Annotated in this window: 29 protein-coding genes and 2 pseudogenes (1 of these 31 only partly in view); 20 read left to right on the forward strand and 11 right to left on the reverse strand. The window is 71.8% G+C overall.

The features are described 5' to 3' along the window. Window positions 1–878, forward strand: the 3' end of a protein-coding gene (locus tag AB0C46_RS14530) for an AAA family ATPase (RefSeq protein ID WP_362828150.1). Its footprint begins 2,002 nt before the window's first position; 878 of the gene's 2,880 nt are visible here — the last part of the coding sequence; its start codon lies beyond the left edge, outside the window; it ends in the stop codon at window positions 876–878. A gap of 272 nt (window positions 879–1,150) precedes the next feature. On the opposite strand, the pseudogene AB0C46_RS14535 reads toward AB0C46_RS14530, so the two are convergent. Next, window positions 1,151–1,438, reverse strand: a pseudogene (locus AB0C46_RS14535) (4'-phosphopantetheinyl transferase); the annotation flags it as partial. Between the two features lie 296 nt (window positions 1,439–1,734). Between AB0C46_RS14535 and AB0C46_RS14540 the strand changes: the two are divergent. Next, a pseudogene (locus tag AB0C46_RS14540) lies at window positions 1,735–1,857 on the forward strand (alpha/beta hydrolase); the annotation flags it as partial. Here AB0C46_RS14540 and AB0C46_RS14545 read toward each other — a convergent pair. Next, window positions 1,803–2,429 (reverse strand): DUF6193 family natural product biosynthesis protein, encoded by a 627-nt coding sequence (locus AB0C46_RS14545; RefSeq protein ID WP_362828151.1) that lies wholly within the window; start codon window positions 2,427–2,429, stop codon window positions 1,803–1,805. The pseudogene AB0C46_RS14540 and the gene AB0C46_RS14545 overlap by 55 nt on opposite strands. 246 nt (window positions 2,430–2,675) lie before the next feature. Here AB0C46_RS14545 and AB0C46_RS14550 point away from each other — a divergent pair, with 246 nt between their 5' ends. Further along, on the forward strand, window positions 2,676–3,221 hold the full coding sequence (locus tag AB0C46_RS14550) for a YcaO-like family protein (RefSeq protein ID WP_362828152.1): 546 nt from the start codon (window positions 2,676–2,678) through the stop codon (window positions 3,219–3,221). Next, window positions 3,214–4,335, forward strand: a complete 1,122-nt coding sequence (locus tag AB0C46_RS14555; protein ID WP_362828153.1) for a GNAT family N-acetyltransferase — start codon at window positions 3,214–3,216, stop codon at window positions 4,333–4,335. The genes AB0C46_RS14550 and AB0C46_RS14555 overlap by 8 nt, the downstream gene beginning before the upstream one ends. Window positions 4,336–4,714: 379 nt before the next feature. Here the strand turns inward: AB0C46_RS14555 and AB0C46_RS14560 are convergent, their stop codons facing one another. Next, complete coding sequence (locus AB0C46_RS14560; protein ID WP_362828154.1) at window positions 4,715–5,137, reverse strand: hypothetical protein; 423 nt, start codon at window positions 5,135–5,137, stop codon at window positions 4,715–4,717. Window positions 5,138–5,787: 650 nt separating this feature from the next. On the opposite strand from AB0C46_RS14560, the gene AB0C46_RS14565 reads away from it, so the two are divergent. After that, window positions 5,788–9,723, forward strand: a complete 3,936-nt coding sequence (locus tag AB0C46_RS14565; protein WP_362828155.1) for a Pls/PosA family non-ribosomal peptide synthetase — start codon at window positions 5,788–5,790, stop codon at window positions 9,721–9,723. A 53-nt stretch (window positions 9,724–9,776) separates the two neighbouring features. Beyond that, window positions 9,777–11,135: a M1 family metallopeptidase gene (locus AB0C46_RS14570; RefSeq protein ID WP_362828156.1), complete on the forward strand. Its 1,359-nt coding sequence runs from the start codon at window positions 9,777–9,779 to the stop codon at window positions 11,133–11,135. A gap of 101 nt (window positions 11,136–11,236) precedes the next feature. On the opposite strand, the gene AB0C46_RS14575 is transcribed toward AB0C46_RS14570, so the two are convergent. The 7 genes from AB0C46_RS14575 to AB0C46_RS14605 are packed head-to-tail and all read right to left on the reverse strand — an operon-like array spanning window position 11,237 to window position 17,711. After that, window positions 11,237–12,106, reverse strand: coding sequence for an acyl-ACP desaturase (locus AB0C46_RS14575; RefSeq protein WP_362828157.1), 870 nt, complete (start codon window positions 12,104–12,106; stop codon window positions 11,237–11,239). A 37-nt stretch (window positions 12,107–12,143) separates the two neighbouring features. Further along, window positions 12,144–13,013, reverse strand: a complete 870-nt coding sequence (locus AB0C46_RS14580; protein ID WP_362828158.1) for a class I SAM-dependent methyltransferase — start codon at window positions 13,011–13,013, stop codon at window positions 12,144–12,146. After that, on the reverse strand, window positions 13,010–13,291 hold the full coding sequence (locus AB0C46_RS14585; protein WP_362828159.1) for an acyl carrier protein: 282 nt from the start codon (window positions 13,289–13,291) through the stop codon (window positions 13,010–13,012). The genes AB0C46_RS14580 and AB0C46_RS14585 overlap by 4 nt, the downstream gene beginning before the upstream one ends. Window position 13,292: 1 nt before the next feature. After that, window positions 13,293–13,793 carry a PaaI family thioesterase gene (locus AB0C46_RS14590; RefSeq protein WP_362828160.1) on the reverse strand — a complete coding sequence of 167 codons (501 nt, stop codon included), beginning with the start codon at window positions 13,791–13,793 and terminating at the stop codon, window positions 13,293–13,295. Further along, window positions 13,790–14,620, reverse strand: a complete 831-nt coding sequence (locus tag AB0C46_RS14595) for a ferritin-like domain-containing protein (protein WP_362828161.1) — start codon at window positions 14,618–14,620, stop codon at window positions 13,790–13,792. Before AB0C46_RS14595 ends, AB0C46_RS14590 begins: the two co-directional genes overlap by 4 nt. Continuing rightward, the gene (locus tag AB0C46_RS14600) at window positions 14,617–16,317 is read right to left on the reverse strand and encodes an AMP-binding protein (RefSeq protein ID WP_362828162.1); all 1,701 of its coding nucleotides are present in this window, start codon (window positions 16,315–16,317) and stop codon (window positions 14,617–14,619) included. Before AB0C46_RS14600 ends, AB0C46_RS14595 begins: the two co-directional genes overlap by 4 nt. A gap of 5 nt (window positions 16,318–16,322) precedes the next feature. After that, a complete protein-coding gene (locus AB0C46_RS14605) occupies window positions 16,323–17,711 on the reverse strand; it encodes an FAD-binding monooxygenase (protein WP_362828163.1) in 1,389 nt (462 codons plus the stop codon). 246 nt (window positions 17,712–17,957) lie between these two features. Here AB0C46_RS14605 and AB0C46_RS14610 point away from each other — a divergent pair, with 246 nt between their 5' ends. From AB0C46_RS14610 to AB0C46_RS14675, 14 genes are all read left to right on the forward strand, one after another. Further along, window positions 17,958–19,229: a cytochrome P450 gene (locus AB0C46_RS14610; protein WP_362828164.1), complete on the forward strand. Its 1,272-nt coding sequence runs from the start codon at window positions 17,958–17,960 to the stop codon at window positions 19,227–19,229. Further along, on the forward strand, window positions 19,226–20,443 hold the full coding sequence (locus AB0C46_RS14615; RefSeq protein ID WP_362828165.1) for a cytochrome P450: 1,218 nt from the start codon (window positions 19,226–19,228) through the stop codon (window positions 20,441–20,443). Before AB0C46_RS14610 ends, AB0C46_RS14615 begins: the two co-directional genes overlap by 4 nt. 111 nt (window positions 20,444–20,554) lie before the next feature. Next, window positions 20,555–21,019, forward strand: a complete 465-nt coding sequence (locus AB0C46_RS14620; RefSeq protein ID WP_362828166.1) for a PaaI family thioesterase — start codon at window positions 20,555–20,557, stop codon at window positions 21,017–21,019. 10 nt (window positions 21,020–21,029) lie between these two features. Then, window positions 21,030–21,665: an HAD family phosphatase gene (locus AB0C46_RS14625; RefSeq protein ID WP_362828167.1), complete on the forward strand. Its 636-nt coding sequence runs from the start codon at window positions 21,030–21,032 to the stop codon at window positions 21,663–21,665. 151 nt (window positions 21,666–21,816) lie between these two features. After that, on the forward strand, window positions 21,817–22,758 hold the full coding sequence (locus tag AB0C46_RS14630; protein ID WP_362828168.1) for a LysR family transcriptional regulator: 942 nt from the start codon (window positions 21,817–21,819) through the stop codon (window positions 22,756–22,758). Window positions 22,759–22,827: 69 nt separating this feature from the next. Then, window positions 22,828–24,675, forward strand: a complete 1,848-nt coding sequence (locus AB0C46_RS14635; protein WP_362828169.1) for an AMP-dependent synthetase/ligase — start codon at window positions 22,828–22,830, stop codon at window positions 24,673–24,675. A gap of 208 nt (window positions 24,676–24,883) precedes the next feature. Continuing rightward, the gene (locus tag AB0C46_RS14640; RefSeq protein ID WP_362828170.1) at window positions 24,884–26,119 is read left to right on the forward strand and encodes an NAD(P)/FAD-dependent oxidoreductase; all 1,236 of its coding nucleotides are present in this window, start codon (window positions 24,884–24,886) and stop codon (window positions 26,117–26,119) included. A gap of 56 nt (window positions 26,120–26,175) precedes the next feature. Beyond that, complete coding sequence (locus AB0C46_RS14645) at window positions 26,176–26,787, forward strand: SGNH/GDSL hydrolase family protein (protein ID WP_362828171.1); 612 nt, start codon at window positions 26,176–26,178, stop codon at window positions 26,785–26,787. A gap of 35 nt (window positions 26,788–26,822) precedes the next feature. After that, window positions 26,823–32,933: an SDR family NAD(P)-dependent oxidoreductase gene (locus AB0C46_RS14650; RefSeq protein ID WP_362828172.1), complete on the forward strand. Its 6,111-nt coding sequence runs from the start codon at window positions 26,823–26,825 to the stop codon at window positions 32,931–32,933. After that, window positions 32,930–34,966 carry a beta-hydroxydecanoyl-ACP dehydratase gene (locus AB0C46_RS14655; protein ID WP_362828173.1) on the forward strand — a complete coding sequence of 679 codons (2,037 nt, stop codon included), beginning with the start codon at window positions 32,930–32,932 and terminating at the stop codon, window positions 34,964–34,966. The genes AB0C46_RS14650 and AB0C46_RS14655 overlap by 4 nt, the downstream gene beginning before the upstream one ends. Beyond that, window positions 34,960–36,552: a PfaD family polyunsaturated fatty acid/polyketide biosynthesis protein gene (locus AB0C46_RS14660; RefSeq protein WP_362828174.1), complete on the forward strand. Its 1,593-nt coding sequence runs from the start codon at window positions 34,960–34,962 to the stop codon at window positions 36,550–36,552. The genes AB0C46_RS14655 and AB0C46_RS14660 overlap by 7 nt, the downstream gene beginning before the upstream one ends. After that, window positions 36,549–38,261 (forward strand): acetyl-CoA carboxylase, carboxyltransferase subunit beta, encoded by a 1,713-nt coding sequence (accD, locus tag AB0C46_RS14665; protein WP_362828175.1) that lies wholly within the window; start codon window positions 36,549–36,551, stop codon window positions 38,259–38,261. Before AB0C46_RS14660 ends, accD begins: the two co-directional genes overlap by 4 nt. Then, the gene (locus AB0C46_RS14670; protein ID WP_362828176.1) at window positions 38,258–38,791 is read left to right on the forward strand and encodes a biotin/lipoyl-containing protein; all 534 of its coding nucleotides are present in this window, start codon (window positions 38,258–38,260) and stop codon (window positions 38,789–38,791) included. The genes accD and AB0C46_RS14670 overlap by 4 nt, the downstream gene beginning before the upstream one ends. Continuing rightward, window positions 38,788–40,131: an acetyl-CoA carboxylase biotin carboxylase subunit gene (locus tag AB0C46_RS14675; RefSeq protein ID WP_362828177.1), complete on the forward strand. Its 1,344-nt coding sequence runs from the start codon at window positions 38,788–38,790 to the stop codon at window positions 40,129–40,131. Before AB0C46_RS14670 ends, AB0C46_RS14675 begins: the two co-directional genes overlap by 4 nt. A 66-nt stretch (window positions 40,132–40,197) precedes the next feature. On the opposite strand, the gene AB0C46_RS14680 is transcribed toward AB0C46_RS14675, so the two are convergent. Continuing rightward, window positions 40,198–41,028 carry a carbohydrate ABC transporter permease gene (locus AB0C46_RS14680; protein ID WP_362828178.1) on the reverse strand — a complete coding sequence of 277 codons (831 nt, stop codon included), beginning with the start codon at window positions 41,026–41,028 and terminating at the stop codon, window positions 40,198–40,200. Window positions 41,029–41,078: the final 50 nt, after the last annotated feature.

A 41,078-nucleotide genomic window follows, 5' to 3' on the forward strand; every position in this document is an offset into this window, starting at 1 on the left:
TGGTGCCGCCCAGCCTGTGGGGCCGCAGCCTGGCGCTGCCCCTCGCGACGCAGATCCACGCGTTGATCGATTCCGGTGACCTCGACGCCGCCGATGCCGCGGCTGCGCAGGCCTTCCCGTCGACGAGCCCGGACACCTGGCAGTGGAACGAGTTCCTGTGCGCGAGGGGGCGGCTGCGGCTCGCCCGTCAGGACCCGGAGGCGGCACTGACGGACCTCCTGGAGTCCGGCAAACGGCAGCATCAGTGGACCCGGACGAGCCCTGCTGTGTCGTCCTGGTGGGTCTGGGCCGGCCGTGCCCACCTCGCCCTGGGAGCCGTCGCGCCGGCCCGGGAGCTCGCGGAGGAGGCGGTGGAACGGGCCCGCGAGGGAAATCTGACCGATGCGCTGGGCACCGGCCTGCGGCTCCTCGCGGCGACGGAGGGCACCTCCGGGAAGCTGGGCGTCCTGGAGGAAGCGCTGTCCGTCCTGCAGAACTCGCCGGCGCGGCTCGAACGGGCCCGAGTGCTGGTCGACCACGGCTCTGCGCTCCATGCGCGCGGACACACGGAGGCGGCACGGGAGGTGCTCCGCCAGGGGCTCGATCTGGCGTACTCGCTCGGTGCCGTCCCGCTGCGTACCCAGGCCAATGAGGCACTGCTGGCCACCGGTGCCCGTCCCCGCCGGGTCACCTCGAGCGGCGTGGAGTCGCTCACCCCGAGCGAGCGCCAGGTGGCACGCATGGCCGCGGCCGGCGACACCAACCGGGAGATCGCCGAGGAACTGTTCGTGACCCAGCGCACCGTCGAGCAGCATCTGACGTCCGTGTACCGCAAGCTCCGGGCGTCCGGGCGCCGGGACCTCGGCTCGTTCTTCGACACCGGCCGGGCGGCGAGGTGACGTCCTGGCCGTAGGGCGGGTACGCGCGGTCCCGTCCTGGCATCAGCAGTCTCGCGACGCCCGGTCCTCGGGAACCACACCTTGTGTACGGACTCCTCGGCGCAGAACAGAATCCGGTCCCAGGACAACGGCGTGGTACCGCAAGGGTTTCGGGACAGTCCGGCGCGCTCCCCGGGCAGCGTCACGGCCTCCAGGATCCCGTCCGGCAGCGGCATCGCGGGCTCGGCATCGGCGCCCCCGGCAAGCGCCTCCGCGGACGGTGCGACGACGGCGGCGGCGTACCCCTCGCAGTGGGTGAGGGCGCCGACCAGCCCGGCCGGCCACTGCGGTTCCCCGTGTGGCCCCGGCAGGATCGGAACGGGCGGCGAGCCGAGTGCGGCCATCGCCCGGCGGGCACACCAGCGGCCTGCCGCGAACTCCCGTTTGCGCTCGCCGACCGCGCGCGGGACAACGGGCTCCTCCTGGCGCAGGAACGCCCCGTCCGGCAGTTCGCCGGACAGCTCCGCCACGGAGACCGTCTCCGGCTGTAAGTCGTCGATCATCACGGTGTCTCCTGTCATGGCACCTGTGGGGCGCACCTCGCCGGGCGCCGGCGCGGAGCAGTGCCGAATGGTGCAGCGGGAGTTGAGACTAGGCCGTCATCGCGGGCAGCACCACCGAGGCGGGCGGCCGCGCCTCAAGTACCGGGAAACGACCAGACTTTGCGGGTGGTTGCCCGGTCGTGCACTCCCGTGGGCGGGCGGATGCACCGGCCTCGGCTGCCGTCGGATCATGCACGGGACGGCACTCCCCGGAGGCGGGGCCCGGGTGACATCCGTGGTTTTGGTCCGCTGACCGATGCGGGTAGCGGACCACTCCCCTCCGAGGTACGCGGCCTCCGCCGGCAGCCATGGACAAGAGGTTCGGCGGCCGCTTCTACTGGAACTACTTCAACCGCCCCGGTGTCGCCGACGCCGGGTTCACGAGGGACGTCCGCACCACGGCAGCCGCGGGCCCGGGCCCGTCCGTGAGTTGAGCGGCGGCCAGGGCGACAGCTTCTTCGGCGGTATCGGCGTAGTCGGGCTCGGTGGAAGTGCCCGGATGGTGGACCCGGAACCGTCCATCGTGCAACGGGGTGACGGCTGCCCGCACAACGTACGGATACTCGGGGCAGCTGCTGAGGCACACGGTGAAGTGGCTGGTGAAAGGGTGGAGCTGTCTCAGGCACGGATCTGCGCGGGCCGCCTCCAGGAGGGGGACGATGCCCGGGTACGGCTTTCCCGGCGTGCGGGCCTCATGACGTTCACGCTGCCGCTGCCAGGACCGCACCAACAGTTGCCACCTCGCCTCGACCGCTTCGGTAGGCCCCTCGCTGTGAGCAGTTGCCAGATCGGCATTGTCGGACGGTGGCGGCAAGAACTTCTGCCCCGGCTGGGGGGAATCGTCGATGTTCACCATGACAGTCTGGCCTGGCGCTGTCGTCAGGGGAGAGGTTCGGCCGGCGCGGCACGATCCTGATCCCGCCGAGGTGTCAGTACACCGTCGACCGCGACACCCCGAAGAGGTCGGCATCAGATCAATGCCGAAGGCCCGCCCCCCCAGCTGGGCCTCGCAGCCACCCCGACACTTACTTGGACGGCTCGGGCCGCTGCCATCGTCCGACGCCGCACGAACGACGGCAAGGAGGCGCTATGGGACCGGAGTTCACCAGAGCGGGGCTTTCACGCGGCAGGTGCCGGGGCAGCAGCGCCGCAGCCGACTGAGCACCCGTCGGGGCGGCCCGGCGGGCGGAGCTCCTCGCGATCGCCCAGGTCGCGGGTGACCGCGAGGCCCGGTCACGCGACCAGGCGCAGCCAGGCCGCCGCGAGTGTGGCGTGCCCGGCCGGCGTCGGGTGCACGCCGTCCGCGGCCCAGTACTCCGGCCCGGTCGTCGCGGTGTGGGGAGCCTCACTGTCGCGCCGGTACGCCCTCACCCGCGCCGTGAGCGAACTCGTACAGCTCCACAGCACGATGGACCTGCGCGAGCAGTACGCACACCTGCTGCCCGAGCAGCGCGACGACACCGGTCCGTACCCCAAGCTGCACGCCTGCTACCTGTCGGACTTCACCGCCGCCCTGCCTTCGGCCGAACTCAGGGCGTACGAGGACACGGTGGCTCCGGACACGCCCCGGGGCCACCTCGACCGGCTCCTCGCCGTCCTGCGGAGCCATGGCTTGGCCGTCTACCGGCGTGACCACTACGTCACCGCGGACCTCGCCGTCGTCAACGTGCTTGTGCCGGGACTGGAGCGGTTCATGCTCGTCACCGACGGGCAGGTCGTCGTACCCGGCGGCCGCGGGATGGCGGCCCTCGGCCATGGCTGAAGCGCTGTGGCGCCCGCTCGCCCTCACCGACGCACCCCTGGTGGCGGCGCTGCTCGCCGGATGCGAAGCGGCCGACGGGATCGGAGTAGCCGTCCGGGGCGCGGAAGGCGTCCGCGAGGACCTGAGTGCCCCGGGCATCGACCTGAACGGCGGCACCACATCTGTCTGGTCCGGCGGCGAGCCGGCGGCCTACGCGACCACGCGAATCCGGGAACACGCCGAACCTGCCCACCAGCTGACCCTCGACATCGCGGTACACCCCGCGCACCGCACTCCGTCCATGATCCGCCAGCTCCTCGACTGGTGCCAGAACACCGGTGCCCGACGCCACCGCGAGCTGTACGACGGCACCCCGTTGGAGCTTCACGTCCGTACCCACCACGGCCAGGCCTGGCTCGCCGAGGCATTGGACACCGCGGGGTACCGGCGCGAGCGCAGTTACTGGGGCATGCGGCTGGATCTGGACAGCCACCGGCTCATCGGTGCACCGGCGATGCCGACCGGCACCGAGATCGTGCCGTTCGACGACGCATTCGACGCGAAGTTGCTGGCGGCCCGCAACGCGATCTTCGCCGACAACTGGGGCAGCGCTCCGATGACGGCGCGGACGTGGCGCCACTCGATCACCGCAAGCCCTTACTTCAGGCCTGAGTCCTCGTTCCTCCTCCTCTCGGAGCGCAACCAGGAGATCCTCTGCTATTTGCTGTGCACCGAGCTGGTGGACACCTGCACCGATCGCGAGCTCTACCTCGCCAACGCCGGTACGCAGCCCGCCCTGCACGGCAAGGGCCTCTACCGCGCCGTCTTCACCCACACCCTCGCCCGGGCGAAGGCTCAGGGCTACCGATGGGCCGTCCTGGACGTCGACGCAACGAACCCCATGGCGGCCGGAGGCTTCTACGAGCGCAGGGGGCTGCGGAGGTTCCGGACCTGGACCACGCACGTCCTGACCTGCACGCCGCCATCGCGGCTGCCCTCCCCGGAAGGTGGCCGGGGAGCGCCCGGCGCGGAGAGACACGGGGCGGGAGACCCGGCCTCGGCGCGACGTGGGCGGCGCCCGGTGACGCCGACTTCATCAGGCAAGTCCGTTGTCGGATATTGCGGCGTCGGCTGATTCGAAGCGAGGTGTCAGTACTTGAGGGGCGCGCGCTTCTGCGTCGGTTACGCCTTTCCACGGTGTGCCCGGCGGCGTGTCAGGCCCGGCGAGGTGATCGGCGCATCCGGTCAGCACCGTGCTTGCTCCCCGTCCGACAGCCCCGTGCCTCGACCAGGCCCTCGCCAAGGCGGCAGCAACCCGCTGACGCGCCGTATGCCGGTGCCCCGACCACGGGGTCGGGGCACCGGCATAACCAGGCACCAGGACATCAAGGCATCAGGGCACCAGAACGGACATGCCTGCTCGGCACCCTGAAGCCCACCCGGCGCTGTATCTCATTGCCAGCAGGGCCTGAAACGCGTAGCTGCGGGCAGTGGTTGTGGCCGCGCTGCTGGAATCAGCGAACGTGCACCGTCGCCACGTCAGAGGCGTGCAGACGCACGGGCTTCTGGTCGTGCGTGCTGGTCAGGCCGTACAGCACCGCGCGGAATTCCAGGTTGCCGCGGCGCGCGGAGGTGCCGTGTGTAGTGACCTGCGCGTCGCCCTTGACCACGGCGCTGCAGTTCTCCTGGTGCCACCCTTGGCCGAAGCCCTTCTCCTCCACGCACAGCTGATGCAGGTAGCCGGCGCTGTCGTCGCCGCCGTGCGCCTTGATCGTGATGGTCTTGCCGACCTGTGCCGTGTGCGGCGCCGTGATATCCACACTGCCCTTGGCGAACGCCGGCCCGGCGGCCAGAGCCACTGAGGCCAGACCCAGCGCACCGATCACGGCCACACGGCCGCCCCGCGCCTTCATCCCGGTCTTCTTCGTCCTGGTCATGGACTTCCCTCCCGTGAATCCCCACACATGGCGAGACCCACCCCCTTCGCGAAGGCGCCCGGTGCGCCTCGCTGACCTCCCAGATGAGCTGGCCGTCCCACCCGTTGCATCCCGCCCGGCACCGTTACGAATCCACCACAAACCCGCTGGCCATGCTCATCCCCTACCAAACCGAAGTAGCCGTTCAGGGGCGGTGGGCGAGTAACGGGCTCGTGCCACGCCTGCCACCCGAATGACCCCGCCTCGTCGGCCACCCGGCTGGCCCCGCCTCGCCGGCCTCGGCCGTCAGGGCACGAGGGTCGATGTCCTGGATCGGCAGCTCCCCCAGGGAACGGCTCGTTCAAGCGCTTCGGCGACGGTGTCGTGGAGATGGGCGCTGTCTTCGACACCCTCAGCCCTGGACGGGGCAGGCCTCAGCCGACCCGCCGACCACAGTCGCCACAGTCGCCACAGTCGCCACAGCAAATATTCCACCCATTTGTCATCAATACTGGCCAGAGATGGCGAAGTGCCACATATTCACAGTGACGGGCGAGTGGGCCCGGCTGAGCCAGGCACGAGGCCTATGCCTCCGGAAGAGCGGCGCGGGTACGGCCACCGGGCCACCGGCTCTGCCCGCGGTGGTGGAAGGGGCCAGGGACGAGGAACGCATGGTCGAGCTGGCGTCGGCGCGCATGGTGCAGGAGCAGGACCTTCTCGGTGCACGCAGCGAGGGGGTTCCCGCCGTATTCGGCGGACGTACGGCTCTGGCAGCCCGCACCCTCATCGACATCGTGGACGCCACCGTCCTGATCCACCCGCACGAGCCGGCCTTGGACGACGGGCGGGTCTCGCTGAGCTACCGGGAACTCAGCGCCGAGGTCGACGGACTGCGGCACCGGCTGGCGGCGGCCGGCGTCGGCGTGGGTGACCGCGTCGGGGTGCGGGTGCCCTCCGGCACCAACGATCTCTACCTCTGCATCCTGGCCGTGCTCGCCGCGGGTGCAGCGTATGTGCCGGTGGACGCCGATGACCCGGACGAGCGTGCGGAGCTGGTGTTCGGCGAGGCAGGGGTGTGCGCCGTTCTGGGTGCCGGGCGGAGCCTCACCTTGTCGGGCCGCCGTCCACCCACCGGGGGTCGGAGCCGCCCAGGCCCGGGAGACGATGCCTGGATCATCTTCACCTCCGGTTCCACCGGCCGGCCCAAGGGCGTTGCCGTCACCCACCGCAATGCGGCGGCCTTTGTCGACGCAGAAGCGGCGCTCTTCCTCCAGGAGGACCCGATCGGTCCCGGCGATCGGGTGATGGCAGGGCTCTCGGTCGCCTTCGACGCCTCCTGTGAGGAGATGTGGCTCGCGTGGCGGCACGGCGCATGTCTGGTTCCCGCGTCGCGTTCCCGGGTACGTGACGGAGCCGGTCTCGGCTCCTGGCTGGCCGGGCAGGAGATCACGGTCGTGTCCACGGTGCCCACACTCGCCGCGCTGTGGCCGACCGAGGCGCTCAACGAAGTGCGGCTGCTGGTCTTCGGCGGCGAGCCCTGTCCACCCGATCTGGTGGAGCGCCTGGTCACCGAGGGGCGCGAGGTCTGGAACACCTACGGTCCGACCGAAGCGACCGTGGTCACCTGTGCCTCGCTGCTGACCGGCGAAGGGCCCGTCCGGATCGGCCTGCCGCTGGACGGCTGGGATCTGGCCGTGGTGGACGACGCCGGTGCTCCGGTGACCATGGGCGGCAGCGGCCGGCTTGTCATCGGCGGGGCCGGGCTGGCGCGCTACCTGGACCGCGACATGGACGTCGAGAAGTACGGCCCGCTTCAGTCGCTGGGCTGGGATCGGGCCTACCGCAGCGGTGACCTCGTACGGGCCGAGCCCGACGGACTGATTTTCCTGGGACGCGACGACGAACAGGTCAAGCTCGGTGGTCGGCGGATCGAGCTCGGTGAGGTGGACGCGGCGCTGCAGACGCTGCCCGGCGTCACCGGTGCCGCTGCCGCCGTCCGGACAGCGTGCGGCGGCAACCCACTGCTGGTCGGCTATGTGGTGACCCAGGACGGCTGGGACCGGACGAGGGCCGTCGAGCGGCTGCGCGCCCAGCTGCCCGCCGCCCTGGTGCCGCTGCTCGCCCCCGTCGACGCCCTGCCCACCCGCACCTCCGGCAAGGTGGACCGGGCCGCGCTGCCCTGGCCGTTGCCCCGGACGGCAGGTCCTGCTCCCGCAGCGCCGGGGTCGGCCGGGCAGCTCGACGACACCGAGGCGTGGCTGGCCGAGCGGTGGCACGAGATCCTCGGTGTGCCGGTCACCGACGCCCGGGACGACTTCTTCGCAATCGGCGGGGGCAGCCTGGCCGCCGCCCAGCTCGCCACCCTGCTCCGCGAACGCTACCCGGCCACCGCCGTCCGCGACATCTACCAGCAGCCCACCCTGCGCAAGCTGGCCCGGCTGCTGGACCGCGCCACGCCGGAGGAGAGCAGCACGCCGGAGGAGAGCGGCACGCGCCTGGTGGCGCCCGTCCCGGGACGGGCCCAGGCCGTCCAACTGCTCCTACTCCTCCCGCTCTTCGCTCTGGCCGGGCTGCGCTGGACCCTCGTCCTGCTGGCCCTGGGCAACGTCCTGACGTGGTTCGGCAGCTATCCCTGGGCGCCGACGGCGTCGTGGTGGTGGGTGGCGGCCGGCGGCCTGCTGCTCTTCAGCCCACCGGGCAGGCTGGCGGTCGCAGCCGGTGGGGCGCGGCTGCTGCTGCGAGGGCTACGACCGGGAAGCTACCCCCGCGGCGGTACCGTGCATCTGCGGCTGTGGACCGCGGAACGGCTCGCGGAGCTGAGCGGCGCCGTCCATCTGTCCGGGGCGTGGCTGGTCCGTTACGGCCGTGCGCTGGGCGCACGGATCGGGCCGGATGTCGATCTGCACGCGCTGCCTCCCGTCACCGGCATGCTCAAGCTGGGCCGGGGATGTGCCATCGAGGCGGAGGCCGATCTGTCCGGCTACTGGCTGGACGGGGACCGGCTGGAGATCGGTCCGGTGAAGGTCGGCTCCGGGGCGGTGGTCGGTGGCCGCAGCACGCTCCTGCCCGGTACCCGGGTGGGCAAGCGGGCTCAGGTCGCTCCCGGTTCGTGCGTCACTTCCCGGGTACCGACCGGCCAGAGCTGGGGCGGTGCGCCGGCCGTCAAGCTGGGCAAGGCCGCACGGCGGTGGCCCAAGGGGCGTCCCGCGCGCCAGGCCCGGTGGGCGGCCCTCTACGGAGTGACCCGGCCAGGCCTGGGGCTGCTGCACCTTGCGGCGGGCATCCCCGCGCTGGCGGTGGCCGGCTGCTTCGTTCATCCCGGGGACGGCCTTGGCGGCACGGTCCGTGGCGGACTCCTCGCCCTCGTGCCCGCCACCTTGGCCTTCGGGTTGGCGTACGCCGCCCTGCTGATCGCCGCGGTCCGACTGCTGAGCCGTGGTCTGCACCCCGGCTGGTATCCGGTGCACGGCCGGGTGGGCTGGCAGGCCTGGACCGTCAGCCAGCTCATGGATCTGGCACGTGAGACGCTCTTTCCGCTCTACGCCGGTCTGATCACTCCCGTTTGGTTACGGGCACTGGGAATGAAGGTCGGCCGCCGCGTCGAGCTCTCCACGGTCCTTGCGCTGCCCAGCCTCACCACGGTGCGCGACGGAGCCTTCCTGGCCGATGACACGCTCGTCGCCCCGTACGAACTGGGCGGCGGGTGGCTGCGGATCGGCCCGGCCGAGATCGGCGAGCGGGCCTTTCTCGGCAACTCCGGCATGACTGCCCCGGGGCGCGCCGTTCCGGACCGGGGGCTGGTGGGAGTGCTGTCCGCCGCGCCCAAGAAGGCGAAGAAGGGCCGCTCGTACCTGGGGATGCCCCCCATGCGCCTGCCGCGTGCGACGGACACTGCGGACCAGCGCCTGACCTACGATCCGCCCGCCCGGCTGCTCTGGGCCCGGGGCCTGGTCGAAGGGTGCCGGCTGCTTCCGGTACTGGTCTCGGCCGTCCTCGGCCTGCTGGTCCTGGCCGCGCTGGCCCACCTGGTCACCCATGCCACACCGGTGGCGGCAGCGCTGCTGTCCGGCCCCGTGCTGCTGGCCGCGGGCGCCGTCGCAGGTGTCGTGTCCCTCGCCGCCAAGTGGCTGCTGGTGGGACGGTTCCGCCCGGTGACACACCCGCTGTGGAGCGGCTTCGTGTGGCGTACGGAGCTCGTCGACACCTTCGTCGAGGTACTCGCCGTACCGTGGCTGATCGGCGCAGTACCCGGCACGCCAGTGATGAACCTCTGGCTGCGCGGTCTGGGGGCCACGATCGGCCGGGGAGTGTGGTGTGAAAGCTACTGGCTGCCCGAACCCGATCTGGTCACGCTGGAGAATGGGGTGAGCGTCAACCGGGGCTGTGTGCTGCAGACCCACCTCTTCCACGACCGCATCATCCGGATGGACAGCGTGGCTCTGCGCGAGGGCGCAACGCTCGGCCCCGGCGGCATCGTGCTGCCCGGCAGCACCCTCGGGGCACGCAGCACACTGGGACCGGCGTCGCTGGCGATGGGCGCGGAAACCGTCCCCGCCGGCACCCGGTGGCTGGGCAACCCGATCGAGGCCTGGCGCCCCCGGGAATGAGGCACCTCGCCGCATGGACCGTCAGCCCGCCGACGCCAGGGAGAGAGCGACCGTTGAAGCCCCAGCAGGTCTCGGCCGCAGGACCGGATCCGTACTTCCCCGATCACGGGGACCCCCGCTACCAGGTCCACCACTACGAACTCGACCTGGCATACCGGCCGGTGCCCAACCACCTCAGCGGCTCGGCCCGGCTCAGCGCGCTGACCGGCACCGGGCCGCTGACGGAGATCGCACTCGACCTGGCCGCATTCAAGATCCAGCGCGTACGGCTGGACGGCCGGGCCGCGCGCTACACCCACCGGTCGGGCAAGCTGCGGATCCGCCCCGCGAAGGCGCTCGCCCCGGGCACGGCCTTCACCGTCGAGGTGCACTACACCGGCAACCCCCGGCCGGCACCCAGCCCGTGGGGCGGTCTGGGCTGGGAGGAGCTGACCGACGGTGCGCTGGTGGCCAGCCAGCCGGTCGGGGCTCCCTCCTGGTATCCCTGCAACGACCGGCCGGCCGACAAGGCGTCGTACCGGATGTCGATCACCACACCGTCCCCGTACACGGCCGTCGCAGGTGGCCGGCTGGTCAGCCGTACCCCCCGGGCGAGCAGCACCACATGGGTGTACGAACAGCCGGCACCCACCTCGACCTACCTGGTGGCCCTGTCCCTCGGCAAATACACCGCGGTACCGCTCACCAGCCCTGCCCCCGGCGGACAGCCGCTGGTACCGCAGACTGCCTTCGTGCCCGCACGACTACTCCCCCTGTTCTCCTGGGACTTCGGCCGCCAGGGCCTGATGATGCAGTTCTTCCAAGAGGTGTTCGGCCCCTATCCCTTCGGGGAGTACACGGTGGTGGTCACCGACGAGGAGCTGGACGTGCCGGTGGAGGCTCAGGCCATGGCCACCTTCGGCGCCAACCACCTTGACGGGGCACGCACCTGGGAACGTCTGATCGCCCATGAACTCGCCCACCAGTGGTTCGGCAACAGTGTCTCGGTCGCCGACTGGCAGCACATCTGGCTCAACGAGGGCTTCGCCAAGTACGCGGAGTGGCTGTGGTCCGAGCACGCCGGCGCCCGCACGGCGGCGGAGCACGCCGACGCCACGCACGCCGCGCTGGCCACCCGGCCTCAGGATCTCCGGCTGGCCGGCCCTGGGCGGGACTTGATGTTCGACGACCGGCTCTACGCGCGAGGCGGGCTGACGGTCCATGCGCTGCGCTGCGCCCTCGGCGAGGCCGCCTTCTTCCGCATGCTCAAGGACTGGGCCACCGAACACCGGCACAGCGCGGTGACCACCGCCGACTTCACCGCACATGCCCAGCAGTATGCGGCCGCCCCCGTGGACGAACTCTTCCGTGCCTGGCTCCGGGAGCCCGCTCTGCCTCCGCCACCGCGCCCACAAGATCGCACCGATCCGTAGGCTTTCCGGCCGAGTGCGGGACCGTTTCGACCAGCTCGGCCGGGGTGGCCGTCGGGATAGGTGAGCCTTGCTGTGAATCGTGCGGCGGCGACGGTCGGCCGTCACTTCGAGGGGCGCAGGGTGCGGCACGATTCGACGAAGTCGATCAGGCTGTCGACGCGCTCGCTCGGGGCGTCGACCGCCCGGTTGACCACCTTGATGAGGTGCTCGTAGGCGTCGGTGTGGTCGTAGCGGGCGGTGTCGGCGATCTTCAGCGCCCACCGCCAGTAGCCTCGGATGGTGTCGGACAGTGGCATCCGGAAGTTCGCGACGACCTCCCTGATCGGGTCGGCCACCTCGTCTCCGTAGTGGCGCAGGTACTGGGTGACGACGTCGGCCATGAAAGTGAAGTGGCGGGCCTCGTCGCGGCTCAGCCGTGTCAGTACCTGGGTGAGCACCGGGTCGCCCGTCACCGCGCGCAGCTGCTGGTAGTAGATCTGGGTGGCCTTCTCCTGCACGAGCGCGTACGCGAAGAACTGCACCGGGTGGTCGTAGGGCAGCTCGAACCGGCCCTGTCCCGGGGCGATCAGCTGCGCGCGCACCCCGCTCGCATCGCGCATACCGGAGGCCTCCTGGTAGCGGGCGAGCGCGCGGGCGTGGGTGTCTTCCTCGGACGCCCAGCGGATGGTGAAGTGGTAGAGCTCGCGGTTGTGCTCGTAGATCTCCGGCTCGACGGAGCCGTCGACGGGGAAGTTCTCGGTGTAGAGCGAGAAGTAGCCCGGCAAGTGGTCCTCGATGAGGGTGATGAACTCGACCGCGGAGCGCTGCCCCTCGGTGAGCAGGCCCGCGTCGGCGAGGTCCCAGTCGAGTCCGGATTCGACGCTCCAAGGCCGGGCCTGGGCGGCGGCCGCGAAGTAATGGGTGACGGCGAGCGCCATGTCCCCGGCCGGCAGAACGCCCGCGTCGGCGCAGGCGGTTTTCGCTGTGGTCATGACTTCCCTCTCCGGAGGTGCCCCGTGCGCGGGCGGGTCAGCGCGACTTCCGGCACACGAGCGCGTAGTGCTTGGTGGTGTATCCCCAGCCGGCGTTGGCGATTTCCAGGTAGCGCAGGAGCTGCTCGGTCAGCCCCGCGTCGAGGTCGTCGAGTTCCCCGGCGGCGGCCCGGACGTTCTCGCTCCAGAGCTCGATCGTCCGGTGGTAGTCGGTGGTGAGGTCGTGGACCGCGCGGAGGGAGAAGCCCGCGCCCTCGGCGGCGGCGATGAGTTCGGACAGCGGGCGCAGATCGCCCGAGCCGAAGACGCTGTTGCGGATGAAGTCCGTGCCGGGGCGCTGGTCGAAGGTCCGGCGGACGGCCTCGCTGCGGAAGCAGCTCTCCGACAGGTAGAGGGTCCCGCCGCGGCGCAGTGCGCGGCGGATCTTGGCGAACACCGTGTCGAGGCCGTCCATGTGCACCACGGAACCGAGCAGGGTCACCGCGTCGAAGGCGCCGGCCTCCGGCTCGTAGGTCTCGAACGACGCGGTCTCGGTGCGTACCAGCCCGTCCAGGCGGCGTTCGGCAACGCGGCCGCGGATGTACGCGTGCTGGCGGGGCGCCGGGCTGATGCCCACGGTCCGGCAGCGGTACTCCTCGGCCATGAACAGCAGCAGCGCGCCCCAGCCGCAGCCGACGTCCAGGAGGCGCTCGCCGCCGGTCAGCCCGAGCTGCTCGGCGACGAACGACAGCTTCTGGCGCTGGGCCAGCTCCAGGGTGTCCGCGTCGGTGCGGAACAGGCCGGAGGAGTACTTGCGGAGCGGGTCGAGGAAGCGGGCGAAGATCTCCGGGTCGAGGTCGTAGTGCTGGTTGGTGGCGGGCGCCGCGGCGGGCACACCGGCGGCCGTGTCGGCGGCGGAGACGGTCATGCGTGTTCCCGGGTGATGGCCTTGCCGACCAGCTCGACGACCTCGTCGATGGTGTTGATGCCGAAGATCTCCTCGTCCTCAAGCTCGATGTCGTAGGTCTGCTCGATCTTCGCGATGATGCGCACGACCTTGATCGAGTCGGCCCCTTCGACGCCCCGCAGGTCGGCGTCGGGGCGCAGCTCGTCCGCGGGGCGGTCGAGGACTGCGGCGACCACCTCGGTGATGGTGCGGGCGAGGTCGTCCCGGGTACCGGCGGAGAGGTCGGTGTTGCTGGTCATGTCAGGCTCCCATGGCTTGCTGGGCTTGCTGGGCTTGCTGGGCTTGCTGGGCTTGCTGGGCTTGCTGGGCTTGCTGGTGAGGTTGGTAGCTCGCGGTGGCGGTGGCCATCACGGCGTCGTGCTCGTCGAGCACCTCTGCGCGGGCGGCGATGGGGCCGGTGGCGCCGGTGGCGGCCGACGCAACACACCGGTAGCGGTGGCCGACGGTGACGACGCCGAGGTAGCGCATCCGCATCGAGGTGGTCAGGGCCGGGAACCCCAGCCGCAGGACGACGAGGTTGCCCATCGTCTCGTCGCAGATGAGCCCGAGGATCCCACCGTGCACGACGCCGGGGTACGACTCGTAGCGGTGGTCCAGCACGAACGCGGTGCCGAGGCGGTCGCCGGTCCGCTCGAAGGCGAGCGCCAGGCCGCTGGGGTTGACGGGTGAGCAGCCGAAGCAGTGGTGGTCGGCCCGGCCGGCCCAGGGCAGCGGCTCGGCGGGGGACGCGGAAACGCTCATCCCAGGGCCGTCGCGATGGCGCGCCGCACGGCGCGGTTGGAGGAGAGGTCGTATCCGGTCAGCGAGCCGAAGGTGCGGCGGATCTTCCCCTGGAGCGCGTCCAGTTCGCCCTGGTCGGCGACGGCATCGAGGAAGAGCTCGAAGCCGGTGTCGATCGTCTCCGAGTCGTTGAGCTCGGCGAGGCCCGACTTGAACACACCGACCGGGTGCTTGATCCGGTCGTCGGCGGTGTAGAAGTACAGCGTCTCCAGAACCGAGGCGGTCTCCTCCGGGTGCTGCTGGAGCCGCTGGGCCGCGAAGTGCAGGAACTCCTTGGCATGTCCCGCCTCGTCACGGCTGGCGCGCAGCAGCAGGTCCTTGAGTGCGGGTTCCGCCACCCACGCGGAGACGGCGCGGTAGACGTGGTTGACGGTGAGCTCGGAGATGATGTTGGTGGCGAGCGTCGCCGACGGCGTCGAGCCGGGATCGTAGGGGGCCCGCATCGCCGCCACGGCGCGGTTGTCGACCTCCTCGCCGACGGCCTGGAGCCAGGAGGTGAACGCGAAGTGGTGCTGCACCTCCTGGTATCCCCAGATCACCGCGAACGCCGAGAAGTCGTAGTCAGCGGCGAATTCGTTGAGGAATCCGTGGACCGCGGCGATGACATTGGATTCGCCCATCACGGCGCTCTTCACCAGCGTGATGTACTCCGGTTTGACCAGCGAGCGGTCCACCTCTCCCAGCGGCAATTCGGCGAGCCGCCAATGGCTCTTGTCGTAGTGCCGGAAGACTCCGAGGCTGTGCATCCGGTCCATGCCGGGCGCTTCGGTGGTCTGGTGTGCCGTCATGAATTCGCCTCCGCGATGATGTGGTCCCGCATGCCGAGCCGCTGAAGTTTTCCGCTGGTGGTGCGGGGAATCGAGCGTGCGGCGACGAGTTGGACAGTCAGCTGGGAAAGGCCGAGCACCGAGGTGCAGCGGGCTCGGATCTCCTGGGAGAGCCGGTCTCTCTCCGCCGGTTCGGACAGCCGCGTTTCGGCACAGAGCATGATCTGCTCGTGCTCGCTGTCCTCGGTCAGTGCGAACGCCACGCACCTCCCCTTGTGGACCCCGGGGACCGTGCGGGCGACGGACTCGATGTCCATCGGGTAGACGTTGGCCCCGCGTACGGTGATCATTTCCTTGCTGCGGCCGGTGAAGTACAGCTCGCCGTCCCGCCGGTAGCCGAGGTCCCCGGTGCGCAGCCAGCCGTCGGCGGTGAACGGGTCGTCGAGTCCGCCCAGGTATCCGCTGGTGACGGAGGAGCCGCGGACCTGGATCTCGCCGACCCGGCCGTCCGGCAGCTCCTGCTCGCGGTCCGGTGAATCCGCGAAGCTCTGGGGGTGTTGGGGGTGTTGGGGGTCCGGGGAGCTCTGGGACGCCACGCGGAAGGTCATGCCGGGGGCCGCCCGGCCGAGGCCGACGACGCCGCGCGCGCCGGGGTCGGCCTCGCTCAGCGGCACCGCCGTCCAGCGCTCGGCGAGGGCGGCCCGGTCGACCCAGTCGTACACCGGCGCCCGGCCCTGCGGCGGGAGGGAGATCAGCAGGGTCGCCTCGGCCATCCCGAACGCCGGAAGCAGCGCCGCGGGCCGGAACCCGGCCGGGGCGAAGTGGTCGAGGAAGCCCCGTACGGACGCCACGGAGAGCGACTCGGCACCGTTGAACGCCACCCGCCAGCGCGACATGTCCAGGGACGGCACCCGCTCCGCCGGGACCGCGTCGACGAGGTTGTCGAAGCCGAAGTTCGGCATCGCGTTGATCGTGGCGGGTGTACGGAGGAACTCCTTGAGCCACCGGCCGGGGTTCCGGACGAAGGCCGTCGGAGACCAGATGGTGACCGGAAGCCCGTTGAACAGGCCGGTGAGCGTGCCGAACAGGCCCATGTCATGGAAGAGCGGCAGCCAGCTGCCCCAGCCGTCGTCGGGCCCGATGGCGATGGCAGAGGTGATCGAGTCGGCGCAGGAGAGCACATTCGTCTGGCTGAGGACAACGCCCTTGGGCGCGAAGGTGCTGCCCGAGGTGAACTGGATGACGGCCGGGTGCCCGGCCGCGGGCCGGGGCAGCGGTACCGGGCCGCCCGCGGCGACGAGTCCGGCTGCCTCACGGACGCGGGGGCCGGTGAGCTGCTCGGTCACGGCGCGCATCTTCGCCACCGTCACCACATGACTCACCGAGGCGGTGTCGATGATCCCCTGGGTGCGCCGCAGATAGCCCTCGATGTCGCGCAGGACGATCGGCAGCGGCAGGGGGCAGGCCGCGGCGCCGATCCGCCCGGCGGCGAGCACTGCTTGCAGGAACGCCGCCCCGTTCGGGCAGAGGATGCCGATCGTGCCGCCTTCGGTGGCACCGTCGGCGAGCAGCCCCGCGGCCATCCGCCGGGAGGAGTCGGCCAGTTCCGCGTAGGTGAGCCGCTCGTTCTCGCTGGGGAAGGAGAGGATCTGGCCGGGGTTGCGGGCGGCGGCCTCGTCGAACGCCTCGGTCAGGCTGGGGAACTCGGCAAACGTCACTGCGATCACCTCGTGGTCGTACCGGAGTTCGGGCGGGGGTGCGTACGGGAGTCCGCCAGGCGGCTCGGGACGGCGCCGCCGTGGCGCAGCACCCGCAGCACGGTGGGCGGGGCGAGCAGCGCGGTCGGGGGAAGGGTGAGGTTCGCGACGCGCATGAAGGCGCGGGCGACCGCCGGATCCCGGTGCGCGGCCACCTGCGCGCGGGTGACGTACGCACTGACGATGCGGGAGCGCGTGGTGCGCGGCCCGACGACTCCGGGGTAGCGCAGGTCCGAGCCGGTGGACAGCTGCCAGGCGACGTCGACGACGGCGGCGACCTCGCGGTGGAAGCGGTCCGGGGTGAGCCGCCCGTCCCGCAGCAGGTCGCGGAGGACGAGGGCCTGCTGGGCGGCGACGGTCATGCCCTGCGCGTAGAGCGGGTTGAAGCTGCTGACGGCGTCGCCGAGGACGAGGAAGCCGGCCGGTGGGGCGGGGATTCGGTCGTATCTGCGGCGCAGTGAGCCGCGGAAGCGGTGCGGCACCGGGTCGTCCAGCGGCTCGGCGTCCCGGACGATGCCGTGGACGTCGCCGACCGGGAGCGTGGCGGCGAACGCCTCGAACCCGGCGGGGTCGGTGGGCGGGTGATCGCCGAGCATGCCGGCGAGGGTGACGTGCCAGCGGTCGCCCTCCAGGGTGATCGCGCCGCCGCCGCGCCGCCCGGGCATGGTGGAGACAACGACGGCGAGGTCGCCGTCGAGGTGGTCCGGGCGGCGGCGGTAGGTGCGGGAGGTGTAGCCGAGATCGATGTCGATGCGCTCTTCCGCGGGCCGCTGGTGGCCGAGCGCGGCCAGCCAGTCGGGAGCCCGGGAGGCGCGTCCCGTCGCGTCCACGACCAGGTCGGCGTGGAGCGCCGCATCCCCGTCGGCAGCCGTCTCGCCGCGCCCGGCGGCCAGGCGTACGCCGGTGATCCGGCGGGCTCCCGCCGGGCCGTCCGCCAGCAGGCCGGTCGCGGTGCGGCCGGTGAGCAGCTCGACGCCCGGCAGGGCGACAGTCCGTTCGCGGATCGCGCTCTCCAGCAGGGGCCTGCCGGCGAGCAGCGTGGTCAGCCCGGTGGACGTCGGGTGGACGCGCAGCCCGGAGAGGTACCAGCGCGACTCGCGCAGCACCTCGGTGGTGGGCGCGCCCGCCGCCGTGAGCTGCTCGGTCAGCCCCGGGTAGAGCTCCTCCATGATCTGCCGGCCGCGTTCCATCAGCCCGTGCAGATGCCTGCCCTGGGGAGCGCCCCTGCGCTGGCCGGTGCCTGAGATGTCGTCACGTTCGACGAGCACGACGCGGTCGAAGGAGGCCGCGAGCACCCGGGTGGCCAGCAGCCCGGCGATACTCGCGCCGATCACCACAGCGCAGCGTTCCGACATGCTCCGCCCCTTTCTCTCTCGCAGAAGTCCGGTCTGGGGCAGGGCCAAATCTGGCCGGACGCGTCGGGAGAGGCAATGTGCTCGGGCCTTTACCTATCGCGTCATTGGCAGGTGGGCACAGAGCTGTTTTGTCGGCACGTATTCAGGGCGAATTCACCTGACGCCAGGAGGGTGACCCGCATCGATCGGCCCGGGGTCCCCTGTCCCCAGGGCTTTCGCGGCAACCGGCGGGAGATGACTCCTGAAGTGAATACTGCGACCGACAGCGACGAGAGGCCGGCCGAGCCGTCCGCGACCGATGTCGCGATGGCCGAGCTCTTTCTTCCCACTCATCGCGCCGACCCTTATACGCCGGCCCGGAAACTGCGCGAGGCCGGTCCCGTACACCGCACCCCGCTGGGTCTGCACCTGCTGACGCGCTACGCGGACTGCGCCTCGGTCCTCCAGAGCAACGACTGGAGCCACGCCGACGAGGCAGGTCAGCTGCACCCGAGCGTCTCGGCCGAGGAGGCGGCGGAGGAGCTGCCCACCTCGTTCCTGTGGATGGACCCGCCGGACCACACGCGGCTGCGCACGCTGGTGTCGAAGGCGTTCACGCCGCGCACCGTGGCGAGCCTGCGCCCCCGGATCGAGCAGCTGGTCACCGGCCTGGTCGACGCGGCCGTCGAGGCCGGGGAGTTCGACCTGATCGACCTGATCGCCTACCCCCTGCCGCTCACGGTGGTGTGCGAGCTGGTCGGCGTACCGGCGGCGGACCACAAGGCGGCGCAGCAGTGGTCGCAGGACCTCGCCCGCGGCTTCGACCCGGACGTCCTGATGACCCCGGAGGCGCAGACCGCGCGCAGCACCGCGTCGCGCGCGTTCCTGCGCTACTTCCGCGAGCTGATCGACAAGCGTCGCGCCACGCCCGCGGACGACCTGCTCAGCGCGCTGGCCGCGGTGGAGGACCGCGGCGATGTGCTGACCGAGACGGAGCTGCTCACCACCTGCGTCACCACGCTGGTGGCCGGGCACGAGACGACCGTCAATCTGGTCGGCAGCGGCCTGCTGGCGCTGATGCGCAACCCCGGCGAGATGGCTCGCCTGCGCGAGCACCCGGAGTACGTGCCCAGCGCGGTGGACGAACTGCTGCGGTACGAGCCCCCGGTGCAGCTGACCACCCGGTCCGCCAAGCGCGCGATGACGCTCGGGGGGCAGCGGATCGAGGAGGGCGAGGGCGTGGTGGTCCTGATCAACTCGGCGAACCGCGACCCGGAGGCGTACGCCGATCCGGACCGTCTCGACGTCGCCCGCTACCACGACCGCAGCGCGCCACCGCCCCGGCACCTGGGTTTCAGCCTGGGAATCCACTACTGCCTGGGCGCCCCGCTGGCCATGCTGGAGATGGAGATCCTGCTGCACGAGCTGATCCGCCGGGTCGGCACGATGGAGCTGCTGACGGACGAACCGCCGTACAAGCCCAATCTGATCGTGCGCGGACTCTCCGAGCTCCCGGTGCGGTTCGGGGCGCTGTCGTGACCGGCACGGTCCCCGCCGAACTGGACGTCTTCCGGCCGGAGCTCCGTGCGAACCCCTTCGACGCGTACCGGTGGCTGCGGGAGCGCGGGCGCGTCCACGCGACCGGGTTCGGTATCCATCTGGTGCCCCGGTATGCGGACTGCTCCGCGGTGCTGGCCGACCCCGACTGGGGGCACGGCTACACGGCGGGCATCAATCCCTTCCGGCCCGGCGTGGACGTCTCCGGACTGCCGGGCTCGTTCCTGCTGCTCGACCCGCCGGAGCACGGCAGGCTGCGGTCGCTGGTCGGCAAGGCGTTCACCAGCCGCGCGGTGGCGGCGCTGCGGCCGCGGATCACCCGGATCGTGGATGAGCTGCTGGACGCCGCGCTGGAGGCCGGTGAGGTCGACCTGGTGCGGGCGCTGGCGTATCCCGTTCCGCTGACCACCATTTGCGAGCTGCTGGGCGTGCCCGCCGCCGACCGGGAACTCTTCGGCGCCTGGACGGGCGACATCAGCCGGGGCCTGGACCCGGACGCTGTGCTGAGCGACGAGGAGAAGGCGGCACGGCAGGTGGCGGTGCGCGCGTTCGACGGCTACTTCCGCGACCTCATCGAGTTCCGGCGCACAGCTCCGGGTGAGGATCTGCTCAGTGAGCTGGTGGCCGTCGAGGAGAGCGGAGACCGGCTGACCGCGAAGGAGATCGCCGACATTGGCGTGCTGCTGCTGATCGCGGGCCACGAGACGACGATGAACCTGATCGCGAGCGCTGCCCTTTCCCTGCACCGGAACCCGGCGCAGCGTGCGCTGCTGTGCGAGGACCCGACGCTCGTCGCCGACGCGGTCGAGGAGTTCCTGCGCTACGACACCCCGGTGCCGTTCCCCACCCGGGTCGCGATGCGCGACACCACCCTCGCCGGGCAGGAGATGCCGCGCGGCACCGGCGTGGTGCTGCTGCTGGGCTCCGCCAACCGCGACCCCGAGGTGTTCGCCGACCCGGACACGCTGGACGTCCGGCGCTTCTCCCGGGGCGGCGGCACGCAGCGGCAGCTGGCGTTCAGTCACGGCCCGCACTTCTGTCTGGGCGCGCCGATGGCGCGGCTGGAGAGTGAGATCACTCTGCGGCGGCTGTGCGAGCGCGCCCCGGACTTCGCCGTGCTGACCGACGAGCCCTCCTACCGGCCCAGCGTCTCGATGCGGGGACCCGCCGAGCTGCCGGTCCGGCTGTTCGGATGACCGGCCGACCGTCTCACCACCGGCCGACCGGCCGACCGGCCGACCAGCACCCCGAACCACTGACCGGCAGACCGCCAAGCCGCCAAGCCGCCAACCCGAAGGAAGCATCCCGTGACATCCTCGACGGAGGACGCGCCCACCGCGGTGGAGCGCCGTATCAATGAGCTGACCGCGCTGCTGGACAAGGGTTTGTCCGACGGCATCGGGGTCGGGGACTCGCTCGGCGTGAGGTGCGCCGAGCTGGGCGAGGGACGGGCGGTCTACACGCTCCGGCCGAGCCCCGCGCAGGCGAACGCCATGCTGACCGTCCACGGAGGCGTGCTGTCCACACTGATGGACACCGCGATGGGCAGTTCCGTCTTCACCCGGCTGCCGGACGCCACGGTCTACACCACCCTCGAACTCAAGGTGAACTTCGTCCGCTCGGTCGCGCTGGACGCCGGCGAGCTGCGCTGCGAGGCGAGCACCGTGCACGTGGGGCGGCGCACCGCGACCGCACAGGCGCACGTCTACAACGCCGAGGACAAGCTGGTCGCGCACGGCACCTGCACCTGCCTGGTGCAGTCCTTCGGCTGAGAAGGCGGGGATGATGTCCGAAGTTACGGTGGTATGGGCCGACTTCGGCGGAGTGCTCACCCCGCCGGTCGGGACCGCGCTGCGGCAGGTGGCCGACGCAGCCGGGATACCGGTGACCGAACTCCTGGCCGGAATTCGCCGGTTGGCGGACCGGGACGGTGTGGATCTGCTGGAGCTGCTCGAACGGGGCCGGATCACACAGCGCGAGTGGGGCCGCCGGCTGACGGCCGAGCTGGCTCCGGCGTGGGTTCCGCGCATCGATCTGGGGGATTTCGGCGACCACTGGTACGCGGACCGGCCGCTCAACAGGCCCCTCTACGAGATGCTGACCGGGCTGCGCCGACGGGGGTTCCGGCTCGGCATGCTGACCAACAGCGTGCGCGAGTGGGAGGTGCACCGGGCCGCGATGATCCCTGATCAGACGGTGTTCGACAGGGTGATCAAGTCGCATGAGACCGGTCTGCGCAAGCCGGATCCGGAGATCTACCGGCTCGCGGAGGAGGCGTTCGGTGTCGCCCCGCGGGAGTGCCTGCTGATCGACGACACGGGCATCAACTGCTCGGCCGCGGCCGACAGCGGCTGGCGGACCGTACACCACGTCGACAACGGCACGACCCTGGCGGCCCTGGGCGAACTGCTCGGCTGAACCGTCGGGGGACGGGTCGGGGGACGGAAGGGGGGAAGGGCCGGCGGTGGCATCCCATGCCAGGTGGCCCGCCTCCATCCAGGTGCGATTCACCACAGGTTTGCCCAGGCCCATGAGCATGTCGGCCATACCTGGCGTGCGGAGGCCCACGATGGAATTCAGACACCTGGCGTCCTTCCTGGCGATCGCTGAGGAGCTGCACTTCGGCCGTGCGGCCTCGAAGCTACATCTGACTCAACCGTCACTCAGTCAACAGCTACAACGACTGGAGAAAACCCTAGGTGTGGAACTGGTCGCCCGGACCTCGCACGAAGTCCGGCTGACCCAGGCCGGACGGGCGTTCGAGATGCAGGCCCGGACGATCGTCGCCCAAGTCGACAAGGCGGCTCTGACCGCACGCGAAGCCGCGGCCGGACGGACCGGCACGATCAACGTCGGCTACAACTTCCCGGCCGGGCAGCACGTCCTGCCCACGACCCTGGCGAAGATGAGCGCCGATTTCCCCGATGTCACCGTCGGGCTGTGCGAGCAGCGGACCGGTCCGCAGCTGCACGCGCTCGCGGCGGGCGATCTGGACGTCGCGCTGGTGTACGGGCACCCGGTCACCTCCGAGTTCCGCTACCGGCGGCTGCTCCAGGTGCCGCTGGTCGCGGTGGTCGGCCAGGGGCACCGGTGGGCCGGGCGGCCCGGCGTGCCGTTCGCCGAGGTGGCGCACCACCCGTGCATCCTCTTTGCCCGCGACCAGTGCCCCGCCATGTACGACGCGATCCTGGCGTCGGCGCAGCGCTGCGGGATCTCGCTCAATGTCGCGCACACGCTGAACGACCCGGGGGCGACGGCGATCGTGGTGTCGGTCAAGCCGCTGGTCGGTTTCGCCTCGATCTCCCGCGGGCTGTCCGTCGGTTCGCACGCGGGCGGGACGCGCCCGGCCGTGGTGCAGCTGTACGACCCGGTGCCGACGATCGACCTGTGCGCGGTCTGGCGGGCCGTGGACGGCAGCCCGCTGGTCGAGGCCTTTCTGGACTGCATGGAGGCGGTCCGGCCTTTCGACTGCCCCGGCACCGCCCAGACCGAATCGAAACTGCTGCGATAGACAACGCCAACCGCTCGTTCAGAAAATACGCGTTGCCGGTCCCCGGCGGGTAGTCGAGAATTTTGCCATGTGACGACAGTTTCTTATTCCAGGAATGGTCTCGACCTCCCCGACGAACATGGCCTGTTCTCTGTTCTGGACCGTGCGGCCGCCGCGGACCCGGACCGTATCGCGTTGGCCACGAAGAAGGAAACCGGCTGGCAACACATCAGTATCCGCGAATTCACCGAACAGGTGAATTCTGTGGCCCGCGCACTGCTGGCGCACGGCGTGGAGTCCGGCGACCGCGTCGCGGTGCTCGGGCGCAACTCCTACGAGTGGGTGCTCGCCGACTTCGCCGTCCTCAGCATCGGGGCGGTCACCGTCCCGGTCTACCCCACCGCCTCCGAGCACCAGATGCGGCACGTGCTCACCGACTCCGGGGCGTCCTGGTACTTCGCCGAGACGCTTCAGGACCGGGACCGGCTCAAGGCGGCCGGTGCCACCGGGGTGTGGCTGATGGCCGAGGTGCACCAGTGGAAGGTCACCGGGCACGAGAACGCGCTCCGGGAGCGCAGGCACCGGGTCCGCGCCGACGACCTGGCGACGATCGTCTACACCAGCGGCACCACCGGGCTGCCCAAAGGCTGCATGCTCACCCACCGCAACATGTACGCGTCCTCCGCCAACACCGTGGAGCAGACCGGGTGGCTGTTCCGCCGCGCCGCCGAGGACCCGTCGGCCGGGCAGGCGGCCACACTGCTCGCCCTGCCGCTGTCCCATGTCTTCGGCCGGACCATCCTGCTGTCCTGCCTGTGCGGCGGCACCCGCACCGGGCTGGTGCCCGGGATCCCCGAGCTGCTCGCCGAACTGCCGGTCTTCCAACCGACCTTCCTGGCCCTGGTGCCCTACGCGCTGGAGAAGATCCGCAAGCGCAGCCGCGCGCTGGTCGACCCCGCCGCGGAGGAGACCGCCATCGCGGTGGGCCTCGCCGGCGCTCACGGGACGACCGTCGACGCCGCGGTGGCCGAGGCGCACCAGGCTCTGGACCAGGACACGTTCGCGCGGCTGCGGGAGAGCTTCGGCGGCCGCTTCCGGTATGTCATCGCGGGCGGGGCGTCGCTCGACGAGACGACCGCGGCCTTCTACTCCGGGGTGGGCGTGACCGTACTCAACTGCTACGGGCTGACCGAGGCGGCGACCGCGGTCACCGTCAATGCGCCGGGCACCAACCGGATGGGCACGGTCGGCAGGCCGATCCCGGGCACCACCGTCGGCATCGCCGAGGACGGGGAGGTGCTGGTGCGCGGCGGCAACGTCTCGCCCGGCTACTGGCCGTCGGGACAGCGGAAGGCCGCCGGCGCCGCGGCGACCGACAGCACGGCCACCGCCACCGGGCCCCTGGGTCCCGGAACCCGTGGCACCGGAGCCGCCGGGACCGCGTCCCCCGCCGCCTTGGCACAGCCGTGGCTGCACACCGGCGACCTCGGCCGGCTCGACGACGACGGCCATCTGGTCATCACCGGGCGGGCCAAGGAGATCCTGGTGACCAGTGGCGGGAAGAACGTCTCCCCCACCCCGCTCGAAGACCGGATCCGGCTGCACCCGCTGGTGAGCAACTGCCTGGTTCTCGGGGAGAACCGCAGCTATGTGACCGCCCTGGTCACCGTGGATCGCGCGGTGCTGGCGCAGTGGAACACCGACCACGGCCTCGACCTCGACGGCGCCGGGTGGACGGAGCACCCCGCGCTGCTCGCGGAGATCGAGACGGCGGTCGAGGACGCCAACTCCCTGGTGTCCCGTGCCGAGTCCATCCGGCGCTTCCGGGTCCTCGACAGCGACTTCACGGTGGAGTCCGGGCTGCTGACCCCTTCGATGAAACTCCGCAGGGCGGCCATCGAGGAATCCTTCGCGGCCGATGTCGCCGCGCTCTACTGACCGGTCATTCGGGACCGATCTAGCCGTCGGGTAAACCGCACCAAAACACAGGTCACCGGATCCGCTTCTTTCCTTTCAAGGGCGTTTCCTATTCCCGTCTTCATTGCTCCGGCTAATCGAATGATGGGTTCCCATTCTTGACGTTGACCGCATTTTCCGGCGGTCGACAGAATCGCTTGTATCGACTTCACCTCAGGAGCGAGATCACATGTATGACGTCATTGTCGTGGGTGCGCGCTGCGCCGGTTCACCGGTGGCCATGCTGCTCGCCCGCCAGGGCTACCGCGTCCTGGTGCTGGACCGGTCCACGTTCCCCAGCGACACCGTCTCCACCCACTACATCCACCAGGCGGGGCTCTCCCGGCTTCAGGCATGGGGGCTGCTCGACCGCGTGATCGCCAGCGGTGTGCCGCCGATCCGGCAGCTCAACTTCTCGTACACCGGAATCGACATCGTCGGGTTCGCCGACCCGATCGACGGCATCGACGCCGTCTACTGTCCGCGGCGCACGGTGCTCGACGCCATCCTGGTCGACGCCGCCCGCGAGGCGGGGGCCGAGGTGATCGAGGGGGTCACGGTCACCGACGTGCTGTTCGCCGACGGCCGTGTGGTCGGCGTCAAGGGACGCGAGAACGACGGCCCCGAGCACGAGTTCCGCGCCTCCTTCGTGGTCGGCGCCGACGGCCGCAACTCCGTCGTCGCGGACAAGGTGGGCGCCGAGATCTACCGCAGCGTCCCCGCCGCCTGCTTCGTCTACTACTCGTACTTCGAGGGTCTCGACTGGGGCATGCACCACAACACCGCCTTCACCGAGCAGCAGATCGGCACCTGGCCGACCAACGACGGGCAGAACCTGCTGGCCGTCATGCGGAAGAACGAGCGCTTCGGCGACTTCCGGCGCAATGTGGCAGGCAGCTTCCAGGAGGTCTACGACCAGGTCGCCCCCGAACTCGGCGAGCAGCTGCGGGACAGCGGTGTGCGCACCGAGAAGTTCCGGCCGATGCGCTACCCGGACAACTACTACCGCACCTCGCACGGCCCGGGCTGGGCGCTGGTCGGTGACGCCGGTTACCACAAGGACCCGTTCACCGGCTGGGGCATCACCGACGCGTTCAAGTACGGCGAGCTGCTCGCCGGGCAGCTGCACCTCGGGCTGTCCGGTGAGCGGCCGGTGGACGACGCGGTCGCGGAGTACGCCAAGCTGCGCGACGAGCAGAGCAACGGCACGTTCGAGCTGACCTGCACGCTGTCCGAACTGTCCCTGACCCCGTACTACGACTCGGTGTTCCGCGCGGCCGCCCAGAGCCCCAAGTACTCCGCGCAGTTCCTCGGCCTCATCGCGGGCGGGATCCACGGTGACGAGTTCTTCTCCCCCGCCAACCTCGAAGCGCTCTACGAGGAAGTCGGCTTCCCGCAGGACAAGCGCCTGCTCACCCAGGTCTGACGGGCACCTTCACCCACCTGGCCGGGTTGCCGGTCGGACGATCGAGAGGACACCCCATGCCGGCGATCCGGCTCACCGTGCTCGGCGACAGCTTCGTGGAGGGCAGAGGAGACCCCGCGCCCGGAGACGGGTTCCGCGGCTGGGTCTCCCGGTTCGCCGGCTGGCTGAACCTGCCGCGCGGGACCCTGCTCAACCTCGGCGTGCACGGCGCGACCACGCAGGACGTGGTGGACGGCCAGCTGCGCCGCGCCCTGGTCAACAAGGCCCCGCTGACCGGGGTCATCGTCGGGGTGAACGACCTGATCGGCGACTACGACCAGGTGCGCTTCCGGCGCAATCTGCACACCATCTTCAGCTCGCTGGCGGGCGCGGACACCACCGTGCTGACCGCCGGCTACCCGGACATTCCCGGAAACCTGCCGCTCCCGGACCTCTTCCGCAACCAGATGCGCGAGCGCTTCGCCGAGGCGAACGCGGCACTGTACGACGTCACGCGGGCCACCGGCACCCTCTGCCTGGGCCTGGACCGGCTGCCGGAGTGGCGCGAACCTGCGCTCTGGTCCGAGGACGGTCTGCACCCCAGCCCGCTCGGCCACCAGCGCTTCGCCGATTCCATGGCCGACCTGTTCTCCCATGCCACCGGCATGACCGCCCTGAACGCCGCCTGATCGCGGCCGTACGCACTTTTCCCGGAAGGAAAGACATGAGCGAGGAGTTGGCCGACCGGCGGCTGGCCCGCACCCCGATCGCCATCGTCGGCACATCGGGGCTGTTCCCGATGGCGCGCAACCATCGCGAGTACTGGCAGAACGTCGTCGACGGAACCGACTGCACCCAGGAGGTGCCGGAGTCGCGCTGGCGTCTGGACGACTACTACGACGCCGACCCGGACGCGCCGGACAAGACCTACTCGCGGCGCGGCGCGTTCCTGCCCGACGTGGACTTCAACCCGCTGGAGTTCGGGCTGCCGCCCAACCAGCTCGAAGTCACCAGCACCATGCAGACCCTCAGCCTCGGCGTGGCACGCGACCTGCTGCACGACGCGGGCGCCCCGGAGTCCGGCTGGTATGACGCCTCCCGGACCGGCGTGGTGCTGGGCACCACGGGCCCGGTGCCGCTGATGCACCCGCTCGCCGCGCGGCTGTCCACCCCGGTGCTCAAGGAGGTGGTGCGCAGCTGTGGGCTGACCGCACAGGACGCCTCCGAGATCGCCGAGAAGTACGTCAAGGCGTTCGCGCCGTGGCAGGAGAACTCCTTCCCCGGTCTGCTGGCGAACGTGGTCGCCGGGCGGGTGGCGAACCGCCTCGGCCTCGGCGGTATGAACACCACGGTCGACGCGGCGTGTGCCGCGTCGCTGTCGGCGATCCGGCTCGCGGTGGCCGAACTGGTCGACGGCCGGGCCGACATGATGCTCACCGGCGGAGTGGACACCGAGAACACCATCTTCATCTACATGTGCTTCTCCAAGGTCGGGGCGCTGTCGAAGAGCGACCGGATCAGCCCGTTCTCCGACGAGGCGGACGGCACCCTGCTCGGCGAGGGCATCGGGATGGTCGCCCTGCGCCGCCTGGACGACGCCCTGCGGGACGGGAACCGGATCTACGCGGTGATCCGGGGCATCGGCTCGTCCAGCGACGGCCGGTCGAAGAGCATCTACGCCCCGCGGGCCGAGGGCCAGCGGGTCGCGCTGGACCGCGCGTACGCCGACGCCGAGTGCTCCCCCGCATCGGTCGAGCTGTTCGAGGCGCACGCCACCGGCACCGCCGTCGGCGACCGCACCGAGCTGAGCGCCCTGAGCGACCTGCTGCGCGACGCCTCCGAAGAGGAGCACTTCGCCGCCCTGGGCAGTGTGAAGTCGCAGATCGGGCACACCAAGGGCGCGGCCGGCACGGCGAGCCTGATGAAGCTCGCCTTCGCGCTGCATCACAAGGTGCTGCCGAGCACCATCAACGTCGACGAGCCGAACAAGGCCGTCGACTTCGCCGACGCCCCGTTCTACGTCAACGTCAAGACCCGGCCGTGGATCCTCGACCCGCACCGGCCCGTCCGCCGGGCCGGCGTCTCCGCGATGGGCTTCGGCGGCACCAACTTCCACATCGTGCTCGAAGAGCGGCCGGCGGAGTGGAAGGAACGGCGGGTGCTGCACCGCACGGCGCGGGCGCATCTGTGGCACGCCCCGGACGCATCGGCCCTGCTGGAGCTGCTGCGCTCGGACGCGCCGTCCTCGGACGCCGCGGACTTCCCCGCCGAGCACGCCAGGGCCGGCTTCGTCGCCTCGGACGACGAGACGGCGGCCGACCTGCGCGCGCTGGCCGTCGAGCAGCTCGCCGCCGATCCGGCCGCCGAGGAGTGGACGCACCCGCGGGGCGTGTACTTCCGCCGCCGGGCCGCGCCCGAGGTGAAGGTCGGCGCGCTGTTCGCCGGGCAGGGCAGCCAGTACCTCGACATGGGGCTCGACGCGGCGCTGAACAACCCGGTCGTCGCGGGTGCCTTCGACGAGGCCAACGCCGCCTTCTCCGGCGCGGAGACCCGGCTCGGCAAGGTGGTCTTCCCGCCGCCGGTGTTCGACGCCGAGCTGCGCCAGCGCCAGGAGGCGTCGCTGCGCCGCACCGAGCACGCGCAGCCCGCGATCGGCGCGCTGTCGGCCGGTCAGTTCCGCTACCTCGCCGAGCTCGGCCTGTCCTGCTCGGCACTCGCCGGGCACAGCTTCGGCGAACTGACCGCGCTGTGGGCCTCCGGTGCGCTGTCCGATGAGGACTACTTCACGCTCGCCCGGGCGCGCGGCACCGCCATGGCCCCGGTGGGCGACGAGGACACCGGCACGATGGCGGCCGTGCAGGCCGGCCGCGAGCAGGTCACCGAGCTGCTCAAGGACTTCCCCGATGTGGTGATCTGCAACAACAACGCTCCCGACCAGGTGGTCGTCGGCGGTCCCACCGAGGATGTCGGGCGGCTGGTCGAGGTCTGCGCCGGCCAGGAGGTCACCGCGCGGTTGCTGCCGGTCTCCGCGGCGTTCCACACCCGCTACGTCGCGCACGCGGTGGACGCCTTCCGCCCGGCCGTGGCGGCGGCGCGCGTCGGTGAGCCGGCCGTGCCGGTGCACGCCACCACCCCCGGCGCCGCGTACGGCGCGGACGCCGAGGGCAACGCGGAGACCCTGGTCCGGCAGCTGCTGGAGCCGGTGGACTTCGTGGCCGCGCTGCGGTCGATGCGCGAGGCCGGGGTCAACGTCTTCGTCGAGTTCGGGCCCAAGCAGGTGCTGACCCAGCTGGTGCGCCGCACCCTCGGCGACGAGGTGCACGCCTTCGCCACCGACGGCGGCCCGCTCGGCGACAGCGACACGGCGCTGAAGCAGGCCGCGGTGCGGCTCGCGGTGCTCGGCGTCCCGCTGGCCGAGATCAACCGGTACGCCGAGCCGCCGGCCGAGCCCGCCGCCCCCGGCGGCATGACCGTCTCGCTGTCGGCGCCCGAGTACGTACCCGAGGAGCGCGCCACGGCGTACCGGGAGGCGCTGGAGAGCGGCTACCGGGTCCCGGCCCCGATGGCCGAGCCGTCCGCCCCGGCCGCTGTGGAAACGGCACCGGCCAACGGGGCGCCGGTGCCGTCCGGAGACGCTCGACCGCTGCCCGCGAGCGGCGCGCCGAGCACCCGTCTGCCCGTCCCCGTCACACCTACCGTCGCCTCACTGGAGAACACCGTGCACAATCCGCTCGAACAGCATCTCGCGCTGCACACCCTGTACCTCGAAAGCCAGTTGCAGGTGGCGGACCAGGTGGCCGGCGCGCTGCGGCAGCCCGCCCAGCCGCACACCCCGGAGGCCCTCACCGCCGTCGCCCAGCAGAGCGTCGCCATCGGCCGGGCCCACGCCCGGGCGAGCGAGATCCTGGCCACCCTGGCGGAGCTGGACGCCGGGGTGCCCAACGGCGCGTACACCGCCGCGCCGCGGCCCGTGACGGCCGGCGCCCTCGACGCGGAGTTCCCCGAGCTGCTCGGCGCGCCCGCGCGGCCCGAACTCGCCGTCCCGGCACCGGCACCGGCGCCGACCCCGGCTCCCGCCCCGGCCCCGGCCACCACGCCCGCTCCCGCCCCAGTCGCCGTCCCCGAGCCCGCTCCGGCCCCCGCCGAGCCGTCGGCGAACGGCGGCTCCGCCGGCGTCGACGACGTACGCACTGTGCTCGTCGAGGTGATCGCAGCGAAGACCGGCTACCCGGCGAACATGATCGACCCGACCATGGACCTCGAAGCCGACCTCGGCGTCGACTCCATCAAGCGGGTCCAGGTGCTGGGCTCCATCCAGGAGCGGATCCCGGGCGTGCCGGAGATCCGGCTGGAACAGCTCGGGGAGTTGCGAACAGTCGATCAGATCGCCGACTACCTGGCCGGAGAGGGTGATGTCGACCCAAAAGGCCGTGACGCCGGGGCGCGCGCGCCCCGGCACGTCGTCGAGCTCGTGGGCCTGCCCGCGGTCGACGTGATCGAGCGGCCCTACCCGGCGGAGCCGGTCGCGGTGCTCTTCGACGAAGGCGGTGCCGACGGCGACGCGCTGGCCGCCGCCCTGGCGGACCAGGGCTGGACGGTCCGCAGGGCGGCACCGACGGCCGCAGCCGCCGCCGAGGCGCTGGCGGACCGTGTCGACCTGTGCGTCACGCTGGTCGACGCGGCCGAGGACTGGGCGGCGGCGCGGCAGCGGCTGACCGGTGTGATCCTGATCGCCGGGCAGGCCGCCGACGCGCTCAACCCCGCTGACGGACGGGCCGGGTTCGTCACCGTCACCCGGCTCGACGGCGGCCTCGGCCTGCACGGGCGGCGCGGCGCGGTCGGGTCCCTGGTGGGCGGTGTCGGCGGGGTCGTGAAGACCCTGGCGGCCGAGCGGCCCGCGCTGTTCTGCCGGGCGATCGACATCGACCCGGCCCGGTCCGGGGCCGAGTTCACCGCCGCGGCACTCGCCGAGATCCGCGACGCGGCCCGGGACACCCTTGAGGTGGGGGTCGACGAGCACGGGGCCCGCTGGACGGTGGTGCCCGGCACACACGGCGAGGCGCGCCGCGTCAGCACGGTGGACTCCCACGGCGGCCTCGGGGCGACCGCGCTGACCGCGGCGGATCTGCTGCTGGTCACCGGCGGCGCCCGGGGCGTGACTGCCGAGTGCGTCCGCGCGCTCGCCGAGCACGCGCCCGCCCGCTTCCTGCTGCTCGGCCGCACCGAGCTGGAGCCCGAGCCTGACTGGGCTGCCGGAGTCGCCGACGCCGACCTCAAGCCCGCGGTGATCGCCGGTCTCGCCGCGGACGGCGGCCGGCCCACCCCGCGCGAGGTGCAGCGGGTGCACGGCGGGCTGCTGGCCCAGCGGGAAATCCGCGCCACGCTGGCCGCGTTGGGCGACCGCGGTGAGTACCTCGCCGTCGACACCACCGACCAGGCTGCCGTCCGCACGGCGCTGGAGGGACACCGCGACCGGATCACCGGCGTGGTGCACGGCGCCGGTGTACTTGCCGACGCGCTGCTGCCGGACAAGACACCGGAGCAGATCGAGCGGGTCCTCGCGCCCAAACTCGACGGGCTGCGCCATGTGCTCGACGCGCTGGACGGCGCCGCGCTGCGCCACCTGGTGCTGTTCACCTCGGTGGCGGGCCTGCTCGGCAACCCGGGACAGGCCGACTACGCCGCGGCGAACGAGGCACTGTGCCGGTTCGCGGCCGGGTGGCGGCAGGCGCATCCCGACGCGCGGGGCACCGCCATCGACTGGGGTGCCTGGGACGCCGGCATGGTGACTCCCGATCTGCGGGAGCTGTTCACCGCCCGGGGCATCCCGCTGCTCGATCCCCGGGTCGGCGCGCGGGCGTTCGTCGAGGAGTTCACCGGGCCGCCCTCCGCCGAGGTGTGCGTGCTGGTCGGTGAGAACACCGCCCTCGGCGGTCGGCAGTCCGTCGCCGCTCCGGCGTTCGCCGCCCACCGGGACCTCGCCGGCGTCGAGGCCGACGAGGTCATTCAGGCACACCGGATCGGCGACCACCCGGTGCTCCCCGCCACCTTCGGCCTCGGCTGGCTGGTCGGCGTCGTGGAGCGGGCCCACCCGGGCCTGCGGGTCGTGCGGGCCCTGGACTTCCAGGTGCACAAGGGCATCGTCTTCGACGGGGCGCCGCACGGCGGCTACCGCGTCGAGGCCGAGGCCGGTGCCCCGGACGGCGACGAGGTGCTCGTACGGGCCGCGGTGCGCAGCCAGTCGGCCGCCGGCCCTCTGGTCTCGCACTACGCGGGGACGTTCCTGCTCTCGGCGGAGACGCCCGAGGCGCCGGTCATCGACGTCCCGCCGGTCACCGAGGGGCCCGAGGACGCCCTGGAGATCTACCGCGAGGCCACCCAGTTCCACGCGCCGCGCCTCCAGGGCATGCGCCGGGTGCTCGCCCGCTCGGCGGACCGCCTGGTGCTGCTGTGCCGCCTCGCCGACGCGGACGTGGCCGCTGGGGCGTACCACGGGCGGCTGCACAGCCCGGTTCTCGCGGACGTCCTGCTCCAGGGCCCGCCGGTGCTGGGCAAGGAGCTGCTCGGCGGCGCCTGTCTGCCGCTGGGCATCGGCCGGGCCGAGTGGTTCGCCCCGCTGCCCGACGACGAGCCGTTCGTCCTGGTGCTGGACGAGGCGCGGCAGGCGGCCGGCGCGGTCACGGTGACCGCCACCGCGGCCACGGCGGACGGCCGGGTGCTGTGTCGCTTCGCCGACGTCAGCGTCGTGTCCACCAGGGACATGACGGACAAGTTCCGCGAGTCGGTACGGCGGTGGCACCAGCCGGCCGGCCAGGAGGAGACGAGCGCGTCATGACCGAAGTCCTGGAGTTCGTGGGCGAGCCGTTCGACGCGGTCGCCTGGACCACTCCCCCGCCCGAGCCGGCTCCCCGGCACGACGCCGCGCCCGAGCCCGGCCCCGTGGCCCGGCCCGAACCGGCTTCACCCCACACCCAAGAGGCGGCCGTACAGGCCGTCCCGGCCCCGGCCGAGAGCGCGCCGCCGGCCGCCTCCACCCTCGCCGAACTGCGAACGGTCCTGGTCAGCGCGCACTCGGGCGCGCTCCGCGCGCAGGCGGCGCTGCAGCGCCGCCTGCTGGGCCTGCCCGGCCGGGCCGCCGCCTCCGGCGTGCTGGTCCGGGTGTCCGACGAGGCAGCGTTCAAGCCCCTGGCCCGTTCCGCGGTGACCCGGCTGGGCGCCACGGAGCTGCGGCGGCTGGCCGTCGGCGACCTCGCGGAGGTCTTCGGCGCCGGGTACGACCAGGAGGACTGCAACCCCGAAGTCCGCCTGGCGGCCGGTGCGGAGCTCGCGCTGGCCGAGGTGACGGCTCTTCAGCTGCGCGGCGGCGCGGGCCGCCGCGGCCGGGTACTGGCGCGCCGCGTACCGGGCGCCGACCCGGTCGACGCGGCCGTGCAGGCCGCCCAGGTGTTCGCCCTGTACACCGGGTTGCACCTGTGCCTCGCCGACGCGCGGTTCGTCCGCGTCGACCCGCAGGTCACGCGGATCGAGCAGTCGGCGGAAGCGGACGGCGACGACGCCGTCGAGGTCGAGGTGGAGTGGATCGACCTGGTACCCAGGCCCGGGCTGCGGGTCCGCGCCCGCTGCGGCGGGACGCTGGTGACCGACGTCGCGGTCGCCCTGCACGAGCGGCCCGGGGTGCCGGTCGGCCCCGAGCGCGGCGGCTTCCCCGCCAGGTGGCTGGGCCGCATGAGCTCCCTCGGCGAACGGGTGCTGCTGAGCGAGTTCCAGCTCGCCCACCTCGCCCGGGGCGACCAGGGCATCGCGCTCGGCCCGGAGTTCGCCCATTACACCGGCATCAAGGCGACCCGGATTCCCACCGGCGGGCTGCTGCTCGTCGACCGGATCGTCACGCTGCAGGGCGAGCGCGGCAAGCTCGACAGCGCGACATACCGGACCGAGTACGACTCCCCCGCCGACTCCTGGTACTACGCGGACACCGCCAACGCGTCCATGCCGAACTGCGTCTACATGGAGACCTCCCTCCAGTCGGCACTGCTGATCGGCTACCACCTCGGCGCCACGCTGAGCCGGCCGGACGAGACGCAGAGCCTGCGCAACCTCGGCGGCACGGCCACCGTGCTGCGCGAGGTCGACCTGCGGGACACCACCATCCGGCAGGACTCGGCGCTGGTGGGCACCACCGACATGCCCGGCTCGACGCTCCAGAGCTTCACCTACACGCTCAGCGCGGACGGTGAGCCGTTCTATGCCGGGGAGACCCTGTTCGGCTACTTCAGCGAACAGGCGCTGGCGAACCAGACCGGTCTCGACGCCGGCCGCTCGGTGCCGACCTGGCTGGAGCAGAACCCCGGTTCCGGCATGCGCACCCTCGACGTGGCCGCCCGGCGTGCCGACCCGGCCGCACCGCTCTGCTCCCGCGACCACCTCTCGCTGCTGGACGATCTGACCGTGGTGGACGGCGGCGGCCAGTACGGCAAGGGCTATCTGCACGCCGAGCGGACGATCGACCCGGAGGACTGGTTCTTCGCCCGCCACTTCCACCTGGACCCGGTGATCCCCGGGTCGCTCGGGGTCGAGACGGTCATCCAGGCGATGCAGGAGTGGCTGCTGGACTCCGGGCTCGCCGACGGCATGCGCGACCCGGGCTTTGTGCTGCCGGTCGGCGTGCCGTTCACCTGGAAGTACCGGGGCCAGTTCCTGCCCACCGACGGCAGCTCCACGCTGGAGGTGCACGTCAAGCAGGTCCAGCGCAAGTCCGGGCGGCTGCGCCTCACCGCCGACGCCAGCATGTGGAAGCCGGGGCTGCGCATCTACGAACTCACCGACATCGCCGTCGAACTGCGCGAGAACGGAGCGGCACCGTGGTGACACCGACCGACCGGGAGGCGGGGACCGCCCGTGACTCCGCGGCGATCTACCGCGAGCTGAACCTGCTGGACCGTCCGGTCTTCGTCGTGCGCGACGAGGTCGGCGTCGGTGTCACCACCGACGCCGGGCTCGCCCGCCGGGCGCAGGTGCTGGCCGCCGTGCCGGCCCTGCCGCCGGAGTCGCTCGGCGACCCGGCGTTCCGCGCCGCGCACGGGGTCGGCCACGCCTACCACGGCGGCGCCATGGCCAACGGCATCGCGTCGGCCGACATGGTGATCGCCCTGGCCAGGGCCGGTTTCCTCGGCTCGTTCGGCGCGGCCGGGGTGCTGACCGACAAGGTCGACGCGGCGCTCGGCCGGATCGCCGGGGCGGTGCCGGGCGCGCCGTACGCCGTCAACCTGATCCACAGCCCGAACGAACTGGCCATGGAGCGGGCCGTGGTGGAGCTGTGCCTGCGTCACCAGGTGCGCTGCGTCGAGGCGTCGGCGTTCCTCGATCTGACGCCGCAGGTGGTGCACTACCGGGCCGCCGGTCTTTCCCGGGACACGGAGGGCCGGGTGGTGGCCGCCAACCGGATCATCGCCAAGGTCTCCAGGGCCGAGGTGGCCGAGCGGTTCCTCCGCCCGGCGCCCGAGGGCATGGTGCGTTCCCTCGCGGAGTCCGGCGCGATCACCGCGGAACAGGCCGAGCTGGCCTTGCGGGTGCCGATGGCGGACGACATCACCGCCGAGGCGGACTCCGGCGGCCACACCGACCGGCGCCCGCTGGTGGTGCTGCTGCCGGAGCTCATCGCGCTGCGCGACCGGATCCAGCGTGAGCTGGCCTACCCGCGCCCGGTGCGGGTGGGCGCGGCGGGCGGTATCGGCACTCCCACCGCCGCCGCGGCCGCGTTCGCGCTCGGCGCCGCGTATGTGGTCACCGGCTCGGTCAATCAGGCCTGCGTCGAGACCGATCAGTCCCCGGCGGCGAAGGACCTGCTCGCCGCCGCCGGGGTGGCCGACTGCGTCATGGCCCCGTCCGCCGACATGTTCGAGATGGGGGTGGACGTCCAGGTGCTCCAGCGGGGCACGATGTTCCCCGGCCGGGCGCGCAGGCTGTACGAGGTGTACCGGACGCACGACTCGATCGAGTCCATCGCGGAGAGCGAGCGTGCCGAGCTGGAGAAGCGTGTCTTCCAGCGGCCGCTGGACGAGGTGTGGGAGGACTGCACGCGGTTCTTCACCGAGCGCGACCCGGAGCAGATCGAGCGCGCGCGGGGCAACCCCAAGCGCCGCATGGCGCTGGTGTTCCGCTGGTACCTGGGGCTGTCCTCGGGTTGGAGCATCCGCGGCGTGCCCGAACGGATGGCGGACTATCAGATCTGGTGCGGGCCGGCCATGGGCGCGTTCAACCAGTGGGTCGCGGGCACGCACCTCGCCGCGCCCGCCAACCGCGCCGTCGCCGAGGTCGCCACGCACCTCATGCGCGGCGCCGCCTTCGCGGCCCGGGCGGGCCAGCTGCGGCTGGCCGGTGTGCGGCTGCCCGCGGACTGTGCGACGTATGTGCCGGCCCCCCTGGCCGACGGCGACCACGAGGACCCGCGATGACGGCGACCCTCTCGGCCGGGCCCGCGGCCTGGCTGGTGTGCGGCCGGTGCTCGGCGATGCTGTACGGCAAGCGGTACGCGCGCGGTGCGCGGGTCTGCCCGGAGTGCGGCTGGCACGGCCCGCTCACCGCCGCCGAGCGCCTCGAACAGCTGCTGGATCCGGAGTCGGCGCGCCTGCTGGACACTGCCGTGTCCGACAGCGACCCGCTGGGGTTCACGGACAGCCGCCCGTACACGGACCGGCTGCGGGACGCCCGGGCGAAAACCGGTATGCCGGACGCGGTGCTGTGCGCCCGGGGCCGTATCGAGGGCAACCCGGTGGTGGTCGCGGCGATGGACTTCCGCTTCCTCGGCGGCAGCCTGGGCGCCAACGTCGGCGAGGCGGTCACCCAGGCGTGCGAGATCGCGCTGCGTGAGCGTACGCCGCTGCTTGTGGTGACCGCCTCGGGCGGGGCCAGGATGCAGGAGGGCATCGTCTCGCTGATGCAGATGGCCAAGACCAGCCAGGCGCTCGGCCAGCTGGACGAGGCCGGGATCCTGACCGTCACGCTGATCAGCGATCCGACGTTCGGCGGCGTGGCCGCGTCGTACGCGACGCTGACCGACGTCATCGTGGCCGAGCCGGGCGCCCGGCTCGGCTTCGCCGGACCCCGGGTGATCGAGCAGACCATCCGCCAGACGCTGCCGCCCGGCTTCCAGACCGCCGAGTTCCTGCTGGAGCACGGCGTGGTGGACATGATCGTGCCGCGGGTGGAGCTGCGCTCTGCTCTGGGGCGGCTGCTGTCGGTCGCCAACCGACGGCCCGACGGCGAACCGCACGAGCGGCCGGCCGAGCGGGTCGCGGTGATCCGCGACCCGGCCGGGCTGCCGGAGCGCGACCCGTGGGAATGTGTGCAGGCGGCCCGCCGCCTGGGCCGCCCCACCACCCTGGACTACATCGGGCTGCTGCTGGCGGACTTCACCGAGCTGCACGGCGACCGCGCCTACGCCGACTGCCCCGCGCTGGTGGCCGGTCTCGGCCGGCTCGACGGGACGTCGGTCGTCGTCATCGGCACGCAGAAGGGGCACACCGCGCGGGATCTGGCCGCGCGCAACTACGGCATGCCGACCCCGGCGGGCTATCGCAAGGCGGCCCGCGTCATGCGGCTCGCGGGCAAGCTCGGCCTCCCGGTGGTCACCTTCGTCGACACCGCGGGGGCCTACCCCGGCATTGAGGCGGAGGAGCACGGCCAGTCGGTGGCCATCGCGGAGAACCTCAAGCTCATGGCGGGGCTGCCGGTTCCGGTGGTGGCCGTGGTGACCGGCGAGGGCGGCAGCGGTGGCGCGCTGGCGCTGGCCTTCGCCGACCGCGTGCTGATGTGCGCCAACGCGGTCTACTCGGTGATCAGCGCCGAGGGCTGCGCCTCGATCCTGTGGAAGGACCCCGCGGCGGCCCCCCAGGCCGCCGCCGCGCTGCGGGTGGATGCCCGTTCCCTGCTGGCCCTGGGCATCGTGGACGGCGTGGTCCGCGAGCCCGGCGACGGCGCGGAGACCGATCACCTGGCCGCCGCCCGGGCGCTGCATGACGCGCTGGCCGACAGCCTGGCCGGGCTGCTCCCGCTGGACCAGATGACCCTGGTGACCGCTCGGCGCGCCCGGTTCCGCCAATTCGGCGCCGGCACGTCGGTGGTGCTGGACGACGATCCCGTCGAGAAGGAGAACGCACGATGAGCGCGACGACCAACAGCGGTGAGGGCGGCACTGCCTTCGTCACGGCGCAGGAGGTGGACCGGGTGGTCGGTGTGCTGTGCGCGCAGGCGGTGGCGCTGTCCACGCGGGAGACCCGGCCACCCAGTCTGGTGCGGGTCACCGCGGGCGAGCTGTCCGTGCAGGTGGAGTGGCGGGACACGGCCCCGTCGTCAGCGGTGGCCTCCGTCGTGGCCGCCGTGGCGCTGCCGCCCGCCGCCCCGGCGGCCGGGGTGGCGGAGGACCCGCCGACGGCGCCACGTCAGGACGATGGCCACCGGGTGTGCGCCCATACGGTCGGGGTGTTCTACCGCGCCCCCGAACCGGGGGCGGAGCCCTTCGTCGTGGAGGGCGATGTGGTCGAGCCCGGCCGCCAGGTGGGCATCATCGAGGCGATGAAGCTGATGATCCCCGTGGAGGCCGACCAGGGTGGCCGCGTCGCCGCGATCCTGGTGGCGGACCACACGGCGGTCGAGCACGGCCAGCCGCTGATCGTGCTTGAGCCGCAGTCATGATCAAGAAGGTACTGATCGCCAACCGGGGCGAGATCGCGCTCCGGATCGCCCGCACCTGCCGCGAGTTGGGCATCGGCACCGTGGCGGCGCACTCGGCGGCGGACCGCGACTCGGCGGTCGTACGGTTCGCCGACCAGTCGGTGCAGATCGGCCCCGGCCCGGCGAAGGCGAGCTATCTGTACGTGCCCGCGGTGATCGAGGCGGCCAGGACCACCGGGGCGGACGCCATCCACCCCGGGTACGGATTCCTCTCCGAGAACCCGGACTTCGCCGAGGTGTGCGAGGCCGAGGGAATCACCTTTGTCGGCGCTCCGGCCTCGGTCATGGAGCAGCTGGGCGACAAGGCGAGCGCACGGGCCATCATGACCGAGGCAGGTCTGCCGCTGCTCCCCGGCAGCCGCCAACCGCTGGAGGGTGACGAGGCGTCGGCGCTCGCCGACCGCATCGGCTACCCGGTCATCCTCAAGGCGGTGGCGGGCGGCGGGGGCCGCGGGATCAGTGTGGTCCGCGACCCTGCCGACTTCGCCGGCGCGTGGCTGCGGACCAGGACCGGCGCCCAGGCGGTGTTCGGCGACGACCGTCTCTATGTGGAGCGGTTCCTGGACTCGGCACGGCATGTGGAGATCCAGGTGCTGGCCGACACCCACGGCAATGTGGTGCACCTCGGCGCCCGCGACTGCTCGTTGCAGCGGCGTCAGCAGAAGCTCGTCGAGGAGTCCCCGGCGCCCGAGCTGCCCGCCGAACTGCTGGACGAGATGGCGGCCGCGGCGGTGCGCGGTGCCCGGGCCGCCGGGTACGTCGGCGCGGGCACCTTCGAGTTCCTCGTCGACCGCGCGGGCGGGTTCTTCTTCATGGAGGTCAACTGCCGGTTGCAGGTCGAACACCCGGTGACCGAGATGGTCACCGGGGTGGACCTGGTTGCCGAGCAGCTGCGTGTCGCGGCGGGCGAGCCGCTCGGGTTTGGGCAGGAGGACGTCCTGCCGCGCGGTGTGTCGATCGAGTGCCGGATCAACGCCGAGGACCCGGCACGCGAGTTCGCGCCGGCCCCGGGACGCCTCACCGAGTGCGTGCTGCCCTCGGGCCCGTTCGTCCGTGTCGACACGCATGTGGGGCCCGGCTATCAGGTTCCGCCGCTGTACGACTCGCTGCTGGCGAAGGTGATCGTCTGGGCCCCGGACCGGGACGCGGCGATCGCGCGCATGCGCCGGGCGCTCGCCGAGACCCACGTCGAGGGCCCCGGCGTGGCCACCACCACGGAGTTCCTCTCCGATGTCCTGGACCACCCGCGCTTTCGCGCGGTAGAGCACGACACCCGGTTCCTGGAAACGCTGACCGTCTGAAGCCCGCAACGCCGGAGGGGCGGGGACCACACACAGTGTGGTCCCCGCCCCTCCGGCATTCGGGGCTCACTTGAGCCCGGAGCGGACAAACGCGTTGACGATATTGCGCTGGAGCACGAGGTACAGCGCGAAGACGGGCAGGCACGCCAGGCCGGAAACGGCCATCAGCGGGCCCCAGTCGGTGCCCTCGGTGCCCATGAAGCTGCGCAGGCCCAGCTGGAGCACGGCGTTGCTGCGCTGCATCACCATGGCCGGCCAGAAGTACTCGTTCCAGGCGTTGACGAAGAGCACGACCGTCAGGGCGGCCAGCGCGGAGCGCAGGTTGGGCACCACGACGGTCCACAGCGTCGTCCAGGACGAGCGGCCGTCCATCGCGGAGGCCTCCAGGAGTTCCCTGGGAAAGCTCTCCAGGTGCTGGCGCAGCAGCAGGACACCGAGCGCCGAGCACAGTGTCGGGACGACGACGCCCACCAGGGTGTTGAGCAGGCCGAGCTGCATCAGCAGCACATAGTTCGGCAGCATGGTGACCTGGAACGGCACCAGCCAGGTCCCGACGAACGCCACGTACAGCAGCCGCTTGAGCGGGAAGTTCCAGGCGGCGAAGGCGTACGCGGCGAGCAGCCCGGTGAGCAGCTGGCCGAGGGCGATGAACGAGGCCATCGCCAGGGTGTTGAACAGCAGGTGCAGCACCTCGACCTGGCGGGCCGCGTCCGTGTAGTTCTGCACCGACAGCGGCCAGGGCAGGGGCGACAGCGAGGAGATGTCGCCGGGGCGGCGCAGTGACGTGGCGTACAGCCAGTAGATCGGGAAGACGCATGCCGCACTGAGCACCGCGAGCACCCCATGGGCGCGCGCGGTGCGCAGGCGTCCGCGGTCGCCGACGGCCTGTTGGGACACTGTGTTGGCTCCTCAGTATTGGTGACGGTCGTCAGATGCGGTGACGGTCC

The organism is Streptomyces sp. NPDC048637, from assembly GCF_040650675.1.
Taxonomy (GTDB): domain Bacteria; phylum Actinomycetota; class Actinomycetes; order Streptomycetales; family Streptomycetaceae; genus Streptomyces.

Excerpts from the sequence above, each read along its gene's own strand:
- AB0C46_RS14545 (WP_362828151.1), bottom strand. The coding sequence starts at position 2,429 with ATGCCGACCTCTTCGGGGTGTCGCGGTCGACGGTGTACTGACACCTCG.
- AB0C46_RS14555 (WP_362828153.1), top strand. The coding sequence starts at position 3,214 with ATGGCTGAAGCGCTGTGGCGCCCGCTCGCCCTCACCGACGCACCCCTG.
- AB0C46_RS14560 (WP_362828154.1), bottom strand. The coding sequence starts at position 5,137 with ATGACCAGGACGAAGAAGACCGGGATGAAGGCGCGGGGCGGCCGTGTG.
- AB0C46_RS14565 (WP_362828155.1), top strand. The coding sequence starts at position 5,788 with ATGGTCGAGCTGGCGTCGGCGCGCATGGTGCAGGAGCAGGACCTTCTC.
- AB0C46_RS14575 (WP_362828157.1), bottom strand. The coding sequence starts at position 12,106 with ATGACCACAGCGAAAACCGCCTGCGCCGACGCGGGCGTTCTGCCGGCC.
- AB0C46_RS14580 (WP_362828158.1), bottom strand. The coding sequence starts at position 13,013 with ATGACCGTCTCCGCCGCCGACACGGCCGCCGGTGTGCCCGCCGCGGCG.
- AB0C46_RS14585 (WP_362828159.1), bottom strand. The coding sequence starts at position 13,291 with ATGACCAGCAACACCGACCTCTCCGCCGGTACCCGGGACGACCTCGCC.
- AB0C46_RS14590 (WP_362828160.1), bottom strand. The coding sequence starts at position 13,793 with ATGAGCGTTTCCGCGTCCCCCGCCGAGCCGCTGCCCTGGGCCGGCCGG.
- AB0C46_RS14595 (WP_362828161.1), bottom strand. The coding sequence starts at position 14,620 with ATGACGGCACACCAGACCACCGAAGCGCCCGGCATGGACCGGATGCAC.
- AB0C46_RS14605 (WP_362828163.1), bottom strand. The coding sequence starts at position 17,711 with ATGTCGGAACGCTGCGCTGTGGTGATCGGCGCGAGTATCGCCGGGCTG.
- AB0C46_RS14625 (WP_362828167.1), top strand. The coding sequence starts at position 21,030 with ATGATGTCCGAAGTTACGGTGGTATGGGCCGACTTCGGCGGAGTGCTC.
- AB0C46_RS14630 (WP_362828168.1), top strand. The coding sequence starts at position 21,817 with ATGGAATTCAGACACCTGGCGTCCTTCCTGGCGATCGCTGAGGAGCTG.
- AB0C46_RS14640 (WP_362828170.1), top strand. The coding sequence starts at position 24,884 with ATGTATGACGTCATTGTCGTGGGTGCGCGCTGCGCCGGTTCACCGGTG.
- AB0C46_RS14645 (WP_362828171.1), top strand. The coding sequence starts at position 26,176 with ATGCCGGCGATCCGGCTCACCGTGCTCGGCGACAGCTTCGTGGAGGGC.
- AB0C46_RS14650 (WP_362828172.1), top strand. The coding sequence starts at position 26,823 with ATGAGCGAGGAGTTGGCCGACCGGCGGCTGGCCCGCACCCCGATCGCC.
- AB0C46_RS14655 (WP_362828173.1), top strand. The coding sequence starts at position 32,930 with ATGACCGAAGTCCTGGAGTTCGTGGGCGAGCCGTTCGACGCGGTCGCC.
- accD (WP_362828175.1), top strand. The coding sequence starts at position 36,549 with ATGACGGCGACCCTCTCGGCCGGGCCCGCGGCCTGGCTGGTGTGCGGC.
- AB0C46_RS14670 (WP_362828176.1), top strand. The coding sequence starts at position 38,258 with ATGAGCGCGACGACCAACAGCGGTGAGGGCGGCACTGCCTTCGTCACG.
- AB0C46_RS14675 (WP_362828177.1), top strand. The coding sequence starts at position 38,788 with ATGATCAAGAAGGTACTGATCGCCAACCGGGGCGAGATCGCGCTCCGG.